Source organism: Hymenobacter aerophilus DSM 13606 (genome assembly GCF_000382225.1).
GTDB lineage: Bacteria > Bacteroidota > Bacteroidia > Cytophagales > Hymenobacteraceae > Hymenobacter > Hymenobacter aerophilus.
Map to the genome: position 1 here is coordinate 115,344 of NZ_KB907808.1, position 42,747 is coordinate 158,090.

Annotated in this window: 41 protein-coding genes (1 of these 41 cut by a window edge); 10 read left to right on the plus strand and 31 right to left on the minus strand. The window is 56.0% G+C overall.

Annotated features, from left to right (window positions below; all coding sequences use genetic code 11):
• The 11 genes from H145_RS0108715 to H145_RS0108765 all read right to left on the minus strand — a co-directional run.
• Positions 1 to 416: the beginning of an ABC transporter permease gene (locus H145_RS0108715; protein WP_019947760.1), read on the minus strand. The gene continues 976 nt to the left of window position 1, outside the view; 416 of the gene's 1,392 nt are visible here — the first part of the coding sequence; the start codon lies at positions 414 to 416; its stop codon lies beyond the left edge, outside the window.
• Between the two features lie 214 nt (positions 417 to 630).
• The gene (locus H145_RS0108720) at positions 631 to 1,569 is read right to left on the minus strand and encodes an ABC transporter ATP-binding protein (protein WP_019947761.1); all 939 of its coding nucleotides are present in this window, start codon (positions 1,567 to 1,569) and stop codon (positions 631 to 633) included.
• A gap of 137 nt (positions 1,570 to 1,706) precedes the next feature.
• The gene (locus H145_RS0108725) at positions 1,707 to 2,345 is read right to left on the minus strand and encodes a hypothetical protein (RefSeq protein ID WP_019947762.1); all 639 of its coding nucleotides are present in this window, start codon (positions 2,343 to 2,345) and stop codon (positions 1,707 to 1,709) included.
• Complete coding sequence (locus H145_RS0108730) at positions 2,345 to 2,860, minus strand: RNA polymerase sigma factor (protein WP_026351372.1); 516 nt, start codon at positions 2,858 to 2,860, stop codon at positions 2,345 to 2,347. Before H145_RS0108730 ends, H145_RS0108725 begins: the two co-directional genes overlap by 1 nt.
• 245 nt (positions 2,861 to 3,105) lie before the next feature.
• Positions 3,106 to 4,251: a molecular chaperone DnaJ gene (gene dnaJ, locus H145_RS0108735; RefSeq protein ID WP_019947764.1), complete on the minus strand. Its 1,146-nt coding sequence runs from the start codon at positions 4,249 to 4,251 to the stop codon at positions 3,106 to 3,108.
• Between the two features lie 194 nt (positions 4,252 to 4,445).
• Positions 4,446 to 4,988, minus strand: a complete 543-nt coding sequence (locus tag H145_RS0108740; RefSeq protein WP_019947765.1) for a nucleotide exchange factor GrpE — start codon at positions 4,986 to 4,988, stop codon at positions 4,446 to 4,448.
• Between the two features lie 174 nt (positions 4,989 to 5,162).
• A complete protein-coding gene (gene obgE / locus H145_RS0108745) occupies positions 5,163 to 6,158 on the minus strand; it encodes a GTPase ObgE (RefSeq protein ID WP_019947766.1) in 996 nt (331 codons plus the stop codon).
• A gap of 216 nt (positions 6,159 to 6,374) precedes the next feature.
• The gene (locus tag H145_RS0108750; protein ID WP_019947767.1) at positions 6,375 to 6,998 is read right to left on the minus strand and encodes an adenylate kinase; all 624 of its coding nucleotides are present in this window, start codon (positions 6,996 to 6,998) and stop codon (positions 6,375 to 6,377) included.
• A 120-nt stretch (positions 6,999 to 7,118) separates the two neighbouring features.
• Entirely contained in the window at positions 7,119 to 7,658 is a 540-nt protein-coding gene (gene hpt / locus H145_RS0108755) for a hypoxanthine phosphoribosyltransferase (RefSeq protein WP_019947768.1), read from the minus strand.
• Between the two features lie 189 nt (positions 7,659 to 7,847).
• Positions 7,848 to 10,052: a sodium-translocating pyrophosphatase gene (locus tag H145_RS0108760; protein WP_033426045.1), complete on the minus strand. Its 2,205-nt coding sequence runs from the start codon at positions 10,050 to 10,052 to the stop codon at positions 7,848 to 7,850.
• A gap of 265 nt (positions 10,053 to 10,317) precedes the next feature.
• Entirely contained in the window at positions 10,318 to 11,214 is an 897-nt protein-coding gene (locus H145_RS0108765; RefSeq protein ID WP_019947770.1) for a M20/M25/M40 family metallo-hydrolase, read from the minus strand.
• Between the two features lie 129 nt (positions 11,215 to 11,343).
• Between H145_RS0108765 and H145_RS0108770 the strand changes: the two genes are divergently transcribed.
• Together H145_RS0108770 and H145_RS20595 are read left to right on the plus strand one after the other, a co-directional pair.
• On the plus strand, positions 11,344 to 12,660 hold the full coding sequence (locus H145_RS0108770) for a YfgM family protein (RefSeq protein WP_019947771.1): 1,317 nt from the start codon (positions 11,344 to 11,346) through the stop codon (positions 12,658 to 12,660).
• 101 nt (positions 12,661 to 12,761) lie between these two features.
• Positions 12,762 to 14,132 carry a hypothetical protein gene (locus H145_RS20595; RefSeq protein ID WP_019947772.1) on the plus strand — a complete coding sequence of 457 codons (1,371 nt, stop codon included), beginning with the start codon at positions 12,762 to 12,764 and terminating at the stop codon, positions 14,130 to 14,132.
• On the opposite strand, the gene H145_RS0108780 is transcribed toward H145_RS20595, so the two are convergent.
• A complete protein-coding gene (locus tag H145_RS0108780; protein WP_019947773.1) occupies positions 14,084 to 15,151 on the minus strand; it encodes a glycosyltransferase in 1,068 nt (355 codons plus the stop codon). The two genes, H145_RS20595 and H145_RS0108780, sit on opposite strands and share 49 nt — an antisense overlap.
• 144 nt (positions 15,152 to 15,295) lie before the next feature.
• Here H145_RS0108780 and rffA point away from each other — a divergent pair, with 144 nt between their 5' ends.
• Complete coding sequence (gene rffA / locus H145_RS0108785) at positions 15,296 to 16,471, plus strand: dTDP-4-amino-4,6-dideoxygalactose transaminase (protein ID WP_019947774.1); 1,176 nt, start codon at positions 15,296 to 15,298, stop codon at positions 16,469 to 16,471.
• A 190-nt stretch (positions 16,472 to 16,661) separates the two neighbouring features.
• On the opposite strand, the gene H145_RS0108790 is transcribed toward rffA, so the two are convergent.
• The 16 genes from H145_RS0108790 to H145_RS0108855 all read right to left on the minus strand — a co-directional run bounded on the left by H145_RS0108790 (position 16,662) and on the right by H145_RS0108855 (position 33,906).
• Positions 16,662 to 17,726 carry a glycosyltransferase family 4 protein gene (locus H145_RS0108790; protein WP_019947775.1) on the minus strand — a complete coding sequence of 355 codons (1,065 nt, stop codon included), beginning with the start codon at positions 17,724 to 17,726 and terminating at the stop codon, positions 16,662 to 16,664.
• Positions 17,727 to 17,843: 117 nt separating this feature from the next.
• Complete coding sequence (locus H145_RS0108795) at positions 17,844 to 18,620, minus strand: 2OG-Fe(II) oxygenase (RefSeq protein WP_019947776.1); 777 nt, start codon at positions 18,618 to 18,620, stop codon at positions 17,844 to 17,846.
• Positions 18,621 to 18,684: 64 nt separating this feature from the next.
• Positions 18,685 to 19,926, minus strand: coding sequence for a glycosyltransferase (locus H145_RS0108800; protein WP_083937731.1), 1,242 nt, complete (start codon positions 19,924 to 19,926; stop codon positions 18,685 to 18,687).
• 34 nt (positions 19,927 to 19,960) lie between these two features.
• Positions 19,961 to 20,773: a glycosyltransferase family 2 protein gene (locus tag H145_RS0108805; protein ID WP_019947778.1), complete on the minus strand. Its 813-nt coding sequence runs from the start codon at positions 20,771 to 20,773 to the stop codon at positions 19,961 to 19,963.
• 138 nt (positions 20,774 to 20,911) lie between these two features.
• Positions 20,912 to 21,652 (minus strand): hypothetical protein, encoded by a 741-nt coding sequence (locus H145_RS24075; RefSeq protein ID WP_157541385.1) that lies wholly within the window; start codon positions 21,650 to 21,652, stop codon positions 20,912 to 20,914.
• A gap of 93 nt (positions 21,653 to 21,745) precedes the next feature.
• Positions 21,746 to 22,675, minus strand: coding sequence for a glycosyltransferase family 2 protein (locus H145_RS0108810; protein WP_019947779.1), 930 nt, complete (start codon positions 22,673 to 22,675; stop codon positions 21,746 to 21,748).
• Entirely contained in the window at positions 22,675 to 23,601 is a 927-nt protein-coding gene (locus tag H145_RS22715; RefSeq protein WP_019947780.1) for a glycosyltransferase family 2 protein, read from the minus strand. The genes H145_RS0108810 and H145_RS22715 overlap by 1 nt, the downstream gene beginning before the upstream one ends.
• A gap of 39 nt (positions 23,602 to 23,640) precedes the next feature.
• The gene (locus H145_RS0108820) at positions 23,641 to 24,924 is read right to left on the minus strand and encodes a glycosyltransferase family 4 protein (RefSeq protein WP_019947781.1); all 1,284 of its coding nucleotides are present in this window, start codon (positions 24,922 to 24,924) and stop codon (positions 23,641 to 23,643) included.
• 47 nt (positions 24,925 to 24,971) lie between these two features.
• Positions 24,972 to 26,156, minus strand: a complete 1,185-nt coding sequence (locus tag H145_RS0108825; RefSeq protein ID WP_019947782.1) for a glycosyltransferase family 4 protein — start codon at positions 26,154 to 26,156, stop codon at positions 24,972 to 24,974.
• Between the two features lie 153 nt (positions 26,157 to 26,309).
• On the minus strand, positions 26,310 to 28,082 hold the full coding sequence (locus tag H145_RS0108830; protein ID WP_083937732.1) for an ABC transporter ATP-binding protein: 1,773 nt from the start codon (positions 28,080 to 28,082) through the stop codon (positions 26,310 to 26,312).
• A 216-nt stretch (positions 28,083 to 28,298) separates the two neighbouring features.
• A complete protein-coding gene (locus H145_RS23270; protein WP_071595154.1) occupies positions 28,299 to 29,219 on the minus strand; it encodes a glycosyltransferase in 921 nt (306 codons plus the stop codon).
• Between the two features lie 6 nt (positions 29,220 to 29,225).
• A complete protein-coding gene (locus H145_RS23275) occupies positions 29,226 to 29,798 on the minus strand; it encodes an acyltransferase (protein WP_071595155.1) in 573 nt (190 codons plus the stop codon).
• Between the two features lie 6 nt (positions 29,799 to 29,804).
• Entirely contained in the window at positions 29,805 to 30,221 is a 417-nt protein-coding gene (locus H145_RS23280; protein ID WP_083937733.1) for a sugar 3,4-ketoisomerase, read from the minus strand.
• Positions 30,222 to 30,223: 2 nt separating this feature from the next.
• A complete protein-coding gene (locus H145_RS0108845; protein WP_019947785.1) occupies positions 30,224 to 31,327 on the minus strand; it encodes a DegT/DnrJ/EryC1/StrS family aminotransferase in 1,104 nt (367 codons plus the stop codon).
• Positions 31,328 to 31,590: 263 nt separating this feature from the next.
• The gene (locus H145_RS0108850; RefSeq protein WP_019947786.1) at positions 31,591 to 32,553 is read right to left on the minus strand and encodes a glycosyltransferase family 8 protein; all 963 of its coding nucleotides are present in this window, start codon (positions 32,551 to 32,553) and stop codon (positions 31,591 to 31,593) included.
• A gap of 177 nt (positions 32,554 to 32,730) precedes the next feature.
• Entirely contained in the window at positions 32,731 to 33,906 is a 1,176-nt protein-coding gene (locus H145_RS0108855; RefSeq protein ID WP_019947787.1) for an acyltransferase family protein, read from the minus strand.
• A 309-nt stretch (positions 33,907 to 34,215) separates the two neighbouring features.
• On the opposite strand from H145_RS0108855, the gene H145_RS20605 reads away from it, so the two are divergent.
• From H145_RS20605 to H145_RS0108875, 4 genes are all read left to right on the plus strand, one after another.
• Complete coding sequence (locus H145_RS20605; protein WP_157541387.1) at positions 34,216 to 34,569, plus strand: helix-turn-helix domain-containing protein; 354 nt, start codon at positions 34,216 to 34,218, stop codon at positions 34,567 to 34,569.
• Between the two features lie 28 nt (positions 34,570 to 34,597).
• Positions 34,598 to 35,176 carry an IS630 family transposase gene (locus tag H145_RS0108865; RefSeq protein ID WP_240471678.1) on the plus strand — a complete coding sequence of 193 codons (579 nt, stop codon included), beginning with the start codon at positions 34,598 to 34,600 and terminating at the stop codon, positions 35,174 to 35,176.
• Positions 35,177 to 35,213: 37 nt separating this feature from the next.
• Positions 35,214 to 35,810: a helix-turn-helix domain-containing protein gene (locus H145_RS0108870; protein WP_019947790.1), complete on the plus strand. Its 597-nt coding sequence runs from the start codon at positions 35,214 to 35,216 to the stop codon at positions 35,808 to 35,810.
• Between the two features lie 449 nt (positions 35,811 to 36,259).
• Positions 36,260 to 36,664: a hypothetical protein gene (locus H145_RS0108875; RefSeq protein WP_019947791.1), complete on the plus strand. Its 405-nt coding sequence runs from the start codon at positions 36,260 to 36,262 to the stop codon at positions 36,662 to 36,664.
• Between the two features lie 198 nt (positions 36,665 to 36,862).
• Here H145_RS0108875 and H145_RS0108880 read toward each other — a convergent pair whose 3' ends face one another.
• From H145_RS0108880 to asnB, 3 genes are all read right to left on the minus strand, one after another.
• On the minus strand, positions 36,863 to 37,852 hold the full coding sequence (locus tag H145_RS0108880; RefSeq protein WP_033426046.1) for a UDP-glucuronic acid decarboxylase family protein: 990 nt from the start codon (positions 37,850 to 37,852) through the stop codon (positions 36,863 to 36,865).
• A 70-nt stretch (positions 37,853 to 37,922) separates the two neighbouring features.
• A complete protein-coding gene (locus tag H145_RS0108885) occupies positions 37,923 to 39,275 on the minus strand; it encodes a UDP-glucose dehydrogenase family protein (RefSeq protein WP_019947793.1) in 1,353 nt (450 codons plus the stop codon).
• A gap of 80 nt (positions 39,276 to 39,355) precedes the next feature.
• The gene (gene asnB, locus H145_RS0108890) at positions 39,356 to 41,260 is read right to left on the minus strand and encodes an asparagine synthase (glutamine-hydrolyzing) (protein WP_019947794.1); all 1,905 of its coding nucleotides are present in this window, start codon (positions 41,258 to 41,260) and stop codon (positions 39,356 to 39,358) included.
• A gap of 197 nt (positions 41,261 to 41,457) precedes the next feature.
• On the opposite strand from asnB, the gene H145_RS22720 reads away from it, so the two are divergent.
• The 3 genes from H145_RS22720 to H145_RS25030 all read left to right on the plus strand — a co-directional run.
• A complete protein-coding gene (locus H145_RS22720; RefSeq protein ID WP_019947795.1) occupies positions 41,458 to 41,934 on the plus strand; it encodes an acyl-CoA-binding protein in 477 nt (158 codons plus the stop codon).
• Between the two features lie 158 nt (positions 41,935 to 42,092).
• On the plus strand, positions 42,093 to 42,533 hold the full coding sequence (locus H145_RS20615; RefSeq protein WP_019947796.1) for a GxxExxY protein: 441 nt from the start codon (positions 42,093 to 42,095) through the stop codon (positions 42,531 to 42,533).
• Between the two features lie 28 nt (positions 42,534 to 42,561).
• The coding region (locus tag H145_RS25030) for a transposase (RefSeq protein ID WP_019947797.1) at positions 42,562 to 42,747 on the plus strand (186 nt) is incomplete at its 3' end.

Below are 42,747 nucleotides of genomic sequence, written 5' to 3' on the forward strand. Positions count from 1 at the left end.
TCCGAAAACAGCTTGTCGAGGGCGTTTTCCACGGCCTGCTGCTTGCGGATGCTCACGTTGCCCTTGGCGTAGAGCTGCACGCCCTTGGGGGCCTCCAGGCTCAGGCCGGCCGGCAGGTACAGCAACCCGTCGTCCTCCGATTTGAGGTAGTCCTTTTTCACCGTTTCCAGCGTGCCCTGCACGGGCTTGAACAGCATCTGCTTGGTCGAAACGAGCCGGGCGCCCAGGTTTTGCCCGCTGGTATCGAGCACCTGCACCACTTCCTGGGTGTCGTTGTCGGAAGTGGCAATCTTGACGATGAAGAAGCCGAACGCGGCCACAATCAGCGGCACGAGCAGCGTCATAATCAGGAAGCTGCGCTTTTTTACCCGGGTCAGGTATTCGCGCTGGGCAATGAGCCAGAAGTTGGAAGGCATAGTTTGGAGAGTGTGGGGGCTAAAATTAATGCGCGCTTTTGGGAGCCGGGTCGTTCTTGCGTCGCGCCTCACCCCCCGGCCCCCTCTCCGAAAAAGGAGAGGGGGTGCGTTCGACGAAACCTACCGGACCGCTTGTAAGGGCTGCCGTGGCTCCCCCTCTCCTTCTTCGGAGAGGGGGCCGGGGGGTGAGGCGCGACGTTGAATAGCTAAAGAATCAGACGGCCTCTTCCAGCAGCGTTTCGGGCATGGTTTCCTTCACCCGGCGGATGAAGATTTCGTTGATGCTCGGAATCAGCTCGCGGAAAGCGTGCACCTCCACGTTGCCGATGAGGTAGCGCAGCAAATCGTTGGGCGTGGTGCCGGCGTGCAGCCGGATAATGTCGTGGAAGTGGCCGTTTTCGCGCTCATTGTGCTCCAGCACCTCAAAGTCGGGGTGCATCACCATCAGCCGGCCCTTGCCCTCCACCGAGTAGGTCTGGGTGCGGAAGGCGTCCTTCACGGTGCTCACCGGCCCGTCGAGCACCTTGCGGCTGCGGTTGATGAGGGCGATGTTGTCGCACATTTCCTCCACCGATTCCATGCGGTGCGTGGCCAGGATGATGGTCGCGCCCTTGTCGCGCAGGGCCAGGATTTCGTCCTTGATGAGGTTGGCGTTGATGGGGTCGAAACCCGAAAACGGCTCGTCGAGGATGATGATGCTGGGCTCGTGGAGCACGGTGGCAATAAACTGCACCTTCTGCTGCATGCCCTTGCTCAGGTCTTCCACATTCTTCTCCACCCAGGGCGTCAGGTCGAAGCGCTGCACCCAGGCCTTGATGCGCTGGGTGGCATCGGTGCGGCTCAGCCCTTTGAGGCGGGCCAGGTACAGCAGTTGCTCGCCCACTTTCATCTTCTTGTACAAGCCGCGCTCCTCGGGCAGGTAGCCGATTTCGCCGATGTGCTTGGGGGCCAGCTTCTCGCCCCGGATGCGGATTTCGCCCGCGTCGGCGCCGGTTATCTGGGTAATGATGCGGATGAGCGAGGTTTTGCCGGCGCCGTTGGGCCCGAGCAGGCCGTAAATGCTCCGGTCCGGAATTTCCAGGCTCACATCGTTCAGGGCGACGTGCTCGCCGTAGGTTTTGCGCACGTTCAGGGCTTCGAGGGCTGGTTGCATTCTTGTTGAGCTGTTCGCTTTTAGCTGAGCGCTGTCAGCTGATGTTCAGGAGAGCCAATACCCGCGGAAATTTGCGGATGCTTAAATGTAGCGTTTTCTGAATTCTTGATTGGACGATTTTCAACCAACAGGCCGCCTCAGTCCCGCAACTCGCGCAGAGCCGCTTCCAGCTGGTCGAGGTGGCGGCCGTAGCGGTGCTGATGTTCCTTTCGGCCCACTGCATAGGCGGCATAGAGTAGTGCGGCTAAAGCCACTGTTGCCCCCCCCGCAACTCCCATATGCCAGCCCCAATCGGGGTGAGCCGGAGCTAAGTAGGTCCATATGTGCTTCCAGCGGACTACCATTACTGTTGCCATCAATAGCAGCAGAGCAACTACCCCTACATAGTCATGCAGGCGCATCAATTGGCGAAACCTGCTAATCCGGCTGTTCAGAAAGTGGTAAAGGTCGTCATGCTGCTGCTCCATTTGGCTAATAAGTTGCTGGCGCTGATACACAATCATCCCCACCACGCACAATATCAGCAAGATACCCGCCGCGAATAGCTGCATTTTAGTAGAATGCCGAAAGAATATCAATGCATCAAAAACGATTAATACTATTCCCATCAGTACCAGCTTCACCTCCCGAGAGGCATTCCTTTTCAGCTTAAACAGTGGATTGGAGGAAGTTTGAGAAGCGAGCATAGTGCGCAGATTTTGGTCAGAAGAAGTAAAGTCAGTAGACTGGTCAGTGGGCTGGTCCTGCCAGCGGCTCCGAAAATCGTCGAGTTCCATCAGGCGGGTTGGGTTAACAGTTGGCGAAGCTTGTCCTGCACGCGGTGCATTTTCACGCGCACGTTGTTGGGGGTGATGCCGAGGATGTCGGCCATTTCGGCGTAGGTCTTTTCTTCGAGGTAGAGCAGTACGAAAGCCTTTTCGACGTCGGAGAGGCGGGCAATGGCCCGGTAGAGCTCGGCCAAGTCGTCGGGGTCGGGGCCTTCGGGCGGGGGAGCGGGCACTTCGGGCAGGCCGTCGGGGCCGGGCAGGCGGTCGGCGGCGGGGCGGCGGGTGCGGCGGCGCAGGTCCGATATAGCCACGTTCAGCGCCACCCGATACAGCCAGGTGCCCACCTGCACCTCGGGCCGGGCCTCGTAGCGCGGCCACGCCCGCCACAGCTGCAGCACGATTTCCTGGTACAAATCCTGCCGGTCGTCGGCATCGGCGCAGTACAGGCGCGCCGCCCGCCGCAGCCGCGGCTGGTGGGCATTCAGCATTTCCAGGAATTCCGGTGCAAGCGGGGCAGATGCCATCAGGAGAACATTTGTAGCCTATATCGGCCGTTTCCCATCAGCATTACAAGCAGCGCTGAAAAATTTCTCACCGAGGCGCGCCGAGGGAGGCGCGGTGGCTAAAAGGAGGTTCTCGCTTTACCGCCGCGCATCCCTCGGCGCCCCTCGGCCAGAAAACAAAAACGCCCACCCCCAAAAAGGGGCGGGCGTTAGCAGGCTATACGAATCTGCGAAATCAGCGGAAGAATCAGCAGAAATCTGTGATTCTACGCGAAGTACTCCTTCACTTTCTCGAAGAAGCCCTTCTCGTTTTTGCCGGGGCTGGGCACGAAATTGCGGGAGTCGCGCAGCTTTTCGAGCAGCTCGCGCTCCTCTCCGCTCACGCTCTTGGGGGTCCAGACGTTGAGGTGGATGAGCTGGTCGCCGCGGCCATAGCCGTTGATGTCTTTGATGCCCTTGCCGCGCAGGCGCAGGATTTTGCCCGGCTGGGTGCCCGGCTCCACCTTAATCTTCACCTTGCCCTCAATAGTCGGCACTTCGATGTTGGAGCCCAGGGCGGCATCCACGAACGAGATGTACTGCTCGAACATGATGTTGTTGCCCTCGCGGCGTAGCAGCTCGTGCGGCTCCTCCTCAATCTGGATGAGCAGGTCGCCGGGCACGCCACCGCGCTCGGGGTAGTTGCCCTTGCCGGTCATGCTCAGCTGCATGCCTTCGGCCACGCCGGCCGGAATGTTGATGGGAATAACTTCCTCGTGCAACTGGCGGCCGTCGCCCTTGCACACGTCGCAGGTGCTGGTTACCACCTTGCCCTCGCCCTCGCAGGTGGGGCAGGTGCTGGCGCTCACCATCTGGCCGAGCATGGTGTTCACCACGCGCTTCACCTGGCCCTGGCCCTGGCAGGTCTGGCAGGTTTTCAGGTCGGTACCGTTTTTGGCGCCGGTGCCCGAGCACGGCTCGCAGGCCACGTAGCGCTTCACCTTGATTTTCTTCTCGACGCCGTTGGCGACTTCCTCTAAGTCGAGCTTGAGCTTGATGCGCAGGTTGGAACCCTTGCGCACGCGCCGCCCGGCCTGCTGGCCGCGGCCGCCCCCACCAAAGAAGCTCTCGAAGCCCCCGCCGCCGAAAATGTCGCCGAACTGGCTGAAGATGTCCTCCATGTTCTGGGGGCCACCGCCGCCACCGCCCATGCCCTGGTGGCCGTAACGGTCGTAACGGGCACGCTTCTGCTCGTCGCTGAGCACCTCGTAGGCCTCAGCGGCTTCCTTGAACTTGTCCTCGGCCGTCGGGTCGTCGGGGTTTTTGTCGGGGTGGTATTTGATGGCCACCTTGCGGTAGGCCTTCTTAATCTCGTCGCCCGCCGCGTTTTTGGCCACGCTCAGCACTTCGTAATAATCTCGCTTCGTTGCCATGTTTGTTAAGCTTTTAGCTGACAGCTACTAGCTGTTAGCTTTTGGTCTGCTTCTCGTCTTCGACTGATGATTAAATCGAAAGCGGCATGTAGTTGTCCGTGAGCGACTACTCGCTCTTGTTGAGCTCAAGCACGGTCTTTGGTCAAACAGCACGAAAGCTAACAGCTAAAAGCTGCCAGCTAACAGCTCAAGTTCTACTGTCCCAGCACCACTTTGGCGTGGCGCAGCACCTTGTCGCCCAGGTAGTAGCCTTTTTCCACCTCGTCCACCACCTTGCCCTTCAGGTCTTCCGAGGGGGCCGGAATCTGGGCAATGGCCTCGTGCAGCTCGGGGTCGAAGGCGGTGCCCACGGCATTCATGGGGGTCAGGCCCTTCTGCTCGAGGGTTTTGTTGAGCTTATTCTGGATGATATCCACGGCCTCACGCACGGTGCCGGCATCCTGGGTATCCTGGGTATGATGGCGGGCCCGGTCGAAATCGTCGAGCACGGGCAGCAGCACCGCCATCAACTCTTGGTTGGCGCTCTTGAACAGGTCGATGCGCTCCTTGGCGGTGCGGCGCTTGTAGTTCTCGAACTCGGCCGCCTGCCGCAGGTACTTGTCCTTGAGGTCGGCCAGTTCGTTGCCACCCGCCGAAGCGCCGGTTTCAGGCGTCGTCTCGTCGGTCGTTTCGCCAGCGGTAGCGGTGGCGGGGTCGGTCATATTGTCGTCCTGGGGCAGGTTCTGGTCGTCAGCCATAGTCGTAAAATATCGTCGGAAAGGGTTTTTCACTGGATTTGGCCTGTAGGCAAGAGCCCGGCTGCAAGCAATAGGCCAAAGCGGTTTTTGCTGTCAGGTTGGCACAAACAACGGGCCGGGCGCCGGACTCGTTCCAGCACCCGGCCCGTTGTTTGGCTCTTCGCTACCGGCGAATTACTCCGCGTGCAGCGCCTTCCAGATCATATCCTTCAGCGGCTGGATATTCTTGTTGGTCAGGCTGGAAATGAAGATGGTGGGCAGGTCGGTGGGCAGCGTGGCCCGGATTTCGGCCTCCAGCTCGTCGTCGAGCATATCCGATTTGCTGATAGCCAGCAGACGGCGCTTGTCCAGCAACTCGGGGTTGAACTGCTCCAGCTCGCTGAGCAGCACCCGGTACTCGGCGTTGATGTCGGGCGAGTCGCAGCTGATCATAAACAGCAAAATGGAGTTGCGCTCGACGTGGCGTAGGAAGCGGTGGCCCAGGCCCTTGCCCTCGGCCGCGCCCTCGATAATGCCCGGAATATCGGCCATCACAAACGACTTGTAGTCGCGGTAGGCCACCACGCCCAGGTTGGGCGTGAGGGTGGTGAAGGCGTAATCGGCAATTTTGGGCGTGGCGGCCGACACGACGGATAGCAGCGTGCTTTTGCCCGCGTTCGGGAAGCCCACCAGGCCCACGTCGGCCAGCAGCTTGAGCTCCAGAATCACCCACTCGTCAATGCCATCCTCGCCGGGCTGGGCGTACTGGGGGGCCTGATTGGTGGCCGACTTGAAGTGGTCGTTGCCCCAGCCACCGCGGCCGCCGGGCGTCAGAATCAGGCGCTGGCCATCCTCGGTAATTTCAAGCTTCTTCTCGCCGGTTTCGGCGTCGCGGGCCACGGTGCCCAGGGGCACCTGGATGATGATATCCTGGCCCTGCTTGCCGGAGCGCAGGTTTTCGCCGCCGCCTTCGCCGGCTTCGGCAATCAGGTGTTTCTTGTACTGCAGGTGCAGCAGCGTCCAGAGCTGGGAGCTGCCTTCGAGGATGATGTGGCCGCCGCGGCCGCCGTCGCCGCCGTCGGGGCCGCCGTTGGGCAGGCCTTTGGCCCGGAAGAAGTGGTGCGAGCCCGCCCCGCCCCTACCCGAGCGGCAGTTGATTTTAACGTAGTCGATGAAGTTATTGGAAGCCAAGGTGTTTTAATTAAGAATTAAGAATTAAGAATTAAGAATTGACTCATTCTTGCCTCTTGTTTCTTAATTGGTTGAGAATGAAACCCCCTGTCATCCTGAGCGGAGCGAAGGACCTATACAGAAGCTATTGTTTGATGCTAGCTTCTATATAGGTCCTTCGCTCCGCTCAGGATGACAGGGGGTTTCGGAAGCTGCTCTATTTCAACAGCCGCAAAGTTACGCTTTTACTTCCTTGGTGGCCTGCTGGCTTCCTTCGGAAACCGCCGACTGATGCTGGTCGAGGATGGCGCAGATCTGGCCGAAAATATCCTCGATTTCGCCCACGCCGTTCAGGCCGCAAAATTTGTTCTGGGCGGCGTAGTAACCGGCTACCTGGGCGGTTTCGGTGTTGTACACCGTTACGCGCTTGCGGATTTTCTCCTCGTTCTGGTCGTCGGGGCGGCCCGAGGTTTTGCCGCGCTCCAGCAGGCGTTTCACCAGCTCCTGCTCCTGCACTTCCAGCGCCACCATGCACGTTACCTTGGTGCCGTGCTCGGCCAGCAGCCGGTCGAGGCTTTCGGCCTGGGGCACGGTGCGCGGGAAGCCGTCGAAGATGAAGCCCGCCGCCTGCTCGTTCTCTTTCAGGGCCGAGCCAATCATGCCAATTACCACTTCATCGGGCACCAGCAGGCCCTCGTCCATGAGCTTTTTGGCCTGCAGGCCCAGCTCGGTGCCGCGGCTGATCTGGGCGCGCAGCAGGTCGCCAGTCGAGAGGTGCACCAGGTTGTAGCGGGCAATCAGCTTCTGGCTTTGCGTGCCTTTACCGGCGCCGGGAGGGCCGAAGAGTACAAGATTGAGCATGAGCAGCGAGGGGTTACGCGGGAAGGGAAAACGGGCGGTTTCTGGAAATATAAGCACGTTACGGCAAACGGCCGGGCAAAGCTACGGCCGAAATCCGGTATCGGAAGGCGGCTGACCGGCTTATACGGCCTGGTAGACGTCGGGGTAGTTGCGGCCCAGCCCGTCGAAATCGAGGCCGTAGCCTACAATGAAGTCGTTGGGGATGCGCAGGCCCACGTAGCGTATGGGCAGCTCGTGGAGCAGGCATTCGGGCTTGAGAAACAGCGTGGCTACTTCCAGCGAGGCGGGCTGCTGGGCGCCGAGCGTGTCGAGCAACATGCGCATGGTGTGGCCGGTGTCCACGATATCCTCCACAATCACTACGTGGCGGCCCCGCAGTTCTTCGGTCAGGCCCAGCACTTCTTTGATTTCGCCGCTGCTGCTGGTGCCTTCGTACGAGGCCACCCGGATAAAGCACACCTCGCAGGGCAGGCTGATGTGCTTGAGCAAATCGGCGGCGAACATGAACGAGCCGTTGAGCACTACCACAAACAGCAGCTGTCGGCCGGCGTAATCCTGGTTCAGCTGCCCGGCTACTTCGGCAATAGCCGCCGTCAGCTCCGGGGCCGACAAATAGGGCTTAAACTCTTTGTCGTGCAGCGTAATATGGTCGGGGTTCATCCGCTTGAGGTTGGGCCTTGGGTGAATGGGCACCTCAAAGGTAGAGTTTAGCGCCGGGATGGCAGGAGTCGGGGGCTGAAAAATCCACCTGTCATCCTGAGCAGAGCGAAGGACCTATACAGAAGCTGACGTAAGACAATAGCTTCTGTATAGGTCCTTCGCTCTGCTCAGGATGACAAGTAGTAGTTTCTACCGCACCGCTGCCACCGCCACCACAGTAGCTGCCGGCACCACGGCCCGCACGTGCGTGGCCGGCACCTGCTCCGGGGCCTGCACCACGCCGCGCGCGGGGGCGGCAATGTGGGGGGCAATCACGAGCGAAACGATGCTCATCAGCTTGATGAGAATGTTCATGCTGGGGCCGGAGGTGTCCTTGAACGGGTCGCCCACCGTGTCGCCGGTGACGGAGGCCTTGTGGGCGTCGGAGCCCTTGTACTGCATCGTGCCGTCAATTAGCACGCCCTTCTCGAACGACTTCTTGGCATTGTCCCAGGCCCCGCCGGCGTTGCTCTGGAAGATGGCCATCAGCACCCCGCTCACGGTAACGCCGGCCAGCAGGCCGCCCAGCACTTCAGGCCCGAAGGTGAAACCCACCAGCACCGGTACCACCAGGGCAATGGCGCCCGGCAGCATCATTTCGCGGATGGCGGCCTGGGTGGAAATGGCCACGCACTTCTCGTACTCGGGCCGGCCGGTGCCTTCCATAATGCCCGGAATCTCGCGGAACTGCCGCCGCACCTCCTGCACCATCGCCATGGCCGCCCGCCCCACAGCCGAAATGGCTAGGCCGGAGAAGATGAACGGAATCATGGCGCCCACGAACAGCCCGGCCAGCACCCGGGCGTTGCTGATGTCGATGCTTGTAATGTTGGCCGTGCCCATAAAGGCCGCAAACAAAGCCAGCGAGGTGAGGGCGGCCGAGGCAATGGCGAAGCCCTTGCCGGTGGCGGCGGTGGTGTTGCCCACGGCGTCCAGAATGTCGGTTCGCTCGCGTACTTCCTTGGGTAGCTCGCTCATTTCGGCAATGCCGCCGGCGTTGTCGGCAATGGGGCCGAACGCGTCGATGGCCAGCTGCATGGCGGTGGTGGCCATCATGCCGGCTGCGGCAATGGCCACGCCGTAGAGGCCGGCGCACTCGTAGCTGAGGATGATGCCGGCCGCCAGCACCAGAATCGGCAGCACCGTGCTTTCCATGCCCACCGACAGCCCCCCGATAACGGTGGTGGCGTGGCCCGTGGAGCTTTGCCGCACAATGCTCAGCACCGGCCGCCGGCCCATAGCCGTGTAGTATTCGGTGATGATGCTCATCAACGTACCCACCACGAGGCCCACAATTACGGCCCAGAATACACTCATGGCGTTAAAGGTCACGCCGCGAATCACGAGGTCTTCGGTGGGCAGCATCCACTTGATAATGAAGAACGAGGCCACCGCCGAAATGGCCACCGACACGTAGTTGCCAAAGTTGAGGGCCGCCTGCACGTTGCCGCCCTCCTTCACCTTCACCAGCAAAATGCCCAGCAGCGAGGCCACGATGCCCATGCCGGCAATGACCATCGGCAGCAAAATGGGCGAGAGGCCCTGAAACTGGTCGCCGCGGGCAATTACCTCGCGGCCCAGCACCATGGTAGCCAGAATAGTGGCCACGTAGGAGCCGAACAGGTCGGCGCCCATGCCGGCCACGTCGCCCACGTTGTCGCCCACGTTGTCGGCAATGGTGGCGGGGTTGCGGGGGTCGTCCTCGGGGATGCCGGCTTCCACTTTGCCCACCAGGTCGGCGCCCACGTCGGCGGCTTTGGTGTAGATGCCGCCGCCCACGCGGGCAAACAGGGCAATGCTTTCGGCCCCCAGCGAGAAGCCCGTGAGCACCTCCAGGGCCGTTTCCATCTCGATGCCGTTGGCCGTGCCGCCCTTGCTTACCACGAACAGCTGGTAGAACACGATAAACAACGAGCCCAGCCCCATCACAGCCAGCCCCGCCACGCCCATGCCCATCACCGAGCCGCCCGAAAACGACACGCTCAGGGCCTTGCTCAGGCTGGTGCGGGCGGCCTGGGCCGTGCGCACGTTGGCCTTGGTGGCAATCTTCATCCCGATGTAGCCCGCCAGCGCCGAAAACACGGCCCCGATAATAAAGGCAATAACAATCACCGGGCTCGACTTCTCGCCAGTGCTGCCCAGGTAAAAGAGGAAAGCCGAGGCAATCAGGCCAAAAATGACCAGCACCCGGTACTCCGCTTTCAGAAAGGCAATGGCCCCATCGGCAATGTAGCCGGCAATGGTGCGCATCCGCTCGTCGCCGGCATCCTGCCGGCTCACCCAGCCCGAGCGCACCCAGGTGTATAAAAGCGCAAAAAGGCCCAGCACGGGCACGGCGTAAAGTACAGGAGGCATAGGCAGTGGGAAGTGGGTTTGGTTGAGGAAGCGTTTAGGCGGGTAAAATAGAGTTTATTACCCAATTTGTCAGCTGTTAGCGGAGAGCTATTAGCTGTTAGCTAACTATCTGGCATTGTGACGTTCCGTATATCAAGCGACAAAAAAGGCCTTATCACGCCTGAACAGCCATTGTTGCGACTATTCGAGCGTGATAAGGCCCTTTGCATTGCCCAAGATGACAGCACATCAAGCTGACAGCTAGCAGCTCTCAGCTAACAGCTAATCAAAGCTCCCGCATCAGCACCTGATACAGCGCCAGCATACTTTCAATGTCGCGCTTGTCCACGATTTCGTCGGGCGAATGCACATTGTCCTCGGGGGCACCCACGAAGCACCAGTCCCAGGGCTGGGCGCCGTGCTGCAGTTCTTTGGCATCGGAGCCCCCGCTGCCCTCCACTTCCAGCTGGTGCGCAATGCCCGAGGCCGCCGCAATCCGACGGATACGGTCGACGTAGGCGCGGCGCGGAATCAGCGAGTCGCGCAGGCTGATGGCTACACCCTGGCCGGGCTGCACGCCTTCGGTTACCCAGGTGATGTCGGAAATCAGGGCCTGGCGCACGCCGTAAGTTTCGTAGATGTACTTGGCCAGATAGGCCACCGAGCCGCCGCCGTGCTCCTCCCAGCAGGAGAAGGCCACAATGCCGTGCTCCAGCGTTTCGCACAGGCGCAGCGCGTTCCAGACGCCCAGGCGGTTGTCGAGGTAGCAGCTTTGCACGGTGGTGTCGGTTTCGCGGAAGTCGCAATAGAACGTCAGCTCCGTGCCCCGGTCCAGGTCGCGGTGGTAATCGTAGCTCAGCGCGCCGGTATCCTCATCGACCACCAGCGTGCAGTCAATCTTTCCCCGCGAGTCCTCCCCTACCAGTCGGTAGCCGGTTTCAGCCACCGGCCCGCCAATGCGTACCAGCTGCCGACCATAGCGAACCGTGAATCCAATACTATCGAGGTGCGCAAACACTGCCGTTTGAGGTCTACCAAATACCAGGATAATGCAATCCTGAAACTGTTCGCCGGTTAGCACCTCGGGGTGCATGCGCCACTGCGCCTGGTGTTGCTGCACGTAGCGCAGCACAAATTCTGTCAGGGCTGTTTCGTGGCCCGCAGGGGCCGGAATCTGACACATAGCACGTAAGAGCTCCATCGGCTGTATATTTTTTGTCCAAATTAGCGCTAAAAGTTCTAATTTAGCCTTCCGGTCGGGGAGCAGGGGTTTGGTTATCACTGCGGTCCGTCGCCGCGACTAGCCGAGCGTATGCGTCAACTAATACCCCTATTTATTTTCCTGCTGCTACTGCTTCCCTGGGCTGCCCGCGCCCAGCAGCCCACCGCCCCGACGCCGCCCGAGCCACCTCGCCCGGAAGCCACGCGCGCGGAAACGATGCAGCCCGACCCCACCCGCCCCGACCTGCTGCCCGACTCGACGCGCCAAGTGAAGCTGGAAAACGTTGATGTAGCTCCGGCCGCCATCGATATTTCGGGCTGGCTGCTGCTCGATAAGGACATCCAGACCGAGCTGGAAGGGGCCGTGTACAACCTTTACAACTTCAAGTATGATAAGGCCGAGCGGCAGTTCCGGAGCCTGCGCCGCCGCTACCCTAGCCACCCGCTGCCCTATTTTCTGCTGGGCCTCAGCACCTGGTGGAAAATCGTGCCCACCGGCATCCAGACCAAGCTCTACGACCGGCAGTTTTTTGCCTACATGGATACCACCATTACCAAGGCAGAAGCAATTTATAAGAGCGACAACCAGAACTACGAGGCGGCGTTTTTCCTGGCCGCCGGCTACGGCTTCGATGCCCGCCTGCACGCCGAGCGCAGCGACTGGCGCAAAGCCACCGTCAGCGCCAAACGCTGCCTGGATTACCTCAACAAGAGCAAGGAGGCCAACGGGCTGAGCCCCGAATTCCTGTTCGGGCAGGCCCTGTTCAACTACTACGCCGTCTGGATTCCGGAAAACTACCCGCTGCTCAAGCCCGTGCTGCTGTTCTTCCCGAAGGGCAACAAGCAGCTGGGCCTGCAGCAGCTGCGCAACGTAGCCGAAAACGGGTTCTACGTCGGCCCCGAGGCCCGCACCTACCTCATGCGCATCCTGCTCATCGAGGAAGACAAGCCTGCCGAAGCCCTGCCCACCGCCCGCTACCTGGCCACCACCTACCCCGATAACGCCTACTTTCAGCGCAACTACGCCAACGCCTGCTTCCGCGAAGGAGGCTACCGCGAGTGTGAGCGAATCAGCCGCGACATGCTCGACAAGCTCGGCCGCGGCCTGCCTGGTTATGAGGCCAACAGCGGCCGCTACGCCACCTACTTCTTGGCCTACTTCATGCAGCACAAGTATAAGGACCTGGCCAAGGCCCGCGACTATTACCAGCGCTGCATCGTATTTGCCGAGCAGAACGGCGAAACCAACTACGGCTTCTACGTGTTCGCCAACCTGGCCCTGGCCCGCCTAACCGCCGAAGCCAAGGACACCCGCGCCGCCCGCCGCTACTACACCGTCGTGCTGGAGAAATCCGACCGCAAGTCCGACCAGTACCGCGAGGCCCGGGAGTATCTGAAGATGAAGTAGTCGGCGGTAGTAGGAATTTAGTGGTCAAGCGCTGGTAAGGTCGGGATACCGTTCTTTGCAGTTCCTACCCGCTGGCCCGTCTAGATTGAATAGCTGTTCCTATGGATTTAAAGGACCTCTTCCTGACCCCATTCTACCTGGCCTTATTTTACGGGTTGGCCTTTGCGGCGCGTAAGCGATTCACTAATTCACTAACGAAGAAGTACTTTATCCCTGCGCTGACTGTCAAGTTTATCGGCGCTATTTCACTGGGGCTGATTTACCAATTCTATTATGGAGGTGGTGATACTTTTAACTATTATAAACACGTAAAAATCGTCTATCAGGCTTTTGTCGATTCGCCAGCTTTGGGCCTCAAGTTGATTTTTGGTCCGGCAACCTATGATCCGCTGACTGTAAAGTACACCGGCCAGATGTACTGGTTCAACTCCCCGACCGAATACTTTGTGGTTCGGGTAGCGTCGGCTTTTGCCGTCTTATGCTTTGGGACTTACAGTATTATCGGTCTGTGCTTCGCGCTGCTCAGCTTCTCGGGCATGTGGGCCATGTACCTCACCTTCCTGCGGGTATATCCACTGGCCTACAAGAAACTTGCTATTGCTGTATTCTTTCTACCCTCGGTCTTCTTCTGGGGGTCTGGCCTGGGGAAAGACTCGCTTTGCATGGGAGCATTGGGCTGGGTATTTTACGGCTTTTACCACGCGCTTATCGTGCGTCGAAATATTCCCACAGCGCTTGTTATGGGCGGAATAGGATTGTATATCCTTATTTCTGTGAAGGTCTACATACTACTATCTTTTCTACCACCGGCGCTGCTGTGGGTGTTCAATGAAAACAACCAACGAATCAAAAACGCTTCGGTACGCCTGCTCCTTAAACCTTTCTTCCTACTTTTTGGCCTAGCCGCTGCATATTTTGGCGCTACCAACCTGACAGCTGGAGACGAGCGTTTTGACGTAGAGAATATCGGGGAGCGTAGTCGAATCACGCAGGAGTACCTAACCGAATATGTAGCCAGCGGTTCGGTATACCAAATCGGAGAGCTTGATGGTTCGCTAGGCTCTATTGTCAAAGTAGCCCCGCAGGCCGTGTTCGTGTCGCTGTTTCGCCCCTTCTTGTTCGAGGTGCGCAACCCGGTGATGCTGTTATCAGCTCTGGAGGCTACGCTGTTTATCTGGCTTACCGTGAGCCTGTTTTATCGCACGGGCCTGTTTAAGGGGCTGGCCCTGGTCGGTCGTACGCCGGTGCTGCTATTCAGCTTTCTGTTCACCATCATTTTCGCCATTGGCGTGGGCGTCAATAGCGGCAACTTCGGGACGCTGGTGCGCTACAAAATACCGCTGATGCCCTTTTATCTGGCGGCTTTGTATATCATGCAGTCTATTGCTCAGGCTCAGCGCCAGCCTAAATCCACTACCAGAGTTCAGCTAAACAGGTCCAGAAAGTTGGATTCGTTGGCCGTCACGGAATAGCGCTGTTGCACTGTCTGACGAGCCGCCTGCCCCATGCGGGTACGTAGCGCGGGGTCGAGTAGCAGGCGCCGCAGGGCAGCCTCCCATTCGGCGGGCGAAGCACAGATATTGCCATTTACGCCATCAGTTACCACCTCGGTGTTCATCCCAACCGGCGAAACCAAGGCGGGCTCGCCCAGCGCCATGTACTGCAGGGCTTTGAACGCACACTTGCCTTGCGCCCACTTATCGTCCTCTAGTGGCATCAGTCCCACATGGAAGGCCAGCAAATCGGCAATTTCGGTTTCCTTACGCCAGGGCTGGTACACTAGGCTGCGCAGGGGCAATTCGGGCGGCTGATTGGAAATCACCCGGAACTCGAAGTCGAATTCCTGCTCCAGCTTAGCCAGCACTGGCACTACCTGCTGAATGTATTTGAGCGTGGAGTGCGTACCCGTCCAGCCTATAACCAGCCGGCCCGGAGCAGCTTGGTCGCGTACCTGATTGTGCAGGTGCTCGGTGTCGATGGTAGTAGGATTGATTACGGCCCGTGGGTTGAACTGCCGGGCATAATCGCGCAGGTAGGCATTGCCGCAACTCACTTTGTAGGCCCAACGGCAGACGCTGTCCACCTTGTGATGCCACTTGATGCCCGCCACGATTTTATTGGCAGCCGATGTGTTGGGAATCCAGATAGCGTCGTCGAAATCATAAATGATTTTCTTTTTCCACACCCTAGCCAGCAGCCACTCGAATATAGGTGGCCCGATAGGCGAGGCTTCGCGGTGAATAAAAACATAGTCGTACCGATGCGCCGTCAGCAGCTGGACCATACGCCGCACAAAACCGCCTAGGATGCCTAGTGCCTTGCGCACTTGGTGACCGGGCAGGTAAAGAATGCGCCAGGTGGCTTCCGAAATAAACGGCGCCACCTGGTAGTAATGGCCAGCGGCCGTCAGGGTTCCGAAGTATTGCTCGAACCGGAACCGTTGCGATGGCGCCTTGCCTGTAGGGTAAGGGACCAGAAAAAGAATCTGCATATGTAACTATAAACTCCGGGCGGAAGCGCAAACCGGTAGTATAGAACAAAGGTAATGCGGTTGGCCCCGATGCATTAGCCAGTCGCGCAGCTTACGCTTCGGCACCGACTGGACTGGTATCTTTGATTTTGCGCCCTTGCTCCCATGCTCCCTTCTCCCCCGCCTGCTGATTTCATTCCCTTCAACCGCCCCCACTTAGCCGGGCCGGAGCTCGAATATATCCGGCAGGCGGCCGCCGCAGGAAAGCTCTCGGGCAACGGCGAATTCACCCGGCGCTGCCAGCAGTTTTTCGAGCAGCAGTACGGCATTGCGAAGGCTTTGCTCACAACCAGTGGCACTGCGGCGCTGGAAATGGCCGCCCTGTTACTCGATATCCAGCCCGGCGACGAGGTTATTGTGCCCAGCTATACGTTTACTTCCACGGCCAACGCTTTCGTGTTGCGCGGGGCCCGCATCGTGTTTGCCGACAGTTGCCCCGATCATCCCAATCTGGATGTTGCGCAGCTTGAAGCCCTCATCACGCCGCGCACCCGCGCTATTGTACCGGTGCACTATGGCGGCCAGGCCTGCGATATGGCAGCCCTGCTGGCACTGGCCGAGCGCCACAATTTGTGGGTGGTCGAAGACGCCGCTCAGGCCATTGAAGCCAGCTACCAGGGCCGCCCTCTGGGTACCTTCGGCCATCTGGCTGCTTTCTCCTTCCATGAAACCAAGAACCTGAGTGCGGGTGAAGGAGGCCTGCTGGCCGTCAACGACCCACGGCTGGCCGCCCGCGCTGAAATCATCTGGGAAAAGGGCACCAACCGCGCCGCCTTTGCCCGGGGCGAAGCAGCGCGCTACGAATGGGTCGACGTGGGGTCCTCCTTCCTGCCCTCCGAACTGAACGCCGCCTATCTATGGGCGCAGCTGGAGTCCCGTAAGATCATCCAGCAGCGGCGGCAGCAGCTCTGGGAGCGGTACGCCGCCGCACTCGGTCCGCTAGCTGCTGCCGGGACTTTCCAACTGTTGCCTGCCCCCCCCATTGGCACTCAGCCCAACTGGCACCTGTTCGCCCTGTGCTGCTCATCCAGAACCGAGCGCGACGCCCTGCTGGCCTACCTGCTGCGTCACCACATTCTGGCCGTGTTCCACTACCTCCCCCTGCACACCAGCCCCTACTACGCGCCCCGGCACGATGGCCGTTTGCTTCCCAACGCCGACCGGTTCGGCCAGACGCTGGTTCGTCTGCCGCTCTATCACGATTTGCAATTTGAGCAGCAGGACCGGATAATTGGATCTATCGAAAAGTTTTATAAGCGAAAGTCACATCACACGTTGTAGGGTGCGGAGATTGCCCCCGCCCACCGTTTAACGAATCCAGCAACTGTCGCCCAACAACGGGCGGGGACAACCGAAGGACAGCGAAGCTAAGCTCCGCACCCTACACCGCGTCAGCAGCCCGCTTAACGACCGACCGGCATAACAGCAGGCACGTAGAGTCTGCCACCTGGCCGCTGGACGCCCCGCTCCCCTACTCCGCCAGCACCGCCGCGTACAGCTTCCCCAACTGCTCATACGTGGCCTCGGCCCGAAACTTATGGCGCACGAACTCCCGGCCCGCAGCGGCAAACTTACGGCGCAGCTCCGGGTCGGCACCTAGTGCCAACAGCGCCTGGGTCATGGCCGGCACGTCCCGGTTAGGCACTAAAATCCCCGAACGGCCGGACTCGAATAACTCAGCCGGCCCTCCGCAGTCGGTAGCAATTAATGGGGTTCCGAAGTAGAGTGCGTCGAGGCAGGTAAGCGAAAAGGATTCCGATTCGGAAAAATTCAGCACAATATCGGCCTGTTTGATGGCGGCCTCTACATCCTGCACGAAGCTGCCAAAGGTCACGACCTGCGCTAAGCCGGCCGCCGACACCGCAGCTTCGAGCTGCCGCCGGTAGGCCCGGTTTTTCTCCAGCCCCATGTCGCCACCCGCGAAGTGCAGGCGAAGGTTGGGCTGCTGCGCGTAAGCCGCTTTAAATGCTTCCACGGCGAAGTTCTGCCCCTTGCCCATAATGTAGTTGCCCAGAAACAAGGCTCGTACGGTACCATCAGGGCGGGCCGTCAGGTCAGTCGGTGGGTACTTCTCACCCTCCGGAACCGGATCGAAAACGACCTGCACCTGGGGCAGTGGCCGGAAATACGAGTATACGGCCTCCGACACGCAGACCACTCGTTGGGCCAGGTGCTCAGCTACCCAGCGCCAGGTACGGGCCAAGGGCTGCATTTGGGTATGGGGCAGGAACCGCACGTGCGTTATCAGAGGCCGCCCGGTGAGGAGCCGCGCTACTACGCCCGTCAGGTTGTAAAAGTCGTTCATGTGCACGGCCGCCGCCCGCTCCCGGCGCACCAGCGTGGCCAGCCGCCAGCCGTTGAGCAGCAGCATGGGTCCGTAGAGTAGCAAGCTGCGCACCCGCTTGCTGATTTCCACGAAGGGCAGTTGGTGCACCCGGTAACCGGCCGCTTCCAGCACCCCCCGCCCCTTGCTGCCGCTGGGCAGCACGTACACAAACTCGTATCGGTCGCGCAGCTGGTCGGTAGCGTTGCGCATAGCTATTAACCCACCTGTTACAGCTGAAGCATTATCGACGATGATAATTTTTGGCTTTTTCAAATTCGACTTTCATATAATACAGAGGCCTCCGCTTTTTGTAAACGGAGGCCTCTTTTATTTCTTAACTCTCTCTACTGCTGCTTTCAAACCAGATTTAAGATTTTTAAACAGGCCAGATGTCCCTTCAGTATTCACATAAATCGTATTATGTTCCGAAGCCGTTTCATTTTCAGGGCGTCCCGGAGTATAATAATAAACAGCCATTGATTTACGTGTAATTCCTTCTGGAGTATTTAACGGCTTAGGGTGTCCATGAAAAGAAACTTCGTTTGTTTCAAAAATAACACACCGATTGAAAATCGGTTCTATATACTCCAACTGCTTTTTCTTGTCCATATCCCACAACTCTAAATAACCGTTGTATTCTTTGCGCCAATTCTTATTCATATAAACAATGGCATTCATCCTGCGATGATACTTTGTGGTAGCATGATAGTTAAAATCTACATGCACATCTAAAAATGCACCATTAACAGATTGATGCAGTCCGCCACCAAATAGTTCGTCGTCGGCAACCAAGTCGTTGATGTCTACAATACTCTTAACTATGTTTAAAAACTTATCGCCGTTAAACTCGTCAAATGCATTTTGTAATACAGGATGGTCCGCGCCAAATTTTGTTAGTGCAAATTTGTTTTTTTGGTTTACATAGGTGGTACCATCCCATGATCCCATATCCACAGTAGGATATGCGCCCAATATCTGTTCTGCCGATTCTGGCTTAAAAAAGCCATCAAACATCAGATACTTAAAGGTTTTTTTTGAATCGTTCCATTGAGCCTTCAAGTCCGCTTGTTTCTTCTCAATACTCTCAAAGTCAATCATTTCCATACGATTTGCTTGTTTTTGAAAGTAGCCGTACGTTCAGCTACGAACTCACAAAGTTAACTAGACTTTATGATTTTAAGACAGAGTCTATCACTGTCACCCACTGGCCAAATACCTTTTCTCTGGTAAAGTCCTGCATGCGTTGCGCTGCAAGTTGACCTAAATGCTCCAGCATAGCTGGGTCACCGAGCAATTGGTCCAAAGTTTCCGTCCAGACCTGCAGGTCATCAACTAAACTAGCATGTTGGTTAAGCATGGGCATTAGCATCCCAAACTCGGCCCTTTCGGCCACGCGGATTGGGATATTAGGTGCGGTTGTACTAGGAGCCAGCATTTCGCGCGGTCCAGTAGGGCAGTCAGTGGTCACGACGGGCACCGCGCAAATCATTGCTTCGCCCAGCGCCATCGGAAAGCCTTCCCAGGCCGAGGGAAACACAAATAGGGCCGCGGGGCGGATATATTTGAACGGATTCTGCTGGAGCCCAAGAAAATACACGTCGTATTCCGGCGTAAGCGTGGCATGCTGGTCCCACGCTTCGTAAACGCGCAGGCCCAGTTGCTGGGCGTGCAGCGTCAACTCGTCCCGTAGTTCGCCGTCACCGACGAACACCAGCTTGGCCGGCCGGCGCTTTAGGAGCGCCGCGAAGGCGTCGAGCAACGGGGCCTGATTCTTTTGCACTGCCAGGCGGCCTGACGTAACGAGTACCGGAGCCGAATCATAGATAGCCTGCTCCGCCGCCGAGAGCGGGTCACGGCCTTTCTTCTCAATCTGGGCTACTTCGAAAAAGTTGTTGATCGTTATCAGCTTTTCCGGCTTAACCCCAAAGCCCTCAATTAATTCGGGGTTGATATCCCGGCTTACGGTCACGATTTTGTCGGCCCGGTTGTAGAGCCTAGGGATGAGCACATTCTTACGCAACCAACCTACTGGCCCCCGAATGTTGGCATCGTGCAGTTTAGAGCCATGCACGCAGAGAATGGTTTTACCGGGGCCGCCGCTCAGCAGGTTCACGTAGTCTGCCCCCTCCAAATGGCTGATGACTACGGCGGTTTGCAACCGCTCACGCAGCTGCCGCAGCCCACTAATGCGCCGCCGGAAATTTTGCATTTTAGCTAGCAGGCCGCCGCCGCCCTGCACATCAAGGCTCACCACGGGGTTGCCGCTGGGGTACAAGTCCCCGCCTTCTAGGTTGAATACGGCCTCAGTAACGGCGTAGTGCTTGGCTAGCTCCACACTGTGGTCGTGGAACACGCGCTGTGCGCCACCCAGACCCAGGTTAGGAATGACCATAAGAAGATTTTTTCGCATATTGTTAAAATACCGGGATGAGCAAGATTATACCTTATTTATAAAAGCCTAACCAATGCAAAATGACCTTTAGCACGATGTCGTACTTGCGCTGATAATACTTGTTGTGCGAGCCCAAAATATTCCAGACGTTACCACCTTCATACTTGTGTAGGTCTGCGCGCTTAGACAAATATGAGGTTGCATCTTCATTGATGGAGTGGTTCCAACCTTTGAATCCATTCTTGACTGCCTCTATTCGCGTTGTAATCCGATTCTGAATTTGGGCCATCGAGCGAAATTGATAGTGCTTGACCCTGATACGGGTGGGACAGAGCACACCCATATGCTTGGGAAGCTCAGCACCGAGCGTCCAAATCATCTTCGGCCGATGCCTAAAAAATCGTGCTTCACTCCAAGTATACTTTTCATAGTAGCGAATATTACGAATGTTGTTTTCCGCGTCATCATCGAAATCATATTCAGCAATATCCTCTTTGGTGATCCAAAAGTGGATAGTAGCCGTGGCCACGAAATGATATATTGGGCTGACTTTAGCCAAGAATTCTACTGGGTTATCAGCATAGAACTCATCTGCATCTAGTCTAAAACACCACCAATCACCTTCACTAGCTAAGTGCTTAAACTCATTATATACCTCTCCACGGATTCCATCATAGAAACCTTTATTCTCCGTCTTCCAAGGAATAATTTTATCAGATTTTATGGAGTTAACAATTTCCCAAGTACCATCTGTACTACCGTTATCTAGTACAAATATTTTATGAGCCCATTTTGATGCCTCTAACAAGTTGTATTTAACAATGTCTGCCTCATTTTTAACAACCGAGATTGCAAATATCTTCATGTTTTCTACTTTTTATTCAAAATATCATGAGATACAATTAATCAACACTAGCATAACCAACAAAGTGTAATTATGAATTACTAATCTAGCATTATACATTATCATATGAAACTCATATATAATGCCTTGCAATGCACTCTATATAAGCCCTGCCAAACTGCCATGTTGATTAGTATTATCAGTTTGAAATATTGAACCAACAGCAAATAAATCATTTTCTATGTATAGAATTAATGCTCGAATGAAAAGTGTAATCCCTATTATTTCTAAAGATTCTTCTATTACTACTTCAGTTAAATAATATCCAGAGGACCATCCGGGGCCCACACTGCTTATAAACCCACCCATGAGTTCAGCACCAAATGCACCTAGTACATACACAAAGCCAGATACAAGAAATTGCATTCTGGTATTTGATGGCAGACTCATTAAAAATTTAAAATAAATAGTTAATGTAATCAGTGTAACAGCAAATCCCAAGATTGCTATAGCAAAATTTATAGGCGAGGTTATTTGCATATAATGTCTAGGTATATTTGCAATAAATTCATGAATACTGGCTGCTTCGTCTAAAGAAAGAAATAGAAAACCAAAAGATAAAAATCGCCAATATTTCCAAAATTTATCTTTTGTTTTTTTCTTATCTTGAGCTATCAACAATAGCATTAAAGCAGAAAAAGCTAAAATAAAGGAATTATAGTAAGCGGTTACAGTCAATTCTAAATCCATATTAAAGAGCGGTATTAATCCTAAAGCAGTCTTATAAGGGGTAAAAGCAAGTAATAAAGCTACTATTACACCTAATATTATCAAACAAGTCGCTATAATCCACATAATTCTCATTATCAACTTGGTATTTACCTTAATGTTAATTGTCATTCGTCGAGTAGTTAAGTTGTTGGAAAATCAGGGAGAACACCCTAACCAATTTCACTCTTATTCATCTGCAAATATACACATTGTTTGGTATAGTCAAAAACTATAATGAATAGCAGATTCAGTGTTTGCGAAACCGCTATACAACAAGTGTTTTATCGAGGCTAGAAACCGCCGCCGCCACATTACGCTGAAATCCTGTTGCATTGCTTTCCATAAGTAGTGTGCAGTTGTGGTGCGGTGCTGTTTACTTAACGCTAAGGTAAGCGCTATAAACGTGTACCGGTCAGCTACAAATTGCCCAGCCTTACCAGGAAAGCGACGCGTAAAGTCGGGATTGTGTTTTACCAATTGGCCGAACAGTTCATCGCGTATGCGTACGGACTCGGGCGCAATAGTGTTGAGGCTACGGCCATCGTGTTCACGCAGACAAAATGTTTTTTCGCGGATGGGATGGAACTGGTATCGGCTGGCCAGACGCAACCACAATTCCCAGTCCTCGGCCGACGACAAGCGTCGGTCTTCTACAAAAGGGTTAGCCAAGGCAATATCGCGGCGCACAAATACTGTGTTGCATGCTAACGGGTTATCATGAAGCAACACTTCGTTGGTATCTTCCCGAAATACGCACACCTCACTAATTAGATGACCCTGCCCATCCAGCCGCTCGTAGCCGGTATGCATCACTTCCATTAGCCCGTGCGCCTGTATAAACTCCCATACTACCCGCAGGTGGTTAGGATACATTTCGTCGTCGGAGTCGAAGAAGTTTAGGTACTGGCCGCGGGCTTGCTGTGTCCCGTAGTTGCGGGCAGCGCCCCGCTCTCCGTTTTCCTTGTAGAAGTAGCGGATGCGCGGGTCCTGCAGCCGGGCCACCACCTCGGCGGTGTTGTCGCGGCTACCATCATCTACGACGAGCAGCTCGAAATTCTGGTACTCTTGCCGTAGAATAGCTTCTAGGGTAGGCGTGATAATGTCCGCCCGGTTGTAGCTAGGAACAATAATAGAAAAGTAAGGCTCGGACATCAGCGAACAACGGTTGAGGGGGTTTGCAGCTCTTTGCCGACTAGTAGGCGGCTATATTGATGGGCCAAATAGCGGTTGGTAGTGTTGCCGCCACCTGACAGCAGCAGATTCAGCATTTTAGCTATATAGTAACCGGATGTGGCCATCGTGCCATACTCCCGCCGCAGAAAAGTATCCTCGTTGCGCAAAATCATATTGGCCTGGTTCAGCTTTTTCTCCTGCTTCGTACTCTGCGAGAAGTGGTGCAGAATATGGGCTTCAGGCAGGTACTGAATATCATAGCCCAGCTTGCGAATAGCATAGCACCATTGTAGGTCCTCGGCATACATAAAAAAGTCGTCGGGGAGTTTGCCACCCGGCAGCTGCTCGATAACGTGGCGCTTGACGTGAAAGTAAGTACCCCACACCCAGTCGGGGCGAAACGGCTTATCATGGTCGAAGAAAGTGCCCAGCAGCACTTCCCCGCGTCTTTGCGCGCTCAGCGCTTTTTGCAGGCGCAACAGCTCAACCAGCTGCAGGCGCAACGAAGGGAAGCGCCCACACTGCGGCTGTAAGCGGCCGTCGGGGTACTCCAGCCGGCCCGTCGTCACGCCCATCCGTGACTCGGCCACTAAGGTGCGGTAGGTGATGGCCAAGGCATCGTTGAGAACGGCCGCGTCGCTGTTGAACAGCAGAATAGTTTCGCCCTGCGCGTGTTGGATGCCCAGGTTGTTGCCCTTGGCAAAACCGGAGTTTTCGGGGTTGCGCACCAGTCGCACCGTTGGAAATTGCTCAGTAAACCGGCCAGGGTCGCACTCGGTCGAGGCGTTGTCCACCACAATAATCTCGTACGACACGCCCTTGGTATGCTGCTGAATGGACGCAATGGCTTCACTCGTCAGCCGAAAGGTGTTGTAGTTGATAATAATGACGGAAACCTGGACCATGCGCGTAAGAACTGAGGAGCGGTGGTGCAAAGGTCGGGCTTATTGGGCAACTTCCCTAAACAACGCTTCATATTGGGCCGCACAGTGGGCCACATCGTAGGTTTGGCGCAGCTGCCGGGCTGCCTGGGCGTGGGTAGCCAGCAACGCCTCATCATCTATATAGGCCTGCATCGCGGCCACCAGGTCGGCCCGGTGCGGGGTTGCATCAGAGTTCATCCGCAGCAGCCGGCCCGCTGTCGGTTTATCAGGAGGCCGCACCATTTCCGGAATACCGCCCAGCGGACTGGCAATTACGGGGACGCCGTTCTCAAAAAACTCGATGATGGAAATCGGCTGGGCTTCTGAAAACCACGACGGAAACAGGCCCACATGGCACTGCCGCATATAAGGGTGGGGCGTTTGCACACTGCCCAGGAAGAAGATATCCGGGTGGGCAGCCTCATACTCGGCCCGCAGGCTGCGCAGGTAGGCACCGTCGCCCATGGCAATAAAGGCAAACCGGCGGTCAGGATACAATTCTTTGATTTGCACGTAGGCAGCTAGGGCATCGCTCCAGCCTTTTTGCTGCGTGCCGCGGCCTACCATCCCAAAAACAAAACTACCCGCCGGTACCGGCACCGGGGCCGGCTCCGGCCCTATCGGCACATATGGCGGCACCCCGTTGTAAATAACCTCTACCCGGGTGGTTATCGGCTGCCGGGGTTGCGGAGTGTGCTGCTTCGCATTCTCGTACTCTTTCTGGTAATCGGTGGCCAGAATACTTTCCCCGGCCCGCCGCTCTTCTTCCGACGGCGTTTCCTGGAGCTTGCCCGTGAACAGGTCGGCCGTGTACTGCGACACGCCTACCACCGCTGCCGCCAGGTTGGCGTAGGGCACGAAGGAAAACTCGCCAACCTTGATGAGCATGGAATACCCCTGGTGGTCAGTTACCACGGTAGGTACGCCCGTCAGCCGGCACAGCTGCGTAACGCGCGACTTGGCCACCATGGGCTCGTGGCTGTGCAGCACGTCAATGCGGTGGCGGCGGATAAGGTAGCAGCCAAACAGGGTTTTAACCCGCTCGTGCACCGAAAACCCCAGACCCAGCTTTTGCCCTAAAGCATTCAGCTTCCAGACCAGCTTGTTGAACAACGGATACTGGTCCATTGATACTAGCTGCACCGCCGGACTCAGGTATTGCGCCACCATCGCCTGGTCGGTCAGCTGCTCATTCTGGTTGAAGAAGTAGACGTTGTGTTTCTTCGCCAACTCCGAGGCCAGGGCCAGAGCCAGAACGTGCGAGCCGGCTTTATCCAGGCAGAAGGTAGTAACGAGTATGTTCATAGTGCAAAACTACCGACTTTACATAAGACTCACCTGGAAGGCTGGTTCTACTTGTCGGCGTACTGGCTGAAAACGCTAGCATAGTGCTGGACACAGGTTGCCAGCGAAAACTTATTTTGCAATGCTACCGCCGTTTGCTGGTGCTGCTGGTAGAGGCTGGTATCCGTCAGGTATCGCTGCATGGCCGCCGCCAAGGCAGGTACGTTGGCTCGTTTGGTGTGTGGGTCCAGCTCAATCAGCTGCCCGGCGGCTCCCCGCGAGGCATCCAGCACAATTTCGGCCATGCCGCCCACAGCCGTAGCAATAGCTGGCTTACCGTAGAAAAGATACTCGATAACGGCCAGCGGCAATGCCTCCCCCGCAAAGTAAGAAGGCAGCAAGCCGGCATCGAAGCCCGCCACGTAGAAATCAGGATTAGGTACTCGCCCGACAAAATGAATGCGCGGCTGTTGGCCGTATTGCTGGCGTAGCTGTTCCAGATAATCACTCCCTCCTACCAGCACCAGGTGTACTTCCCGACCGGCCCGCGGCGGCAGCAGCAGAAAAGCATCAATGGCCTGTTGCCAGCCTTTTTCGGCAATACCCCGTGCTACCATTCCGAACACAAAAGCAGCGGGGGCGATGTGCAGTTCCTGCCGCATCTGCCGGCCATCAGGCAAAGCATCTACCCGAATACCGTTTGGAATAGTCACAATGGGGGGTAGTGCGGGAAGCGCCTGACGCAGGCTGTTGCTGCAATAGTCAGACACAGCCACAATTGCCCGCGCCTGCTGCAGGATAGGGGCGAACTCGCGGCGTCCTGCCCGGGCAAACATGGTGTACTCGCCGTGTTCCGTAATGATGAAAGGAATCTGCGTGGCCGCTACCACCGGAACACATAGCCGGTCGGAGTACGTCGCATGACTGTTGAGCAGTTCAATCTGATACTTTTTCAGGCAGGCCCGCAGATAGGCCTGCTGAGCCCGCTCGTAGAGAGAAAACCTCAGGCCGAGGCGTTGGCCAATGGCATTGAGCTTGTAGGCCCAGAAGCTTCGCCACGGCCGGTCGGCCATCGATACCACCCGTACCTGCGGCGGCAGCAGCCGGCGCACGAGCTCCTCATCTACCAGCTCCGCCCGCTGGTTGAAAACAGTGACCTCATGACCTAACCTGGCTAAACCAGCTGCCAGGTTCATGGCCAAGATTTCGCCGCCGCCAACTTGCAGAGACCAGGTAGCAATAAGTATTCTCATTAGTATCTATTTCTGAACCTGTTCAGTCTTCTGGAATCCCTTGCAGAGCCTAACCCCTCTTCCCCAAAAGCCAAGACAGATGCTTTGCGCCCAGTTGTGAGACTTGCCGGCAGCCAGCTATCCGCGGCTGTTTTCCGTTACAGCTGCTTTTCGTTACACATGCCGCTCAACCAGCTCATCATAAGTATGCACTGCCACAATCTGTCCATTCTTCAGCTCATAAATCCGGTCGCACTGGCGTAGGGTAGTAATCCGATGCGCAATAATCAGGATGGTGATATCCGTGGCGGAAAGCTTGTTGATGGCTTCGCTGACTTCTTTCTCTGTCTGCGTATCCAGCGCACTGGTTGCTTCATCCATCACCAGAATCTGCGTTTGCTTATACAGGGCGCGGGCAATGCCAATGCGCTGGCGCTGCCCGCCCGAAAGGCGGGCCCCGCGCTCACCCGATACAGTGTCCAGCCCTTCGGGCAGCGTCGCAACAAAATCGGCCAGTGAGGCCTGCTCCAGCGCATATTGCAGCCGCTGGGGGTCAGGGTTAGCTTCGCCCAACGTAATATTATCGCGGAGCGAGGCCTGCATCAGAAAGGTATCCTGCTTCACATAACCTACCAGCTCGTGCCAGGCCTGCGTATTCTCCAGCTTAAGTGGCACTCCGTCTACCCTGATTTCGCCCGCCTGCTGGGTATAGAAACGTAGCAGCAGGTTCATCAGTGTGGTTTTACCCGACCCCGAACTGCCGATAAACCCGATTTTCGCGCCTTTCTTCACTGTAAAGCTCACCCCCTGCAACACGGGAGTGGTACTGCCGGGAAAAGCGAAAGAGATGTTACGAAACTCTACCTGGTGCTGGAAGGAAATTGCCGGCTGCTGGGCGACCAGGTGCTCCTGCCACTCCGGCTCCTCATAAGCGTCCAGCGCTTCCAGCGTGTATAAATGCTGCTTCATCGTGACCATGCTGGCCAGAATCCGGTTCACCGACGGCATCAGCTTGTAAGCCGCCGCCGCAAATAGCCCTACAATGGTAATCAGATTGGTTTGGTCGGCCGAAAATAGCAGCGAGTAAATAATGATGGTGCTGACAGCCAGAATTGACACCATCTCGATAATACGCACCGGCAGCAATCCGTAAACGTAGCCCTTGGCGTCCAGCGCCTGCATTATTTGCTGGTTGTCGTTGATTCGCTCCCGGAATAAGGGCAGCTTATTGGCCAGCTTCAATTCGACGTAACCCGAGAAAGTATCACTCACAATTCCGTAAGCCTTAGGCGCCTGCAGGTCGCGCTGGTGGCCCAGCTCCTGGGAGCGAGTACGTAGTACTTTATATGTGACAAGTGCCGTCGGCACAAGCGTGACGCCCAGAATTACGAACAGGATAGGCTGATAAAACAGGATACCTAGCACTACAATCACCACAATCACAATTTCGGAAAGCAACACGAATACCTGCCGGATGATGCCGTTCAAGTAGGCATTGGGCACCGTCAACACCTCATTCACTACCTCAAAAGTGCCGATTTCCTGAAATTTCCAGAATGGTAGGCCAGTGTATTTGATAAACTGGCTGTCAATAATCTTTAGGGCTAGATCGGCCGTAAACCGCACCTGCGCGTAATTTATCCAGCTGATAAACAAATTTTTCACAATAAAAAACAAAAAGATGGCTACAATAGCCGCAATAAAAAAGGCGGTTTCATTTTGGAATCCGCCCGCATTATATAGAAAGGCCGACCACCGATGCTCCATAATATCCCCTGGCTTGGACGCCAGGGTAACTACCGGAATCAGCGAGGCGAGCCCGAATACATCCAGAAAGGAGGTAAATACCTGCAGCAGGAACATAAGCAATGCCCGTTTTTTCTCTGCTGGAGATAAATAGCGCAGAATGCTACCTATAGCCGCTGCTAAAATATTCTGTTTTGGCATTTGCAACTGCAAGCTATCTATGCTTCGCTTTTAAAGATGTTTATTCGTGTATCTTCGTTTTTCACGGTGTTCAAGCCGAAAGAGTATAAAGTAGATACCCTAAGCATGCAGTTGAACTTATTGTATTCTAAGTCGCTCGTGATGAGACAACTTAAATCCTCAAGCCAACAATTATAATAGTATTTTTTTTATCACATAAAGTTGTTCTACGTTCCCCTAACGGCGGCCCAGCCACCGCTGTAGTTGCGTCACCTGCCTTCCGGTTACCCCCAGCTTTGCGAGCATATATAGTCCCCAGCTCTTCAACGAACGGTCATCCTGCCAACGTATTTTCAGCCAATGCGCTGCCTGCGGACTGCCGATTTGATAAAGCAGTTCTGAACGCAGGCGCGTTTGAGCAATAATAGCAGCGTCGGCTTGCTGACTAAAGCCGCGCTGACGGTTTAGTAGCAATAACGAACCTTCTTCCATCTGCCGTTTGCGCGTATCAAAAACGGCGTTGGCATGACGACGATACCGGGCACTGATTGTAGGAGAGTATTTGAATTTATATATTTTAGCTAAGCGCAACCACATGTCCCAATCCTCAAACGGCAGGGTTTCATCATACAGTCCCACCTTCTCGTAGCATGAGCGTCGCACCAACGTACTCATTGCAGCCACTACGCACGAATTGAGTAAAGTGAGGTAAGTATCCTCGGGATGAGGTATTGCAAAGTCATCCGGTTGTGGAATCTTCTGCCCCTCACTGTTCATAAACTCAATGGCGCTGGTAATAACTCCTACTTCAGGGGGGGCCTGAAGTAATAAAGGTACCTGCACGGCTAATTTATCAGGTAGATACACGTCATCGGAGCCGATAATGCAGATAAACTCCCCTCGGGCATTAGTTACTACATCGTTGCATACACGGCAAACCCCTAGATTAGTGTTATGGAGAATCAGGCGTCCATTTACATCAGGGTATTCAGCTAACCAATTTTCTGCTACTTCTACTGAATTATCGGATGAAGCATCGTCTACAATGATTAGTTCCACATATTGGTACGTCTGTAAGCGAATGCTCTCCAACGTTTCACGCAGATATGGCCCATTGTTATATGACGCGACTCCAACTGTAACTAATGGTAAATTCATCGAAATCTATACTAGAATTAGTCCTGCTTCAGTTTCACGGTAGCTACGTTTACCATCAGCGGAGCGCCATTCTCCTTCTTCGTTTGCGGATAGTTTCTCACCAATCTCATCTACCCAGCCGTATTGCTTAGCAGGATTACCATACACCAAAGCGTAGTCTTTTACGTCGCGAGTAACCACGGACCCGATACCAGTCATAGCGTAACGCCCGATGGTGATACCAGCCAGAATAGTACTATTGGCGCCTATTGACGCTCCTTCCCTAAGGAAGGTTGGGGTTAATTGATAGTTCTTGTTCTTACTACGTGGCCGCAAGTCGTTAGTGAACACAACATTTGGACCTAGGAAAACATTATTATCAATTTCTACTCCACTCCATATATAAATCCCACTTTTTAAAGTAACATTGTCACCAATCTTTACTCGACTCTCAATAAAGCAGTGGTCACAAATGTTACAGTTGGCCCCGATAAGTACGTTTGGCATAATATGGACGAATGCCCAGATAGTGGTGCCAGTTCCTATAGTAGTAGTATCTACTATTGAAGATGGATGAACATAAAAACCGTTTTGGCCCATTGTATTTTATTTTGAAGCTAGTCTTTTAAACTCATCATAATCCCTGATATATTCTTCTTCAGTGTATTCCAAAGAAGCCAGACACATTAGCACTGCATCAGGTGAAAACTTTATGGTACGCCAATAATGCCGAGGAATATACAAACCCAAACCCGGTCGATTCAAATGATAAATCGTTTGCTGACCATACACGCTTTCTAAAGTAAATTCAATAGTGCCGGCTACTGCAAAAATTATTTGCTCTAGTTCCCGATGTGCATGATGCCCTCTAATTACGTCTTCAGCAACACTGTATGTCCAATACACTCGCTGTATGCAAAAGGGTAAAGCACTATTTGCTGCTACTGTCATGAAACCAGTAGTGGGGTCACCTAATTGAGAGAACTCAATAAGTCTGGGTTGCATTGTGGCTAACGAATCCATCGCTAATCGAAGTAAGAGCGAACAGCTTCGGCTACCTGTACAACTTGCTCTTCCGTCATTCCTGGCCACATGGGCAGGCTCAGGCTGGTAGCGGCCAGTTCCTCAGCAATGGGGAAAGCTCCTTTCCTGATGTTCATGTGCGCATAGGCCTGCTGCTGGTGCGGTGGTACGGGATAGTGGATAAGGGTACCGATACCGGCGGCCGTTAAGTGCTCCTGCAGCGCATCCCGCCGGGCAGTGCGCACCACATACAGATGGTACACATGGGTGCTGCCAAGAGCCGCAACCGGTAGCTGCAACCCTTCAATCCCGCGCAGGTGGGTGTCATACCAGGCGGCCACCTGCTGACGCTGGCGCGTCCATTCGGGCAGATAGCCTAGCTTAACCGACAATACCGCGGCCTGCAATTCATCCAGGCGGGAGTTGTAGCCGACCACCTCGTTGTAGTATTTCTGCTGCGAGCCGTAATTGCGCAGCACCCGCAGCTTCTGGGCTACTCCCTCATCGTTGGTGGTTACGGCCCCGGCATCACCTAAAGCCCCCAGGTTTTTGCCGGGGTAGAAGCTTGTGCCATTGGCGGCCCCGAAGCTGCCCGTCAGTTGGCCGTGCGCGGTTGCCCCCTGGGCCTGGGCGTTGTCTTCTATCACCAGCAGCTGGTGCCGCTGCGCAATTTCCATGATTGCCCGCATTTCGCAGGCCTGGCCGTACAGGTGCACGGGCATAATAGCCCGCGTGCGGGGCGTGATGGCGGCCTCAATCAGCCGCGGATCGAGGTTGTAGGTAATGGGGCTGGGCTCGACCGGCACCGGCACCGCCCCCACATACGACACTGCCAGCCAGGTGGCGATATAGGTATTGGAAGGCACAATTACTTCATCACCAGCCCCGATGCCCAAGGCTACCAGCGAGAGGTGCAGCGCATCCAGCCCATTCGCAACTCCTACGCAGTAGCCGGCGCCACTGAATTTGGCATAGGCGGCTTCGAAGTCACGGACGCTTTGCCCGAGCACGTACCACTGAGAATCATACACGCGGCCTACTGCCTCCAGTATTTCTTCCCGGATGGGCTGGTGTTGCGGGGCAAAGGAAAGGAAAGGTACTTGCATAGCGTTGCTGGAGCGAAGCCACAAAATTAGGCAATGTTCGGCACTACACTGCGCAACTATCTTCGTTGGCTAAGTTAGCAGGTGCGGAACAGGAAAGCTACTCGCTGATTAGGCCCTTTCATCGGGCCTTCTGCAAAACAGGCTTTGCCACTTACGGGCAGTGAACATGTCTGGAACAAAGTGCCGGCTTTGTTCCAGACATGTTCGCGTCTGAAGCAGCAATTCGTATCGGGCCAAAAGAGCATGCGGCATGGCCGCAGCGGTTACCCCCGGCCCAGCTTACGCTTGACGAGCCGCCATACGGCTCCGACTTCGGGGTAATTGAAATAGGTTTCCAGCATACGGCTGCGCAGCAGCTGCCCCAGGGCTTTGCGGGTCAGCGGTTTGGGCAGGTAGCGTCCCTGCCCTGCCCGGGGCGACTGCCGCAGGTAGTGCGGGTACAGGAAGCGCAGCTTGTTTTCGCAGGCCCGGTGCCAGGGCTTGTTGCGGCCATTGAAGTGAATAATAACTTTGTCGGCCAGAAAATTCTGGTAATCCCGCCTGGCCAGGTTGGGCGGAATATAGGCTTTCATCAGGTTGTAGCGCTTATCCAGCCGGTGCCAGCCACCAGCGAAGACTACATTGAGGGCATCCTGGTCGTGGTAGTCGAGTTTGGCAGCCAACCGACGGATCACCTCAATGGCCCGCTCGCTGATGCGCTGAGCCCGCCAACGCGGCATATCCATCAGCAACAGGCCCGAATTAAAATAATCGTCCATATCGGCAATACCGATTTCGGCGCGCGAAGGCATCTCGGTATCCAGTACAGCTCCCACAGCCACCCCGCCCAAATCTGTCTGGTACAGCTCCAACAGGTTGCCGACGACCAGCATATCAACGTCCATATAAAGCAGCCGATCGATGTCCTGCGGAATCAACCGGGGGAAAAACAGCCGATAATAAGCAGCCAGCGTGATGTAGGCCTCCGGCTCATCGGGGCCGGGTACAGGAAAGCCCTGCGTGACGTCAGCATTCAGTTCATAGAAACACATGTCGCCCCCTTGCTTACGGGCATAGGCTACCAATTGTGCTTTTTCCGCTGCCGGTACTCCCTTAGCAATGGCATGGACGTGGATGCGGCAATCCTGGTTGTTGGCAAATACCGAGGCCAGCAACACGTAAACCGGCATGATATAGCCTTCATCAAACGCCAGGGCTATATGCACGGCGGGGGTAATCTTTTCCATGAATACGGATGGGCGTGAGCAGCTACCACTACCCGGCAGCGCCAGCTTATTCAAGCTACGCTAGGTAACTGGCTGATTTAGGTGCAAAGGTAAAAGTACGGTAAAGGTACGCTCCACAATCAGATGCTTAGCTGAGCTCGTAGCTTTCAACTATTCGCTGGTCAAAACGCCCGATGGTTATCGGCGGCTGGTGAGCAGGCGGTGCATTGGGTGCTCCACAAATTTGTAGAGTGCAATTGCTACCAGGTTAATGATAACAAACTTACCTAGTATACTGTGGGTGACGAAATCATTAAGAAAAAAGTCGAGTATGCCTACATGTATAAGGTAGAACGAATAGGAGCTTTTGCCCAGCAGATCGAAGAATGGGGTTTCCAGCAATCTTTTCATCCAATTCTGCTCATAGAGCAGGCCCCAGAAGAGTATCACTATACCCACAGGCAGGATAGCGTTGCGCACCACATAGGAAATAGGGTTAAGCATGTGCATAACGGCTATATCAGTGGGCGTATTACGCTCTGCGTAAGCGAGAAGCGCCATGCAGAGCGCCATCCAGCTAATACCGACCCCAGTTAGCAGAAACCCTTTTTTCTGCGTGCCCGGCTTGTGACGGATATAAAGAGCCAGGCCCATGCCGGCCAGAAACTCCAGACAACGACCAAAGAATGTCCAGTCGAGCATGAAGCGAACGGAGCCAAAAAAGCCGAACAGCTGATCATGGAAGGTGGAACCGATAGCGACCAGCAGCAGCCCGACACCGAGTAGCAGGAATGGGTAGAAGAACAGGCGTCGCCAGTCGCGGCGCAACCCTAGTAACAGAAAGGGGGCGCTCAGATAAAAGCATTCTTCCACCGTCAGCGACCAGCCCTGACCAGCCATTGTGAACCGGTATCGGTCAAAAAAGCCGCGAAGAAACGTCAGATTCAGGAACACAACCCATATTTTATCCTTCAGGTTGTAGAACTTCCATAAGCGTGAAGGGTCGTAGCCGGCGTTTATAGTCGTGCCGATCAAGGTAGCAATAGTCACCAGAAAGTACATGGGGTATATACGTGCTACCCGGTTCCGGATGTAGCGGCGCGCCCATTGCCAGTTCAGCGCAATGCTCTGCTCGTAGCGCACCGCAATGAGAAACCCGCTAAGCACAAAAAACACGGAAACACCGATTGATAAGGCTCCAAAAAAAGGAGCCAGATATCGTTGCGTCAGTCCTCCCAGCCCTTCACCAAGGAAAGGGTTATCGTGCGAGAGAAAAACCATGTAGGCTGCAATGGCACGTACCCCGGTCAGAACGGGAAAGTACTGTTTTGCTGCTGACGCCGCCACCGTTTTATCGGTAATATCAATTGTCACTTTTAGAATTTTTCAAATACAAGAAATACGTAGCAGCTCGGAGTATACCCGGCTACCTTTATCGACGAGCTGAGCAGCAAAGGTCTCGTTTTTATTGGGTAGCACCAACAGCAGATCCGATAATTTACTTCCATAGGTAGGTGCGCACGGATTGCGGGACGCTGAGGCTGCTGCTCCCGCAATGAGATTTTAGCTTTTTGTAGCATTCAAAAAAATCTCATTCGCGAATGCTACGAAAATCTTGTGGTTCGTTCTATAGCGGTTTCACGGACAGCTTATCCTTTTCTGCTGCTTTGCGTAGGGTAAGGTATGCAACCTTACTCACTTGATTTACGCACCCGCGTGGCCGCCGCTTGTGCGCAGCCCGGCTCGCGCCAGCAGCAGGTCGCTGAGCGCTTCGGCGTGAGCGTCTCGTTCATTAAAAAGTTGCGCCACCAGCAGCGGGCCACCGGCTCATTGGCCCCCAAGCCGGCCAGCGGTGGCCCGGCCCGCCTCATTTCGCCCGCCGAGCAGGCCTGGCTCGTCGCCTACGTAGGCCAACACGCCGATGCCACGCTGGCCGAGTTGAACGCCGCCTGGCAGGCCGAGTTTGGCCGCCCGGTGGGCCAGACCAGCATTTGGAACGTGCTCAACGAGCACGGCTTACGCCGAAAAAAAAAGTAAGCACGCCACCGAGCGCGACACGGAGCGCGTGCGCGCGGCGCGGGCCGAACACGTTGAAACCGTTTGTACACGGCCCGATGTGGCCCGCTTCCATTTTCTCGACGAGACGGGCCTGCGCCTGCACTATTGCCGCCACTATGCCCGGGCGAAAGGCGGACAGCGCGTGGGCCAGCCCGTGCCGCTGACCAGGGGCCGCTCGTTGACGCTGATCGGGGCGTTGTCGGTGCGGGGTTTGGGGGCGGTGCAACTGCTGGAGGGCGGCCTGAACTACGTGAATTTTGCCTGGTACGTGACCGAGTGTCTGGCCCCCACGTTGCGGCGGGGCGATGTGCTGGTGCTCGATAACGCATCGGCCCATAAACTTAGTGGGGTAAAACAGTGGCTAGCCGGGCGGGGCGTGGAACTGCTGTTTCTGCCGCCCTACTCGCCCGACTTCACCCCCGTCGAGCAGGCTTGGAGCAAGCTCAAAACCAAGCTGCGCGCCGCTCAGGCCCGTACCCGCGAGGCGCTCGAGCAAGCCGTGCAGCAGGCCATCAGCTGGATTACGAGCCAGGATGCGCGCAACTGGTTTGACCATTGCGGCTATCATACCCAACCCGCCCAATGACGGGATAAACTGTTCTCGAAACCGCTATAGGGGCACGATGCCGCAGAAAGCCATTCCATCCACTACGTTAGCCGCCGCCGTGCGCGGGCACTTGGCCTTATCGCAGGAGCAGCTGGCCGCTTATCTGGGGATTTCGCGGGGGCAGGTAGCACATGAAGAGGCGGGGCGGCGGCCCTTGCGGGGTGAGGCGGCCCGTTTGCTGCGGGAACTGGCCGCGCAACTGCCCCCGGCGCTGGGTTCGGCCGACGAATTGCCGGCCAATGCCCTCCATTCGGCAGCCCTGGCTCCCGCGGCTGCCCTCATAATACGGCGGCAGCTGGCAAAATGCCGTTGGCAGCTGGCTAATCTGCGGGTACAGATCAGCGGCGATGAAGCCCGCGTGGCGCTGGCCCACCGCTGGCAGGCGCTGGCGGATACTGACGGGCCGGCAACAACGCCTGCCGACGGAGTGAGTAGCCCGGAAGCGGCGGCTATACGGCGCCAACGGCTGCTGCGCGGGTGGGCCACCGTTGCCGCCGATGCGCTGGCGCCTGCCGCCGTGGCCAAGCGGGCGCTGCTGGCCCTGCGCAGCCAACTGCTGATGGCGGAAATAAGGACACTGGAAGAACTGCTGGCCGGAGCCGCCGCCGCTTAGCCGGAGCCGAAAAAATAAAGCCTAACTGGACATGAGCCCGATGCAGCTATTTAGTGAGATTGGCTGTCATCCTGAGCCTGCGAAGGACCTATCCAGAAGCTAACCTCAGACAATAGTTCCTATATATATAGCAATTTCCGAGTCAGTTTACTGGGTGTAGCAACCTGAATACCACTATGGCGGTTTCGTGAACGGTATGTCCAGCCCTATGTAGAGACGCATATTTGCGTCTCGTCGTTGAACGGTAACACACCAACGGCGCGGGCGACAAGACGCAAATATGCGTCTCTACATACTGGACATACCGTTCACGAAACCGCTATATAGATCCTTCGCAAGCTCAGGATAGCAGTCTTGCCGACTTTCTGAACAGCCGCAATACTACCAATTAACCGGCTGACGTTAAGGGGTTAAATAGCCTATTTTTTCACCTCTTTCCCTCATTCATCATGGAGTACACCGTAAATGCCCTGACCACCGTGGCCGACTGCGACAAGCTGCTGGTTGAAGACGAAAGCGACCTGAAAGCGCTCCGGCACCGGGCCACCAACCTAGATTACGCCCGCGACTCGACCAGCGAGGCAACTACCGAAACGCAGGCCACGCTGGCCGGCCTCGACGCCGAGATTCAGGCTCTCACCTCCGTTATCCTGACACTGGCTGAAGGCACGAAGGCCCGCAAAAACAGCGAGATTGACCTGCGCACCGCTACCTACCGACGGGCCCGCCTCACCGACAAGCAGGAGGCCCGCGGCCCGGTAGCCCTGCTCACCCACGAGCGGGACCTGGCCGAAACCGAGGCGCAGGACGAGGCTTTCATCAGTGCTATAACTGCCCGTAAAACTAGCTTGTAGAGTTTGCTTTATAATAAAATCGTCCGCCCCGAATTCCATCGAGGCGGACGATTTTTTGTAGAATTAACTTTAGCAAAGTGCCTTAAATGAATGATGATATAGCTTGGCGAACAAACCATAGCTCCCAGAGCTAAAGCTCTGGGCTAATTAGCTCTAGGATACATGGTTCGCGAAGCCGCTATATTATTTAGTGTATTTTCAGAAACTCCGCGGGGTATTATCCACTTTGCCGGCCATTACCTCGCTTACGTGTTCTTTGAAGAATTCCAGCGTCCGGCGCAGGCCCTCGGCGCGGTCTACTTTCGGCTCCCAGCCCAGAATTTCGCGGGCCTTGGTGATGTCGGGCTTGCGCTTCATGGGGTCGTTCTGGGGCAGTTCCTGGTAGGTGGGCTGGAACTCCACGTTCATCAGGCGCGCGATTTCCTCGCCGAACTCCTTAATGCTGATTTCGTCGGGGTTGCCGATGTTGACGGGCAGCGCGTAGTCGCTCAGGAGCAGTCGGTAGATGCCCTCCACCAGGTCGTCCACGTAGCAGAACGAGCGGGTTTGCGAGCCGTCGCCGAATACCGTGAGGTTCTCGCCGCGCAGGGCCTGGCTCAGGAAGGCGGGCAGTACCCGGCCGTCGTTGAGGCGCATGCGCGGGCCGTAGGTGTTGAAGATGCGGACAATGCGCGTCTCCAGCCCGTGGTGGTTGTGGTAAGCCATAGTAATTGCTTCCTGGAAACGCTTGGCCTCGTCATAGCAGCCGCGCGGGCCGACCGGGTTCACGTTGCCAAAGTACTCTTCTACCTGCGGGTGGATTTCGGGGTCGCCGTACACTTCCGAGGTACTGGCAATCAGCACGCGGGCTCCCTTCACCCGGGCCAGGCCCAGCAGGTTGTGGGTGCCGAGCGAACCTACTTTCAGGGTCTGAATTGGGATTTTAAGGTAGTCGATGGGCGAGGCCGGCGAGGCAAAGTGCAGAATGTAATCGAGCTTGCCGGGCACGAACACGAACTTGCTCACGTCGGCGTGGTGAAACTCAAAGCTTTCGTTGCCGAACAGGTGCTCAATGTTGGCTAAATCGCCGGTGATGAGGTTGTCCATGGCAATGACATGGTAGCCCTCGGCCAGAAACCGGTCACATAGATGAGAGCCTAGAAAACCGGCCCCGCCGGTGATAAGTACACGCTTTTTTTCTTCGGACATGTTGATAGGACTTGCAAGCCTTAAGCTGCAGACTTTTTTGCTTGGTGAGTAAGAAGGCCGGACTGGTAGCTTACAATTTGGTGCTTGCAGCTTCCTCCAAGTGCGCCGTGCGAATGCCGATGCAATGGTAGGCGAAGCCTAGCTGCTCCAGTTCCTGCTTGTCATAGATATTACGACCATCAAAGATGACTTTCTGCTTCATCAGGCGGCTCACGACGGTGAAGTTGGGTACCCGGAACTCGGGCCACTCGGTTACAATCAGCAGCGCATCAGCGTCGATGAGAGCTTCCATTTGGTCTTCGGCGTAGGTAATCCGGTCGCCAAGCGAGTGCTTGGCTTCCTCCACGGCTACCGGGTCGTAGGCCGATACACTGCAGCCCTCGGCCAGCAGCTTCTCGATGATAACCAGCGAGGGAGCTTCGCGCATATCGTCGGTTTTGGGCTTGAACGACAAACCCCAGACGGCCATCTTTTTGCCCTTCAACTCGCTGCCGAAGTGCTTCTTTACCTTATTGAACAGCACCTCTTTCTGGCCCTCGTTCACGCTTTCTACCGCCTGCAACACCTGCATTTGGTAGCCGTTTTCCTGGGCCGTTTTGATAAGCGCCTTCACATCCTTGGGGAAGCAGGAGCCGCCGTAGCCGATGCCGGGGTAGATGAACTTGGGGCCGATACGGGCGTCGGAGCCGATGCCGCGGCGTACCATGTTCACGTCGGCGCCCATGATTTCGCACAGGTTGGCGATGTCGTTCATGAACGAAATCTTGGTGGCCAGCATCGAGTTGGCCGCGTACTTCGTCATTTCGGCCGACGGGATATCCATGAAGATAATCGGGTGGCCGTTGAGCAGGAAAGGCTTGTAGAGGCGGCTCATCACGTCCTCGGCCCGCTCGGAAGCCACGCCCACCACAATGCGGTCGGGCTTGAGGAAATCATCAATAGCGGCACCTTCCTTAAGGAATTCAGGGTTGGAGGCCACGTCGAAGTCAATGTCAGCCCCGCGCTTTTCCAGAGCCTGCTCAATTTCGTGGCGCACCTTGGCCGCCGTGCCCACCGGCACCGTGCTTTTGGTTACAATAACGCCGTAGGAACTCATGTTTTCGCCGATGCCGCGGGCTACGGCCAGCACGTACTTCAGGTCGGCCGAGCCGTCTTCGCCGGGAGGGGTACCGACGGCAATGAAAGCTACGTCGCAGTCCTTGATAGCTGCGCCCAGGTCGGTGGAAAAGTGCAGCCGGCCAGCTTCCACATTGCGGGTCACCATCTCCTCCAGTCCCGGCTCGTAGATAGGCAGAATACCTTGGCGCAGGTTGTCGATTTTACGCTGGTCGATATCAATGCACGTAACGTCAATGCCCACCTCGGCAAAACAAGTGCCCGTGACTAGGCCCACGTAGCCGGTACCTACAACTGCAATTTTCATATAATTAAGTTCGGTTGATCAGATTTATCTTTTGAAGGTGCAAAGTTACGCTATTGCAGAAAGTCAGCAGCTTAGCAGACTTACGCCATCCACTTCTTCCACCACCACTGGAACACGATGAGGGCCCAGATGCGGGCGTGCACGTCGCCGGGGCTGCTGGAGAAGAGCTGTTTTTTGAGTTGCTGAACGGCTTCTACGTCGAAGATACCCTGGGCCTCGATGAAGCCGTCGGAGAGCAGGTCGTCCTCGATGAGGGGACGTAGCTCGCCGCGGAACCACTTGAGCAGGGGCACTTCGAAGCCGTGTTTGGGGCGCTTGTAGAGCTCTTCGGGCAGCATCGGGCGGAAGGCGTCCTGCACGATTTTCTTCTTCATGTTCGCGTCAATCTTGCTGCTCACGGGCAGCGAGAAGGCGAAGCGCACCACGTTGGGGTCGAGGAAAGGCGGGCGCACTTCCAGCGAGTTGGCCATGCTCATCATGTCCACCTTGGCGAGCATGTCGTAGGGCAGCACCATGCGCGTATCGGTGAGCAGCACCTCGTTCAGGTCGCCGCCGGCGTGCAGGCCGCCGAGCAAGTCGCGGCGGCGGCGCTCGTACAGCTTCTTGCCGATTTTGCGGCGGGCGGCACGGCTCAGCAGGTTGCGGGCGTCCTTTTCAGAGGCAAACGAGGCCCAGTCCCAGTACCGGTCTTTAGGGCCGCTGAGCATGCCGCGCGAGAAGCGCTGAAACTGCCGCACTTTGTTGCCGAAGTACGAGTTGCGCGACTTGGGCAGCACCTGCCAGAGCATGTCGAGACCCGCCACGGCTTCGGCCTTAAAGCCGCCCTGGCGCACCTGAAACTCGCCCATGTGCTTGTTGTAGCCCGCAAACAGCTCGTCGGCACCGTCGCCACTCAACGCCACCGTGGCCTTTTCGCGGGTGCGCTTGCTGAGGATGTACACGGCCAGCGCCGAGGAATCGGCAAACGGCTCGTCGAGGTAGTTGAGCACATCGAAGATGTGGTCGTAGAGGTCCTGGTTGCGGAGCGAGAAAACTGTGTGGTTGGTTTTGTAGCGCTCGGCTACCAGTTGGGCGTACTTGGTTTCGTCGAAGAACGGCTCGTCGGCGAAGCCGATGCTGAACGTGTTCAGGTGGGGCGTGTGACGGGTAGCCAGCGCCACGACCACGCTCGAATCGATGCCGCCGCTCAGGAAAGCGCCCACGGGCACGTCGGCCACGAGGCGACGGGCGGTGGCTTCATCGAGCAGCTCGACCAGCTTGGCCTGCTGCTGCTCGTAGGTGAGCTTGTTCTTCTCGACCTTTTTGGGGTCGTAGGGAATTTTGTACCACTGCTTGCGCACCACCTTGCCATCCTTGATGAACAGGTAGTGACCGGGCAGCACCTTCTTCACCCCTTTGAAAATAGTGGCCGGGCCCGGAATGTAGTTGAGCTGCAGGTACTGGCTCAGCGAAGTATAATCGAGCTTACGCGGGATGCCCAGCGCCAGCAACGACTTCATCTCGGAGGCAAACAGCAGCTTGTCCTCGTCGCGGTACACGAGCAGGGGCTTTTCGCCCATCCGGTCGCGGGCCAGAAACAGCGAATCCTCCTCTTTATCATAGATGGCGAAGGCAAAGAAGCCGTTGAGCTTCTTGAGGAAGGTGCGCCCCTCGGCTATGTACAGGTGCAGAATGACTTCGGTATCGGTCTGCGAGTGGAAGGTGTGGCCTTTGTCAACCAGCTTCTGCCGCAGCTCCTGGAAGTTGAAAATCTCTCCGTTGAAGGCAATGGTGTAGCGCCCCGAGTCGTCGGTCATGGGCTGGTTACCATCGGCCGACAAATCGAGGATGGCCAGGCGCCGGAAGCCCAGACCGCAGCTGTCATAAATAAAGTGGCCCTGTGAGTCGGGGCCGCGGCTTACAATAGCGTCGGTTGAGGCGTTCAGGGAAGCCAGCGCCTGACGGCCGGCCTCAGTAAAAGCGAATACTCCGGAGATTCCACACATATGGGGGGCAAAAGTACAAACTATTGCGACGTAGGTTGACAAAAACTGTGCTCGCCCCGCGTAACCAAAGCCGTGCCGGGCTAGTACAACCCTCACAATTCAGTGGCTGGCGGCCGGCCGGTTGCCTTCCGGCTTCGGCCCAACCGTGCGGGCCCGCCGCCCCTCCCCCACTCCTTCACCCCTATTTTCCTTTTGATATGAGCCTCCAGCAAGATTTTGAAGCCGCCGCAATGCGCATCGACCGCCTGCCCGGCGAAATGGCCGCTGCCCACATGACCGAACTCTACGGCCTTTACAAGCAGGCCACCGACGGCGACCACGACAGCAAGCGCGATGAAGTAGGCGACGACGAGCCCGACAACCCCAACGGCCCCAAAGGCCTCTCGCAGGGGCAGTGGGACGCCTGGAGCAAGCTCAAAGGCATGCCCCAGGATGAGGCCAGGCAGCAGTACATCAGTCGCGCCGATGAGTTGGTAAAGGAATATCAGCAGGACAAGTCCGAATCGGCACCGCATGAGGAGCTGGGCGCGCCCAAAACTGCCCAGGCCAGCCCCGTTGCGCGGGCCCAGCAGGAAGCCGGCCAGCCCCAGCAGGGCGGCCTGCGCGGTAATCTCAATGAAGGCGCGCCCTACGGCGGCGAAGACGAGTTGAAGAACCAACAGACCACGGATTAGCGCGGATTTTTTCGGATTTCACGGATTTTGTAGACGGCTCCTGGCGACGGGGGCCGTTTTCTTTTTACTTTACGTAGCTATGTAGTCTTGATTCTTAATACTTTGCCTGTGTTTAACAGGGGATTAATACTGGTCTAAATCTCTAAATCGTTAGTGAAATGCTACTTGAGAATCGACATGCCGAATTGACCAAAAGCATTATCGGCTGTGCAATGCGGGTACACCGGGAATTGGGGAGTGGATTTCCGGAAGTCATTTATCAGCGAGGCTTAGCGGTGGAGATGAAAGCTGAAAAGCTGGATTTCCAGGGCGAGGTGCATTTGCCAGTCTTTTATAAGCAAACCCCTATTGGGTCAAGAAGAGCTGATTTTTTGGTTGCCGGGCACGTATTAGTCGAGTTGAAAGCAGTGTATGAGCTGAATGAAGCACATTACGCGCAAGTGGTAAATTATCTGAAGGCTTACCGTTTGGAAGTAGCCCTACTTATTAATTTTGGTGAGGCCAGCTTAAACTTCAAGCGTTTTCTACACAGAAGCTGTTTAGGAAGTAGTCAGTCAGGCGCAAAACAGAAAAGACTCCCACAAAAGCGGGAAATTTGAGGTGCGACCCATCTCCTTTCCCTCCCTCATGGAAGTCTTGAGCAAAGATATAATTACCCGCTGGATACTGCCCTTGTTGCCGGCCCGTGCTGGTGGCCGCCGCGCAAGCGTCGACCTGGCTGAGGTGGTGGGCGCCATCTGCTACAAGCTCAAAACAGGCTGCCAGTGGCGCTGGCTGCCCGTAAAAGCCTTGTTCACCGGCGAGCCGCTGAGC

Bases quoted from the DNA above. Each gene is read 5' to 3' on its own strand.
- H145_RS0108720 (WP_019947761.1), bottom strand. From the start codon at position 1,569: ATGCAACCAGCCCTCGAAGCCCTGAACGTGCGCAAAACCTACGGCGAG.
- H145_RS0108725 (WP_019947762.1), bottom strand. From the start codon at position 2,345: ATGGAACTCGACGATTTTCGGAGCCGCTGGCAGGACCAGCCCACTGAC.
- H145_RS0108730 (WP_026351372.1), bottom strand. From the start codon at position 2,860: ATGGCATCTGCCCCGCTTGCACCGGAATTCCTGGAAATGCTGAATGCC.
- dnaJ (WP_019947764.1), bottom strand. From the start codon at position 4,251: ATGGCAACGAAGCGAGATTATTACGAAGTGCTGAGCGTGGCCAAAAAC.
- H145_RS0108740 (WP_019947765.1), bottom strand. From the start codon at position 4,988: ATGGCTGACGACCAGAACCTGCCCCAGGACGACAATATGACCGACCCC.
- H145_RS0108750 (WP_019947767.1), bottom strand. From the start codon at position 6,998: ATGCTCAATCTTGTACTCTTCGGCCCTCCCGGCGCCGGTAAAGGCACG.
- hpt (WP_019947768.1), bottom strand. From the start codon at position 7,658: ATGAACCCCGACCATATTACGCTGCACGACAAAGAGTTTAAGCCCTAT.
- H145_RS0108760 (WP_033426045.1), bottom strand. From the start codon at position 10,052: ATGCCTCCTGTACTTTACGCCGTGCCCGTGCTGGGCCTTTTTGCGCTT.
- H145_RS0108765 (WP_019947770.1), bottom strand. From the start codon at position 11,214: ATGTGTCAGATTCCGGCCCCTGCGGGCCACGAAACAGCCCTGACAGAA.
- H145_RS0108770 (WP_019947771.1), top strand. From the start codon at position 11,344: ATGCGTCAACTAATACCCCTATTTATTTTCCTGCTGCTACTGCTTCCC.
- H145_RS20595 (WP_019947772.1), top strand. From the start codon at position 12,762: ATGGATTTAAAGGACCTCTTCCTGACCCCATTCTACCTGGCCTTATTT.
- H145_RS0108780 (WP_019947773.1), bottom strand. From the start codon at position 15,151: ATGCAGATTCTTTTTCTGGTCCCTTACCCTACAGGCAAGGCGCCATCG.
- rffA (WP_019947774.1), top strand. From the start codon at position 15,296: ATGCTCCCTTCTCCCCCGCCTGCTGATTTCATTCCCTTCAACCGCCCC.
- H145_RS0108790 (WP_019947775.1), bottom strand. From the start codon at position 17,726: ATGCGCAACGCTACCGACCAGCTGCGCGACCGATACGAGTTTGTGTAC.
- H145_RS0108795 (WP_019947776.1), bottom strand. From the start codon at position 18,620: ATGGAAATGATTGACTTTGAGAGTATTGAGAAGAAACAAGCGGACTTG.
- H145_RS0108800 (WP_083937731.1), bottom strand. From the start codon at position 19,926: ATGCGAAAAAATCTTCTTATGGTCATTCCTAACCTGGGTCTGGGTGGC.
- H145_RS0108805 (WP_019947778.1), bottom strand. From the start codon at position 20,773: ATGAAGATATTTGCAATCTCGGTTGTTAAAAATGAGGCAGACATTGTT.
- H145_RS24075 (WP_157541385.1), bottom strand. From the start codon at position 21,652: ATGACAATTAACATTAAGGTAAATACCAAGTTGATAATGAGAATTATG.
- H145_RS0108810 (WP_019947779.1), bottom strand. From the start codon at position 22,675: ATGTCCGAGCCTTACTTTTCTATTATTGTTCCTAGCTACAACCGGGCG.
- H145_RS22715 (WP_019947780.1), bottom strand. From the start codon at position 23,601: ATGGTCCAGGTTTCCGTCATTATTATCAACTACAACACCTTTCGGCTG.
- H145_RS0108820 (WP_019947781.1), bottom strand. From the start codon at position 24,924: ATGAACATACTCGTTACTACCTTCTGCCTGGATAAAGCCGGCTCGCAC.
- H145_RS0108825 (WP_019947782.1), bottom strand. From the start codon at position 26,156: ATGAGAATACTTATTGCTACCTGGTCTCTGCAAGTTGGCGGCGGCGAA.
- H145_RS0108830 (WP_083937732.1), bottom strand. From the start codon at position 28,082: ATGCCAAAACAGAATATTTTAGCAGCGGCTATAGGTAGCATTCTGCGC.
- H145_RS23270 (WP_071595154.1), bottom strand. From the start codon at position 29,219: ATGAATTTACCATTAGTTACAGTTGGAGTCGCGTCATATAACAATGGG.
- H145_RS23275 (WP_071595155.1), bottom strand. From the start codon at position 29,798: ATGGGCCAAAACGGTTTTTATGTTCATCCATCTTCAATAGTAGATACT.
- H145_RS23280 (WP_083937733.1), bottom strand. From the start codon at position 30,221: ATGGATTCGTTAGCCACAATGCAACCCAGACTTATTGAGTTCTCTCAA.
- H145_RS0108845 (WP_019947785.1), bottom strand. From the start codon at position 31,327: ATGCAAGTACCTTTCCTTTCCTTTGCCCCGCAACACCAGCCCATCCGG.
- H145_RS0108850 (WP_019947786.1), bottom strand. From the start codon at position 32,553: ATGGAAAAGATTACCCCCGCCGTGCATATAGCCCTGGCGTTTGATGAA.
- H145_RS20605 (WP_157541387.1), top strand. From the start codon at position 34,216: ATGCAACCTTACTCACTTGATTTACGCACCCGCGTGGCCGCCGCTTGT.
- H145_RS0108870 (WP_019947790.1), top strand. From the start codon at position 35,214: ATGCCGCAGAAAGCCATTCCATCCACTACGTTAGCCGCCGCCGTGCGC.
- H145_RS0108875 (WP_019947791.1), top strand. From the start codon at position 36,260: ATGGAGTACACCGTAAATGCCCTGACCACCGTGGCCGACTGCGACAAG.
- H145_RS0108880 (WP_033426046.1), bottom strand. From the start codon at position 37,852: ATGTCCGAAGAAAAAAAGCGTGTACTTATCACCGGCGGGGCCGGTTTT.
- H145_RS0108885 (WP_019947793.1), bottom strand. From the start codon at position 39,275: ATGAAAATTGCAGTTGTAGGTACCGGCTACGTGGGCCTAGTCACGGGC.
- asnB (WP_019947794.1), bottom strand. From the start codon at position 41,260: ATGTGTGGAATCTCCGGAGTATTCGCTTTTACTGAGGCCGGCCGTCAG.
- H145_RS22720 (WP_019947795.1), top strand. From the start codon at position 41,458: ATGAGCCTCCAGCAAGATTTTGAAGCCGCCGCAATGCGCATCGACCGC.
- H145_RS20615 (WP_019947796.1), top strand. From the start codon at position 42,093: ATGCTACTTGAGAATCGACATGCCGAATTGACCAAAAGCATTATCGGC.